The organism is Desulfobacula sp., from assembly GCF_030145145.1.
In the GTDB taxonomy this organism is placed as follows: Bacteria; Desulfobacterota; Desulfobacteria; order Desulfobacterales; family Desulfobacteraceae; genus Desulfobacula.
Map to the genome: position 1 here is coordinate 57,672 of NZ_JAQYWD010000012.1, position 57,671 is coordinate 115,342.

The 57,671-nt window shown below is 42.2% G+C and carries 47 protein-coding genes, 1 tRNA gene and 2 pseudogenes (2 of these 50 cut by a window edge); 17 read left to right on the plus strand and 33 right to left on the minus strand.

Translation table 11 applies throughout. The features are described from left to right. From Q1Q15_RS08595 to Q1Q15_RS08610, 4 genes are all read left to right on the plus strand, one after another. Positions 1-896 carry the end of an AsmA-like C-terminal domain-containing protein gene (locus Q1Q15_RS08595; RefSeq protein WP_300458521.1) on the plus strand. It extends 2,317 nt beyond the left edge of the window, so only the last 896 of its 3,213 coding nucleotides appear in the window; the start codon falls outside the window, past its left edge; the stop codon is at positions 894-896. A gap of 5 nt (positions 897-901) precedes the next feature. Beyond that, entirely contained in the window at positions 902-1,408 is a 507-nt protein-coding gene (locus Q1Q15_RS08600) for a RecX family transcriptional regulator (RefSeq protein ID WP_300458523.1), read from the plus strand. Next, positions 1,398-1,892 (plus strand): asparaginase domain-containing protein, encoded by a 495-nt coding sequence (locus Q1Q15_RS08605; RefSeq protein WP_300458525.1) that lies wholly within the window; start codon positions 1,398-1,400, stop codon positions 1,890-1,892. Before Q1Q15_RS08600 ends, Q1Q15_RS08605 begins: the two co-directional genes overlap by 11 nt. Positions 1,893-2,165: 273 nt before the next feature. Further along, a complete protein-coding gene (locus Q1Q15_RS08610) occupies positions 2,166-2,576 on the plus strand; it encodes a PilZ domain-containing protein (protein WP_300458527.1) in 411 nt (136 codons plus the stop codon). A gap of 88 nt (positions 2,577-2,664) precedes the next feature. On the opposite strand, the gene Q1Q15_RS08615 is transcribed toward Q1Q15_RS08610, so the two are convergent. Both Q1Q15_RS08615 and Q1Q15_RS08620 read right to left on the minus strand, forming a co-directional pair. Beyond that, entirely contained in the window at positions 2,665-5,505 is a 2,841-nt protein-coding gene (locus Q1Q15_RS08615; protein WP_300458528.1) for a M16 family metallopeptidase, read from the minus strand. 8 nt (positions 5,506-5,513) lie between these two features. Then, positions 5,514-7,406: a SurA N-terminal domain-containing protein gene (locus tag Q1Q15_RS08620; RefSeq protein ID WP_300458529.1), complete on the minus strand. Its 1,893-nt coding sequence runs from the start codon at positions 7,404-7,406 to the stop codon at positions 5,514-5,516. Positions 7,407-7,584: 178 nt separating this feature from the next. On the opposite strand from Q1Q15_RS08620, the gene Q1Q15_RS08625 reads away from it, so the two are divergent. Then, positions 7,585-7,660, plus strand: a tRNA-Ala gene (locus tag Q1Q15_RS08625). A gap of 208 nt (positions 7,661-7,868) precedes the next feature. On the opposite strand, the gene Q1Q15_RS08630 is transcribed toward Q1Q15_RS08625, so the two are convergent. The 4 genes from Q1Q15_RS08630 to Q1Q15_RS08645 all read right to left on the minus strand — a co-directional run bounded on the left by Q1Q15_RS08630 (position 7,869) and on the right by Q1Q15_RS08645 (position 12,507). Next, the gene (locus tag Q1Q15_RS08630; RefSeq protein ID WP_300458530.1) at positions 7,869-8,528 is read right to left on the minus strand and encodes a flagellar brake protein; all 660 of its coding nucleotides are present in this window, start codon (positions 8,526-8,528) and stop codon (positions 7,869-7,871) included. Between the two features lie 37 nt (positions 8,529-8,565). Beyond that, positions 8,566-9,984 (minus strand): Do family serine endopeptidase, encoded by a 1,419-nt coding sequence (locus Q1Q15_RS08635; RefSeq protein ID WP_300458531.1) that lies wholly within the window; start codon positions 9,982-9,984, stop codon positions 8,566-8,568. Between the two features lie 243 nt (positions 9,985-10,227). After that, positions 10,228-11,634, minus strand: coding sequence for an ATP-binding protein (locus Q1Q15_RS08640; protein WP_300458534.1), 1,407 nt, complete (start codon positions 11,632-11,634; stop codon positions 10,228-10,230). A gap of 201 nt (positions 11,635-11,835) precedes the next feature. Then, positions 11,836-12,507 (minus strand): response regulator transcription factor, encoded by a 672-nt coding sequence (locus Q1Q15_RS08645; RefSeq protein WP_300458537.1) that lies wholly within the window; start codon positions 12,505-12,507, stop codon positions 11,836-11,838. A gap of 184 nt (positions 12,508-12,691) precedes the next feature. On the opposite strand from Q1Q15_RS08645, the gene Q1Q15_RS08650 reads away from it, so the two are divergent. The 4 genes from Q1Q15_RS08650 (at position 12,692) to Q1Q15_RS08665 (ending at position 17,390) form a co-directional block, all read left to right on the plus strand. Beyond that, positions 12,692-12,934, plus strand: a complete 243-nt coding sequence (locus tag Q1Q15_RS08650; protein ID WP_300458539.1) for a hypothetical protein — start codon at positions 12,692-12,694, stop codon at positions 12,932-12,934. Further along, positions 12,931-14,739 (plus strand): ABC-F family ATP-binding cassette domain-containing protein, encoded by a 1,809-nt coding sequence (locus Q1Q15_RS08655; RefSeq protein WP_300458540.1) that lies wholly within the window; start codon positions 12,931-12,933, stop codon positions 14,737-14,739. The genes Q1Q15_RS08650 and Q1Q15_RS08655 overlap by 4 nt, the downstream gene beginning before the upstream one ends. 364 nt (positions 14,740-15,103) lie before the next feature. Then, the gene (locus Q1Q15_RS08660) at positions 15,104-15,880 is read left to right on the plus strand and encodes an outer membrane lipoprotein-sorting protein (RefSeq protein ID WP_300458542.1); all 777 of its coding nucleotides are present in this window, start codon (positions 15,104-15,106) and stop codon (positions 15,878-15,880) included. A 1-nt stretch (position 15,881) separates the two neighbouring features. Continuing rightward, the gene (locus Q1Q15_RS08665; protein WP_300458543.1) at positions 15,882-17,390 is read left to right on the plus strand and encodes a DUF1302 family protein; all 1,509 of its coding nucleotides are present in this window, start codon (positions 15,882-15,884) and stop codon (positions 17,388-17,390) included. 4 nt (positions 17,391-17,394) lie between these two features. Here Q1Q15_RS08665 and Q1Q15_RS08670 read toward each other — a convergent pair whose 3' ends face one another. Then, positions 17,395-18,405, minus strand: coding sequence for a tetratricopeptide repeat protein (locus tag Q1Q15_RS08670; protein ID WP_300458544.1), 1,011 nt, complete (start codon positions 18,403-18,405; stop codon positions 17,395-17,397). A gap of 8 nt (positions 18,406-18,413) precedes the next feature. Continuing rightward, positions 18,414-20,432 (minus strand): class I adenylate cyclase, encoded by a 2,019-nt coding sequence (locus Q1Q15_RS08675; protein ID WP_363320909.1) that lies wholly within the window; start codon positions 20,430-20,432, stop codon positions 18,414-18,416. 134 nt (positions 20,433-20,566) lie between these two features. On the opposite strand from Q1Q15_RS08675, the gene Q1Q15_RS08680 reads away from it, so the two are divergent. Beyond that, the gene (locus Q1Q15_RS08680; RefSeq protein ID WP_300458546.1) at positions 20,567-21,541 is read left to right on the plus strand and encodes an HDOD domain-containing protein; all 975 of its coding nucleotides are present in this window, start codon (positions 20,567-20,569) and stop codon (positions 21,539-21,541) included. A gap of 33 nt (positions 21,542-21,574) precedes the next feature. Here the strand turns inward: Q1Q15_RS08680 and Q1Q15_RS08685 are convergent, their stop codons facing one another. The 6 genes and pseudogenes from Q1Q15_RS08685 to Q1Q15_RS08705 form a co-directional block, all read right to left on the minus strand. Next, positions 21,575-21,745 carry a hypothetical protein gene (locus Q1Q15_RS08685; RefSeq protein ID WP_300458547.1) on the minus strand — a complete coding sequence of 57 codons (171 nt, stop codon included), beginning with the start codon at positions 21,743-21,745 and terminating at the stop codon, positions 21,575-21,577. Positions 21,746-21,909: 164 nt separating this feature from the next. After that, positions 21,910-22,209, minus strand: a complete 300-nt coding sequence (locus tag Q1Q15_RS25485; protein ID WP_363320910.1) for a nucleotidyltransferase domain-containing protein — start codon at positions 22,207-22,209, stop codon at positions 21,910-21,912. Further along, positions 22,209-22,601, minus strand: a complete 393-nt coding sequence (locus Q1Q15_RS08690; RefSeq protein ID WP_300458548.1) for an HI0074 family nucleotidyltransferase substrate-binding subunit — start codon at positions 22,599-22,601, stop codon at positions 22,209-22,211. The genes Q1Q15_RS25485 and Q1Q15_RS08690 overlap by 1 nt, the downstream gene beginning before the upstream one ends. Before the next feature lie 53 nt (positions 22,602-22,654). Next, positions 22,655-22,864: a hypothetical protein gene (locus Q1Q15_RS08695; RefSeq protein ID WP_300458628.1), complete on the minus strand. Its 210-nt coding sequence runs from the start codon at positions 22,862-22,864 to the stop codon at positions 22,655-22,657. A gap of 105 nt (positions 22,865-22,969) precedes the next feature. Continuing rightward, a pseudogene (locus Q1Q15_RS08700) lies at positions 22,970-23,320 on the minus strand (transposase); the annotation flags it as partial. A 63-nt stretch (positions 23,321-23,383) separates the two neighbouring features. Further along, positions 23,384-24,964 carry an ATP-binding protein gene (locus tag Q1Q15_RS08705; RefSeq protein WP_300458549.1) on the minus strand — a complete coding sequence of 527 codons (1,581 nt, stop codon included), beginning with the start codon at positions 24,962-24,964 and terminating at the stop codon, positions 23,384-23,386. Between the two features lie 327 nt (positions 24,965-25,291). Here Q1Q15_RS08705 and Q1Q15_RS08710 point away from each other — a divergent pair, with 327 nt between their 5' ends. The 3 genes from Q1Q15_RS08710 to Q1Q15_RS08720 all read left to right on the plus strand — a co-directional run bounded on the left by Q1Q15_RS08710 (position 25,292) and on the right by Q1Q15_RS08720 (position 27,319). Continuing rightward, positions 25,292-25,564: an AbrB/MazE/SpoVT family DNA-binding domain-containing protein gene (locus Q1Q15_RS08710; protein WP_300458551.1), complete on the plus strand. Its 273-nt coding sequence runs from the start codon at positions 25,292-25,294 to the stop codon at positions 25,562-25,564. Continuing rightward, positions 25,545-25,880: a type II toxin-antitoxin system PemK/MazF family toxin gene (locus Q1Q15_RS08715; RefSeq protein ID WP_300458553.1), complete on the plus strand. Its 336-nt coding sequence runs from the start codon at positions 25,545-25,547 to the stop codon at positions 25,878-25,880. Before Q1Q15_RS08710 ends, Q1Q15_RS08715 begins: the two co-directional genes overlap by 20 nt. 230 nt (positions 25,881-26,110) lie before the next feature. Then, a complete protein-coding gene (locus Q1Q15_RS08720) occupies positions 26,111-27,319 on the plus strand; it encodes an ATP-binding protein (protein WP_300458555.1) in 1,209 nt (402 codons plus the stop codon). 142 nt (positions 27,320-27,461) lie between these two features. Here the strand turns inward: Q1Q15_RS08720 and Q1Q15_RS08725 are convergent, their stop codons facing one another. The 7 genes from Q1Q15_RS08725 to Q1Q15_RS08755 form a co-directional block, all read right to left on the minus strand. Then, a complete protein-coding gene (locus tag Q1Q15_RS08725; protein ID WP_300458558.1) occupies positions 27,462-27,629 on the minus strand; it encodes a hypothetical protein in 168 nt (55 codons plus the stop codon). Between the two features lie 46 nt (positions 27,630-27,675). Continuing rightward, positions 27,676-28,386 (minus strand): 16S rRNA (uracil(1498)-N(3))-methyltransferase, encoded by a 711-nt coding sequence (locus Q1Q15_RS08730; RefSeq protein ID WP_300458560.1) that lies wholly within the window; start codon positions 28,384-28,386, stop codon positions 27,676-27,678. A 1-nt stretch (position 28,387) separates the two neighbouring features. Then, positions 28,388-32,008 carry a DUF3683 domain-containing protein gene (locus Q1Q15_RS08735; protein WP_300458561.1) on the minus strand — a complete coding sequence of 1,207 codons (3,621 nt, stop codon included), beginning with the start codon at positions 32,006-32,008 and terminating at the stop codon, positions 28,388-28,390. Positions 32,009-32,023: 15 nt separating this feature from the next. Beyond that, positions 32,024-33,604, minus strand: coding sequence for a phosphoglycerate dehydrogenase (serA, locus tag Q1Q15_RS08740; RefSeq protein ID WP_300458562.1), 1,581 nt, complete (start codon positions 33,602-33,604; stop codon positions 32,024-32,026). Then, complete coding sequence (gene serC, locus Q1Q15_RS08745) at positions 33,604-34,692, minus strand: 3-phosphoserine/phosphohydroxythreonine transaminase (protein WP_300458564.1); 1,089 nt, start codon at positions 34,690-34,692, stop codon at positions 33,604-33,606. The genes serA and serC overlap by 1 nt, the downstream gene beginning before the upstream one ends. A 28-nt stretch (positions 34,693-34,720) precedes the next feature. Next, on the minus strand, positions 34,721-36,325 hold the full coding sequence (locus tag Q1Q15_RS08750) for a peptide chain release factor 3 (protein ID WP_300458567.1): 1,605 nt from the start codon (positions 36,323-36,325) through the stop codon (positions 34,721-34,723). 314 nt (positions 36,326-36,639) lie between these two features. Then, complete coding sequence (locus tag Q1Q15_RS08755) at positions 36,640-36,879, minus strand: hypothetical protein (protein ID WP_300458569.1); 240 nt, start codon at positions 36,877-36,879, stop codon at positions 36,640-36,642. A gap of 1,087 nt (positions 36,880-37,966) precedes the next feature. Here Q1Q15_RS08755 and Q1Q15_RS08760 point away from each other — a divergent pair. After that, positions 37,967-38,902 carry a PEP-CTERM sorting domain-containing protein gene (locus tag Q1Q15_RS08760; RefSeq protein ID WP_300458570.1) on the plus strand — a complete coding sequence of 312 codons (936 nt, stop codon included), beginning with the start codon at positions 37,967-37,969 and terminating at the stop codon, positions 38,900-38,902. Positions 38,903-39,200: 298 nt separating this feature from the next. Here Q1Q15_RS08760 and tnpA read toward each other — a convergent pair. The 3 genes and pseudogenes from tnpA to Q1Q15_RS08775 form a co-directional block, all read right to left on the minus strand. Then, positions 39,201-39,548: pseudogene (gene tnpA, locus Q1Q15_RS08765) on the minus strand (IS200/IS605 family transposase). 149 nt (positions 39,549-39,697) lie between these two features. Continuing rightward, positions 39,698-40,954: a hypothetical protein gene (locus Q1Q15_RS08770; protein WP_300458573.1), complete on the minus strand. Its 1,257-nt coding sequence runs from the start codon at positions 40,952-40,954 to the stop codon at positions 39,698-39,700. 43 nt (positions 40,955-40,997) lie between these two features. Beyond that, the gene (locus tag Q1Q15_RS08775) at positions 40,998-41,315 is read right to left on the minus strand and encodes a hypothetical protein (protein ID WP_300458575.1); all 318 of its coding nucleotides are present in this window, start codon (positions 41,313-41,315) and stop codon (positions 40,998-41,000) included. Positions 41,316-41,712: 397 nt separating this feature from the next. Here Q1Q15_RS08775 and Q1Q15_RS08780 point away from each other — a divergent pair, with 397 nt between their 5' ends. Then, the gene (locus Q1Q15_RS08780) at positions 41,713-42,393 is read left to right on the plus strand and encodes a hypothetical protein (RefSeq protein ID WP_300458577.1); all 681 of its coding nucleotides are present in this window, start codon (positions 41,713-41,715) and stop codon (positions 42,391-42,393) included. Positions 42,394-42,420: 27 nt separating this feature from the next. Further along, positions 42,421-43,308: a class I SAM-dependent methyltransferase gene (locus Q1Q15_RS08785; RefSeq protein WP_300458579.1), complete on the plus strand. Its 888-nt coding sequence runs from the start codon at positions 42,421-42,423 to the stop codon at positions 43,306-43,308. Between the two features lie 88 nt (positions 43,309-43,396). On the opposite strand, the gene Q1Q15_RS08790 is transcribed toward Q1Q15_RS08785, so the two are convergent. Together Q1Q15_RS08790 and Q1Q15_RS08795 are read right to left on the minus strand one after the other, a co-directional pair. Continuing rightward, entirely contained in the window at positions 43,397-44,998 is a 1,602-nt protein-coding gene (locus Q1Q15_RS08790) for an FAD-binding oxidoreductase (RefSeq protein ID WP_300458582.1), read from the minus strand. A 66-nt stretch (positions 44,999-45,064) separates the two neighbouring features. Beyond that, positions 45,065-47,332 (minus strand): MMPL family transporter, encoded by a 2,268-nt coding sequence (locus Q1Q15_RS08795; RefSeq protein ID WP_300458583.1) that lies wholly within the window; start codon positions 47,330-47,332, stop codon positions 45,065-45,067. Between the two features lie 146 nt (positions 47,333-47,478). On the opposite strand from Q1Q15_RS08795, the gene Q1Q15_RS08800 reads away from it, so the two are divergent. Beyond that, positions 47,479-48,249: a PEP-CTERM/exosortase system-associated acyltransferase gene (locus tag Q1Q15_RS08800; RefSeq protein ID WP_300458585.1), complete on the plus strand. Its 771-nt coding sequence runs from the start codon at positions 47,479-47,481 to the stop codon at positions 48,247-48,249. Positions 48,250-48,263: 14 nt separating this feature from the next. Here Q1Q15_RS08800 and Q1Q15_RS08805 read toward each other — a convergent pair whose 3' ends face one another. From Q1Q15_RS08805 to Q1Q15_RS08835, 7 genes are all read right to left on the minus strand, one after another. Further along, positions 48,264-50,432, minus strand: a complete 2,169-nt coding sequence (locus Q1Q15_RS08805; RefSeq protein ID WP_300458586.1) for an alpha-amylase family protein — start codon at positions 50,430-50,432, stop codon at positions 48,264-48,266. Further along, positions 50,413-51,147: a hypothetical protein gene (locus Q1Q15_RS08810; RefSeq protein ID WP_300458589.1), complete on the minus strand. Its 735-nt coding sequence runs from the start codon at positions 51,145-51,147 to the stop codon at positions 50,413-50,415. The genes Q1Q15_RS08805 and Q1Q15_RS08810 overlap by 20 nt, the downstream gene beginning before the upstream one ends. 784 nt (positions 51,148-51,931) lie before the next feature. Beyond that, positions 51,932-53,770, minus strand: coding sequence for an O-antigen ligase family protein (locus Q1Q15_RS08815; RefSeq protein WP_300458591.1), 1,839 nt, complete (start codon positions 53,768-53,770; stop codon positions 51,932-51,934). Further along, a complete protein-coding gene (locus Q1Q15_RS08820) occupies positions 53,763-55,109 on the minus strand; it encodes a VanZ family protein (protein ID WP_300458593.1) in 1,347 nt (448 codons plus the stop codon). The genes Q1Q15_RS08815 and Q1Q15_RS08820 overlap by 8 nt, the downstream gene beginning before the upstream one ends. 4 nt (positions 55,110-55,113) lie before the next feature. Then, positions 55,114-55,929, minus strand: coding sequence for a formyl transferase (locus Q1Q15_RS08825; RefSeq protein ID WP_300458595.1), 816 nt, complete (start codon positions 55,927-55,929; stop codon positions 55,114-55,116). A gap of 81 nt (positions 55,930-56,010) precedes the next feature. Beyond that, the gene (locus tag Q1Q15_RS08830) at positions 56,011-57,192 is read right to left on the minus strand and encodes a terpene cyclase/mutase family protein (RefSeq protein WP_300458598.1); all 1,182 of its coding nucleotides are present in this window, start codon (positions 57,190-57,192) and stop codon (positions 56,011-56,013) included. Positions 57,193-57,214: 22 nt separating this feature from the next. Next, on the minus strand, positions 57,215-57,671 hold the 3' end of the coding sequence (locus Q1Q15_RS08835) for a hypothetical protein (protein ID WP_300458600.1). Its footprint extends 962 nt past the window's final position; 457 of the gene's 1,419 nt are visible here — the last part of the coding sequence; the start codon falls outside the window, past its right edge; the stop codon is at positions 57,215-57,217.

Consider the following 57,671-nt stretch of genomic DNA (forward strand, 5'->3'; position numbering starts at 1 on the left):
AGGTATCGTTAAATTCACTGGTTTCCCCGTCCAGGCGCTTCCCATGGGAACCCCGGCTGTTACCCGCTGGCAGGATCAATTTTAAAGCCGATACACTGACTATTAAAGACCTGACCCTTACCCAAATTGACAGCAAGGTGTCTTTAAACAAAGACCAGTCTCATATCCGACTGGACAATGCGTTTTTATGTGATGTAAAGGTAACCGGGGATATGAATTTGGAAAAAGACGGGATGGATGCCACCGTTGCTTTTGAAGCCCACGATAACGCCAATATTCAGACCCTGTTGACCTGTCTGCTTCAAAAAAATGCCTTTATGGAGGGTCGGTATTCTCTGTCCGGCACGTTGGTGTCCCATGGCCCAAAAAAAAAGAACGCAGCCCCTTTGGGCGGGTCATTTACATTAACCGCGGAGGAAGGGCGTATTTACAAATGGACACTTCTTTCACGAATTCTGTCGGTGTTAAATTTTTCAACGGTTTTCGAGGGAACCCTGCCCGATGTGACACAACAAGGGTTTGCGTATAAAAAGATTACCATTGAAGCGGACATCAAGGACCATAGAATTTACCTGACCAAAGCCATTATTGATGGACAGGATATGATGCTGATCTTCAGCGGCTGGATCGATCCGGTAAAGGATGAAATGGATCTGACCTGTCTTGTGGCGCCGTTTAAAACCATTGATCGCATCATCGAGAAAATCCCCATTGTCAGTACACTGCTGGGCAATCGTCTTATATCGGTTCCCATGAAAGCCAGTGGAACCCTTTCCGATCCAGTGGTGATCCCGTTACATCCTTCCGCAGTGGGGACCGGCCTTATCAATATGATGGCCACTATTTTAAACACACCTGTTAAATTATGGGATAAACTAACAGGAGACGGATCATAACCACCATGAATGATTTTCTTGACCCTGCTGAACAAATCAAACAGCCTTTAAATATGGCGATAGCCCATCTGAGCTATCAACCCAGAACCATTTATCAAATGCAGGAATACATAAAAAAAAAAGGATTTAGTGAAGATATTGCTCTGGAAATTATTCAAATTTTAGTCAAAAAAAATTATTTAAATGATGAAAATTTTGCCAGACTTTTTGTAGAAACAAAGGTAAAATACAAAGCAAAATCGAAATTTGCCTTTCGATATGACCTCAAAAAAAAGGGAATCTGCTCTTCGATCATCGATAAAATTCTATTGCCCTATGATGACCAGGATCTGGCATTCGCATCGGTAAGGCGTAAAATAAAAACCTGGCAAACACTTGATGTGGAAAAATTTAAAAAAAAAATGACCGGGTTTTTACGCTACAGGGGGTTTACGTATGATGTGTGTCGATCAACGGTGAACCATTTTATAACATCAAAACAAGAGATTAGAGAGGATATAAATGAAAATTAAATTTATTGCTGTCGGGGGAACCATTGATAAAGTATACTTTGATGCGTTGAGTAAATATGAAATCGGAGAATCCAGCATTCATGATATTTTAAAGTGTGCCCGGGTAAATTTTGACTATGATGTATCTTCCCTGTTGAGAAAAGATTCCCTTGATATGACGGATCAAGACCGATCCATCATCCACCAGGCGGTGCAAGGGGATCCCCATGATAGAATTATCATTACCCACGGCACTGACACCATGATTGAAACAGCAAAAGTACTTGCTGACATTAAAAACAAAGTCATTGTTCTCACCGGCGCCATGGAGCCGGCTAAATTTACGTCCAGTGACGCCATCTTTAATGTTGGTTCTGCGGTTGCCGCCGTTCAAACCTTACCCCCGGGGGTTTATCTTGTCATGAGTGGCAGGGTTTTTTCACCGGATAATGCAAGAAAAAACAGGGTGTTAAAACAATTCGAGGAAAAAAATGTAACTTTTTAAGAAATTTAATACCTAATATTATAACTATTTTTTCCGTTAATCTGTTTATACCCTGTCAAAATTCAAAAATATCCCCCGTCCATTGACCTCCTTTTGAAAAAACGAGCAAAAACCCCATAGATATCTTGATTTCCCCTGGCAGATATCATAAGTATTCATAAAATATACTGCAAAAGACAATGGACTTTTTTACTGGTATAATTTGTGCATCTATCGTTTTGAGTTTTGAATCTTTTTTTAAAGATGTGAATATGAACTAAGGAAAAATTGATTATGGTAGGTAGGAAAAGAACCGTTGAAAGACGAAAAAACAAACGTTACAAAGCCGTGGAAGGCGCCTACGCTGCCATAAGTCCCAATTCTCACAAGTTAGGACAGATTATTGATATCAGCATGGGAGGCCTTGCCTTTAAGTATATTGATACCGGCAATGGGGATGCAGATAACGAAACCCAACAGGAAGAATCGATTTTTTTGAGCAGTATGGGATATTATGTGGGGGATCTCCCTTTTAAAACCATTGCCGATTATGAACTGACCAATGCCCCCTCATTCAGTTCAATGAAGGTAAGGAAAAGGCACGTTCAGTTTAAGGACTTAAGTTTTAAACAATTGTTTGACCTGGATTATTACCTTAGAAACAATGTTTCTGATCAAATAGACAAACTTCCCCAACAACAATAAAGATGCCCGCCTTTTAACTGTTTTTTTTCCTTTGATTCTCTGACCAATCTATCGAAAAACTGGACTTGGTAATAACTTCGCCCACTTGTCATATTGATGGTTCAATCGTAATCAATGCACTGTTATCCATTGACAGATATTTTTTTGCAAGGGCGGTTAAATCCGCATGGGTGATACTCGTATAGTCTGCCATCATAGTGTTGGCCCAGTTAAATTTTTGTGGATACTTTGATGCATTGGCCATTACAGCATTTAACCAGTAGCCATTGTTCTTCTGAAGGACCTTCAGGTGATTTAAAACCGGTTTTAAGGCAAGGCCGGCCTCTTTTTTTGAAATACCGGTTGAGGTCATGTCTTGGACAATCTCTTTAATTTTCCGGTAAACAAATTGATGACTTTCAGACTTGACAGCGGCCACCACATGTAACACGCCATAGCCATTAAAATTCTTTGAGGGATCATTATATGCATAGGGAGAATAGGTTTCACCCAGGTCTTCTCTTATGACACGTCGCAGCCGTTCTGAAAACACTCTGGATAAAATCGACAGACGGCGTGTTTGCATAATATCCCAGTAATCATCCGTTAAAAATGCGACATGAACAACACCGGTATCAATTTTTGTATCTATTTTCAGTTCAAGCTGTTCCCCTTTTGGGAAATAAATTTTTTCCGGGCGGGTCCCTTGAATCGAAAATTTTTCCCTTTCGTTAAATGCACCGATATATGGTGAGGCCAGTTGAATCATGGTTTCAAGATCAAAATCCCCCACAATGGAGATATCAACCGGCGCCGTTTGAAAATAGGGGGTCAGCCAATGCTGAATATCGTCCAGGGTATACGGATTAATTATCTCAGGTTGCGGCATCCCAAACCGGGGGTCCTTTCCGGCAAGAAAAGCATCCCCTTTTATGTGCATGATCCCTTCGGGGGTCCGGACATGGCTGTCATAGCTTTGTTTATAAAGCCGCTTTGCCAGGTCCAAAGCGGTCTGCCGGTATCCGGGATCATTCAAATAATGATAGATGAGTTGAAAAACCAGGGCGGCTTCGTTTGAGGTGCTGGAACCGGACAAAGAAAAATAATTCTCCTTGATTTCAAACCCGATACGGGTCTCTTTGCCGGCCAGGGCTTCTTCCAGTTCGTCCATATCAAGTGTTCCAAGGCCACTTGTCTTGATAACCGCCTCACTCAAACGGCTTAAACCAGGTGTTGACAGCGGTTCAGATTTCTTTCCGTCTCCAAAACAAACATTAAAAAGAACTTCATTCTGCTTATGATCTGTTTGTTTTAACGTCAATCGAATATTATTTTGAAACTCAAGGCGGGTAATGCCAAGACCGTTCACATCATCTTGTCTTGACCGGATTCCCTGAACAGAAGCGGGCAATTCCAGATAGGGGAATATTTTGGCTTCCCCGTCTTCAATCCGTGTGACCGGTGTATTGAGACTGGCCTGATAGACATCCCGGATGGTGGCTTCCGGTTCTTTTGTATGGATATCGGCATTGCCGGTGATGAGGATAAGCCGGTGATCTTGTGACCATAGCGCTTTGAATGCCCCATGAACCTGCTGTAATGAAATCGATTGAATATAGGGTTCCAGGATCGCTTTCTTTTGTTCGGCCGATAAAAGCAATCCCCTTTGATTAATGGTGGTTAAAATTTGACGGGAAAGATCCGAGCTCTTTTGGGAAGCTGCCTGAGCTTGCCGCTGTTCAAGTGACGACAGAACATCAGCGGTCACCCTGTCCAGTTCCTGTTGAGTGAACCCATATTCCAGGGCCTGCCGCAAGGTCGTTTCAATCTGACCCAGCACTTTTTCCCATTTATCAGGTTCACATGTCGCACGGATAGCAGACACTGCCATATGGTGCAAAAATGATCCTGAAAAAATGGACGCATCCGAAAAATCGGCAGTCTGCTTGCTGATCCGTCGCGACAATCGATTTTGTACCATGGCATTGGCAATATGCCTTAACATTCTTTGTTTCAGGATATCCACGGTTTCCCTGTCAAAGGGTTCCCAGGAAATGGTTTCGATTGTAATCTCCGTGCTGCCGGCTTCAGGTTCATGATAATAAAACGGTTTTATTCCCTGATGATCTTTCCATTGGACAGATACGGGTTTGTTTACGAAAAAGCCATGGGGCCTCAGTCGGGAAAATCTTTTTTCGATCATGGGCAAAACGGTTTGGGTCTCAATATCCCCCACAACAATCAAGACCATGTTATCCGGTCGATACCACTGGTCATAATAGGCTTTTAACAAGTCTCGATCTGCTGTTTTCAGGAGGGTGTCAATCCCGATGGGAAATCTTTGATTAAACAATGAACCTGGCAGTTCAAATTCCAGGGTTTTTTTAAAGGTCCGGTAATCGACAGAGTCCCGCTCCCGTTTTTCAGCCAGGATAATACCGCGTTCCCGATCCACTTCGGTTTCCAGGAGACTGGCGCCCCGGGCATAGTCCTGGATAACAACAAACGCCTTGTCCAGATGCTGATAATCTGCTTTGGGCAAAGACAGATCATACACGGTATTGAAAAAACCGGTACTGGCATTGGCATCTGCACCAAAGTCCATGCCAATGCTTTGAAAATATTCGATTAATTCTCCGGGCTTAAAATGCGCTGATCCATTAAACAAAAGGTGTTCCAGATAATGGGCAACCCCCTGCTGGTCATCTGTCTCATTCATTGAACCGGCAAAAACATTCAGATGAATACTCACCTTGTCTTCTGGCAGGGAATTCCCCATGAGGACATATTGAAATCCATTGGGAAGCGTGCCGTAAACAATACCAGGATCGATTTGGCTGCCATTAATGGGCGGCGCAACAATCGGATGTTTCGGGGCACAGGCAAACAGGCACAAGAGGCCGAAAAACAATATCCTGGCCGCATTGACAGAACAGGTACGGTGGATCATTGGTGCCCTTAATTCAACATTTCAGGATCATAATTGATCGTATAGTGTTTTTTCACTTCTTTCATCCATGCCTGAAAAGATTCTCCCTGTTTTCTCCAGGTAACTTCCTCTTTTACACGTTTAAAATTTTCTGAAATTTCAGATTCTTCCGGTAATGCCTGTTCTTTAAAACCGATAAGATAAAACCCGGCCGGGGTTTCAATTGTTTCCGGATAAATTTTATTGGTTTCATTTAAAGAAAAGCTTGCCCGAATAAATTCAGGAGAACTTCCCACGTCTTCAATGGTCGCGTTTCTGGTGAATAATTCTGTGGACTTGACGGTTAGCGAATGATCCTTGCCGGCCAGATCCAGTGTTTGTGCATCAACCGCTTTGGCAAGGGTTAATTGAGCCGCTTCTTTTGCCCGTTCGTGTTGCAGCTTTGCGGTCAGTTCTTTGATCACCCTGTCTTTCACCAGATCAAGTTCCTGAACAACCGGATCAATCTTTTTGAACACTTTGATCAAATAATACACACCACCCAAGTCTATGACATCACTGATATCATCCAGGGGAAGTTCAAAAGCCGTTTTTGCAAAACCCGCAGGATCTGTCATATCAAGCCCTTCTCCCGCCAGGGTGAATTCTTTGGTCGTCAGGATCTTTTTATTAGCGATAAGGGCAACTTGTTCTAAATCATCCCCGTCAATCACTGCATCAAATGCTTCCCCTGCTTTATAATACGCCAGATTCTGCAATTCCTTTTGTTCAAGTTCTTTTTTTATTTTTGCTGAACTCTCAGCCAGGGTCTGGGTGGCAGCATCAAATCGGGCGATCACTTTAATGATATGCCACCCGAACTGCGTTCTCACCGGGGTGGAGATTTCATCCGGCTTCATGGCAAAGGCTTTATCAGCAAATGGTTTCACCATGCTTTGTTTTTCAAATACCCCGAGATATCCCCCCGTGTCTTTTGAAGGGCCTTCGGAATATTGTTTTGCAAGCTGCTCAAATTCCTGACCCTTAACAGCCATTTCATAGATATCCTGTGCGCGTTTTTGGGTTTGTGCAACGGTCTCTTCATCGGCATCTTCACCAACTTTAATCAAGATATGCCGGGCTTCAACCTTTTCAGGGGTTAGAAATAGTTCCGGATATTGCTCGTAATATTCTTTAATATTGGCATCAGTGATGTTGACAGCCGCTTTATACTCGTCTGGAGAAAATTTTAAATACACTGCCTGGATTTTAGTTTCGGATTTATATTGATCGGTATGCGCCGTATAAAATGTTTTGATCTGATTTTCATCCGGATGAATATCCGCATAGGCTTCAGGCGCAAACAACAGATAGTTAACCGCTACTTTTTTATTTTGAAACACATACCAGTCCCTTGCTTCAAGGTCTGATACATTCACGGCACTTAACACCAGATCTTTAATTTTCTGCTGTCGCATTGAATCGATCTGGAGTTGTTCAAAAATTTCAGGATTTAATGAATTCATATTTAATACTTTTTTGTATTGATCTAAATCAAAGCGCCCCTCTTTCTGGAATGCTTTAATCGAGACCAGATTTTGTTGAAGTTCCGTATCAGAAACGGTAATGTCCAGTTTATCCGCTTCAGCTAAAATTATTTTTTGGTCAATTAAGGAGTCAAGGGCCTGTTGTTTTACATTGAGTGCTTTCAGGATATCATCATTCAGGTTTTTCCCGAATCGAGACCTCATTTGATCCACCATTGTCTTATAGGCCTGCTGGTATTCCTTTATGGTAATGGGTTTGTCGTTAATGGTTGCAATGGAATCATTCCGTTTGGACCCAAAGGACCCCACACCGAGAAACACAAACACAATGACAATAATCCCAAGAAATAATTTAATGATCCAGTTTCCGGTGTTTTCACGCAAGTAACGCAGCATCACTTTCTCCTTAACTCTCCAGTAAAATAAAATTATGATTAAACAAACTATGCATAGTAGCTTTTCACAAAAGCCTGTGTCAATATTTTATTAATTCAACCCATGACTTTTAATTTTTTATCAGTTTTTTGTTGACACAATAGATTCAATCTATTATCTAAGTAGTGCTTTTGGATGTGGGGCTGTAGCTCAGCTGGGAGAGCGTACGGCTGGCAGCCGTAAGGTCAGGGGTTCGATCCCCCTCAGCTCCACCAAAGCAAAATCAAGCCACTGTGATCACAGGGGCTTTTTTTATTTTCAGACCCAAGTCTTTTAGATTTGGTCAATTTTTATATCACTCAACTTTCGGAGTTGGCCATTTTACATGGGGTCAGGCTTTCTTTATGGCACTTTTTACCTGTCTGGTCATGAAATAATGATAAAAAGCACCATAAAAAAAGCCTGACCCCGTCCATTAAAGCGTTATATAAATTCTTTGATCGTGTATAAAAAATGAATCAAAGGGGTTAAAAAGGTTTTGGTCATATCCTGGAACTCCAGCCCAATGAAGACTTGGCCCTGCTCCTTTCTAACATTTCGAACACATGCCATGGCACCTATTTCATCAGAAACGCCGGGAAACCGGCAGTAAAGTCTTAAAAAATCCCCTTCTCTCAATGCTATTTTTTTTGTATTATCCCGATATTTAAATCGACATCCATTTTTATTGATATCGTTCACAAGCACGTCAAACCCGGTCTTATTGATTTCTATCCTGCCGGGAATCACAACATTATTCCGTTTCGCAACCCTTAACTCTCTTTGTTGAACCCCTTTGGGAAAATGGATAACCAGGGCACTGATGGGGGTGGTGATCATTTCTATCACGCTGGTTTGAAAGGCATATATGGATCCATCATACAGGTATTTGACCACCATTTTCCTGCCGGGAAACAACTTGTCTTTAATCGCGTTATCTCCCTTAGGCGGGGTAATGATCATGAATTCATCGGTGAGCATACCAACAAAGATACTGGTGACAGAAAACCGCCCTTCTTCTGTTTCCAGATAAACTTTAGTGCCAATATCAATATACCGGCTCTCAAATGTATCGAGTTCTAAAATTCTGTCTAATGCCCCCATTTAACGTCTCTATTCAACCGTCTGTTTCAAGTATGCGCTAGGGTTTTTCAAAACTCACAACAAACACATGGCTGTTCCCTCTCCTGAACAGATGCTGAACCAGATCGCCTTTCTTTATTTTTTGCAAATATTGCTGATATGTTTCAAGGCTGACGATTTTATGATGGTTCACTTCCATGAGCAGGTCTCCCTGACGGACCATTGTTTTTGATGCCAGACTGTTGGCTTCGATGTCCATCACAATAAGGCCTTTGATATTTTCAGGATACCCCAGTTTTCCGGCCATGTCTGAATCCAGCTGTTTTAGTTTGAACCCAAAAGGATCATACCCATCAATTATTTCCATTGTCTCAGGGTCTTGATCCGGCCGCTTGCCAAGTTTAACTTTTACCATTTTTTCTTTACCGTCCCGGATCAGTTTGACCTTAACCGTTTCCCCCACTGATGAGCTGGCAATGGTTAATGTCAAATCCCGGGAGGATTCAATTTTTTTATCATTGATCAGAATGATGACATCTCCCACCATAATCCCGGCATTATCTGCAGGATCACCCTCATACACTTTGGCAACAAATACGCCCTGGGTTTCTTTAATACCGTAATATTCTGCCAGCTGTTCCGTTACATTTTGAATGGCCACCCCCATCCATCCCCGGGAGACCGTTTTCTGCTCTGTCAGTTGATCAATCACACCGGTGGCCAGATCCGAAGGAATGGCAAACCCGATTCCCTGGCCGGATCTGATGATGGCGGTATTGATGCCAATGACTTCACCCGCAAGGTTCAGCAACGGACCACCGGAATTACCGGGGTTAATAGAGGCATCGGTCTGAATAAAATCATCATAGGGACCGGAACCGATGATTCTGCCTTTTGCGCTGACAATCCCTGCGGTTACGGTCTGCTCAAGCCCGAACGGACTGCCGATGGCCACCACCCATGCCCCAACATCTGTTTTTGAAGAACTGCCGAAGTGTAAGGGCATCAAATTTTTTGCCTCAATTTTAATCAATGCCAGATCCGTCATGGGATCCGTTCCGATGAGGGTCGCATCATATTCCGCCTTATCATGCAGGATAACCTTGATTTGATCTGCACCGGCAATCACATGGTTGTTGGTGACAATATACCCGTCTTTGCTGATAATAAAACCAGATCCCAGGCTGCTTTCCTTTCTGTTTTGGGGCCTTTGATTGAAAAAAGGCGCAAAAAAATCTTCGAAAGAATCTCTGTTCCCGCCAAAGGGCTGGCCAAAAAAGTGTTTATACACCCTTCCACCACCTTCAATATTTTTTACCGTCTGAATGTTTACAACACCCGGTTTTGCCTGTTTGGCAAGCTCAGCAAAACTTGCCGGTACCATTTTGACAGGTACGTCACTGGTTTTTGCCATCACCGGAAAAGCCAGCAGGCTAAATATTATCACACCGATCAAAAGTTTATGTATCTGTTTCATCCTACCCTCCCTTAAATAATTAACACCCATGTTACTGACGCTAAATAGTGCCTAACCTAAAATTCCGTTTTTGGGTGAAAAGTTGCCCATATGCAAGGCGCAAGAAATTTTGAAACCGGAGTGTACTATAGTACATGAGGCCCGATCCTATATAATTAGGCAAAATTTTGCAGCAACGCAGCAGATGGGTAAGTTTTCGCCCAAACACTAACTAATCGTAAGAATAACACACAAACATGACAATTAAATGACCTCAATATTACAAGTTGGTAATGTCATTACAAACACGGCACCTTTGCCCTGGCGGCCGGACACATAAATATTGCCGTTGTGCTGCCGGACGATGGTCCGGGCAAGGCTCAGACCCAGCCCTGTTCCGGCACTGGTTCTGGAGGACTCGGCCCTGTAGAACCGTTCAAATATTTTCTCAACATATTCCGGTGCAATCCCAATGCCCGTGTCCTCAATTTTGATGACGGCCTGATGATCCTTTAACGCGGCAATAACCCGTATCCGACCCTTCTCCGGTGTATATTTGATGGCATTGTCCAACAGATTGGAAAATGCCCTTTGCAGCATTTTAATATCGGCAACACAATAGATCTGATCCTGGATAATTTGATCAAAAGCAATCTGTTTATCTTCGGCAAGGGGGGCAAACAGCTCACATGCGTCCCGGATCATTGTGGAAAGATTGGTTTTTTTAAATTTAAAATCCCCTCCTCCTGCTTCAGCCTTTGAGATCACCAGCATGGTATTGATCATATCCAGAACACGGTCTGATTCTTCAATGGTATTGGCGGCCATGGACCGATAGTTTTCCATACTTTCTTCATGAACAAGGGCCAGTTCGGCAAATCCCCGGATTCGTGCAATGGGCGTTTTTAAATCATGGGCAATATTATCACTCATTTCCCGAATGCTTTTTACCAGCGCCCCTATTCTATCCAGCATTGAGTTGAATGTATTTGCCAGATGATCCAGCTCATCCTTGTTGCCGGTTCCAGCCACCCGGGCGTCAAGGTTGCTGCCGGTAATCGTTTGAGCGGTGCTGGCGATGGTCTTCACACCGGACAAGGTTTTTCGAACCAGCAACCAGCCGGAAATGGCGGAGAAAATAATAATAAACCCCATGGCCCCCACAAACACCTTTTTAAACGCCGTTAAAAACCTGGCAGAGGACTCCATGGCAATGCCGGTTTGTAAAATGACATTGGTGGCAACATAACTATAGAGAATCCTGGCTCGTTTCCGGGTTGACGGAATGAGAATGGTTTCAAACAGGTTATTTTTGTTGAGGATCAGCTGTCTCAGCGCAGACTGGCGGACATGGGCATCTTTCCAATAAGACATGTGAGAAGAGGCAAACACTTCACCGGTGGGATAGACAAGTCTGAAAAACATCAGTTTTTCTCCTGCTGTCTGGGCTTCCACCACCGCCAGTTCCCTTGCCCCCATCAATCCGTTTCGGTGAATAACAGCAGAGAATTTAGCAGCATTGTCCAGGAGTTCCTGGTCAATCTGCGTCTGAAGCGTTTGAGAGGCCAAAAAATAAAACAAAACAAAGGCAACACTGGAACAGATGGTAAAAATGCCAGTGAACCACAGGGTTAATCTAAAGGCGATGGTATGGATCATTTTATTTTTCATTAACTCAACTTTCGGAGTGGGTCATTTTTACATGGGGTCAGGCTTGTGTTATTGTCTCAACTTTCGGGGTTGACCATTTTTACATGGGGTCAGGCTTTCTTTATGGCACTTTTTACCCATCTGGTTATGAAATAGTGATAAAAAGCACAATAAAAAAAGCCTGACCCCGTCGATTAAAGCTAAAGTCCGAAAGTTGAGTCATTAAACTTTCAGCACATACCCCGCCCCCCGAACCGTATGAATCAATTTGGGCTCAAATCCTTTATCAATCTTGTCTCTCAGCCTGCAAATCCTGGCTTCAACAACATTGGTCATGGGATCAAAATTATAATTCCAGACATGTTCCATGATCATGGTTTTTGAAACCACCCGTTCCCTGTTCCGCAGCAGATACTCCAGAAGTGAAAATTCAAGGGGCTGCACTTCTATGAGCTGGTCATCTCTTTTGACCTGGCGTTTCAGGATATCAATGCTTAAATCCGCATAGGCGAGCATCACGGGATCCGTAACATTTCCGGCCCGCCGGATAAGGGCCTGTATCCTTGCCAGCAGTTCTGAAAACGCAAACGGTTTGGTCAGGTAATCATCTGCCCCTGCCTGAAGGCCTTTTACCCGGTCATCCACCCGGTCCCTGGCACTCAATATTATAACAGGGGTATTCTTTCGCTCCTGCCGGATTTTTTTAATTAAGGAAATGCCGTCCATTTCCGGCAGCATGATATCCACAATCATTACATCATAGGGGTCTTGCAGCGCCCTTTCAAGCCCCTGGTTTCCCGTTGGGGCATGATCAACAGCAAACCCCGATGATTTAAGCCCTTTTTGAATAAATTGGGCAATCTTTATATCATCTTCAACAACCAGAACCCTCATAATGCCCCCTGTTCTTTTTTCTCCCGATACACCGACCTTACCCATTTAAAACCTACCGGCATTATAAGATATTGGCAACACAAATCAAAGGATTTATAAATGGATTTGATTTTTTGAAGCCAACACGGTAGACTTGCCCCTGATTTTAGCTTTATGAAACAGGATAAAAGGAAAATGTAGTTTTATGAAATATACGTGGTGGCTGCTTCAGATTTTCATGACGCTGGTCTCAATTTTTTTTCTGGTCTTTGGCATTGATCTTTTCGTTGGTGCCTATTCTTTAAAGGATCCTTTCAGCTTTATAATGACATTTTTTGCCGCAAACTTTGTCATATTGATCAGCTTAACCCTGATGGTTACTTTTTTAATTAAAATGATCCGGGTCTATCGGCATATGAACAATCAAACCAATAAAGATGCATCATGAGTCATATTTTCAGCCTGAAAAATATTTCAAAAACCTATGGAGATGACACCCTTTTTCAGGAATTGTCCATTGATTTTAAATTAAATGAACAGCTTGGACTGATCGGAATGAATGGCTCGGGCAAATCCACGTTGTTAAAGCTCATTGCCGGTCAAATCCAGCCGGACACGGGTGAGGTGATGACCAAATCGGGCTTGCGGTTTATCTATCTGCCCCAGGAAGATCAATTTGATCCGGATCTCACCGTGGAACAAATTTTGTACGACAGTATAAACGCCATTTCCCTGGATGATAAAGAGCGCCATAAACGGGTGCAAAGCGCATTGGGCAAAGGGGGGTTTACCGATACAACCCTATTGTCAAACAACTTGTCCGGCGGATGGAAAAAGAGACTGGCCATTACCCGGGCCCTGTGTGGCAAACCCGACATTCTTTTGTTGGACGAGCCGACCAATCACCTTGATATCAATGGTATTTTATGGCTGGAAGACATTTTAACGACTGCCCGGTTTTCATTTATTGTGATCAGTCATGATCGGACCTTTCTTGAAAATACCTGTTTAAATATCATGGAAATCGGCAGGTATTACGCGCCCGGATATTTTAAAATAAACGGTAAATATAAAAAATTTGAACAAGAGAGACAAAAATTTTTAACTGCCCAACAGAAAAAACAGGCCTCTTTATCCAGCAAAATGAGACGGGAGGATGAATGGCTCAAACAAGGGGCAAAAGCCAGAAGTACCAAGGCGAAATACCGCATTGAGCAGGCCCGGGAACTCAAAATGGAACTGATGGCACTGAAAAGCCGAACGCAAACCACTGCCACGGTAAATATTGACTTTCATGCCACCGGCAGACAGACCAAAGCCCTTTTACGCGCCTATAACCTCAAGAAAACCATCAATGGGAAACCCTTGTTTTCTAACATTACCTTTGAGATCGGCCCTGGTTTCTGCCTGGGGATCGTTGGAGAAAACGGCAGTGGCAAGTCGACGTTTTTATCCATACTCGAAAAAAAGATCCTGCCGGACGAGGGCAAGATCGAATGGGCACAAGATTTAAAAATTGCCGTATTTGATCAAACCCGTTCAACATTAAATCTTCAATCCACCTTGAAACAGGCCCTTAACCCGGGCGGTGGCGACAGTGTCAATTATAAAGGCCGGTCCATCCATATCGTTACCTGGGCAAAACGGTTTCTGTTTATGCCGGACCAACTGGATATGCCGGTAAAAAGCCTTTCCGGCGGTGAAAAAGCAAGAATTATCATTGCCAATATCATGTTGACCCCTTGTGATATCCTTCTGCTGGATGAGCCCACCAATGATCTTGATATTTTGTCCCTGGAAGTCCTTGAAGACAGTATACGGCAATTTCCCGGCGCCGTGATCATCGTGTCCCATGACCGTTACCTGATGGACGCGGTCTGCCACCGGATTTTATATTTTGATCCTGTTGCAGAAGCCAAATTTTTCAAAGACGTTCAGCAGATCATGACCTATCGCAGCACCCTCAGGGAAAAACCGAAAAAAGTCCAGCAGACAAAAGAAAAAAAACAAGCGACCCCCATGGGGTTTTCCTATAATGATAAATACGAGTTAGACCATATCGAAGAAAAAATCCTGGCAGCAGAAGAGGAGGTGGATGGCCTGACCATGAAAATTCAAGATCCAGACATTATCCGTCAACCTGAACGAATGGGCCACTATTGTTCTCTGCTCAAACAGACCCAGGAACAGGTGCAGACCCTTTATGACCGGTGGGAGGTGCTGGAAGCAAAAAAGCAAAGTGCAGGCAGTTGAAACACTTGACCAAAACGGGGTCAGGCTTGTGTTATTGCACTTTTGACCACAACCCGAACGCTCAGGGGTCCAAACGTGCCAAAGTATCAATAACGCAAGCCTGACCCCGTAACCATGAAATTATGTTGCGATTTTTAAAATTTACAGGTAAGTTTTATACACTTTTTTAACTCAACTTTCGGAGTTGGTCATTTTTACATGGGGTCAGGCTTTCCTTATGGCACTTTTTAACCGTCTGGTTATGAAATAGTGATAAAAAGCATGGAGCCTGATAAAAGATTCAGCCTCCAATAAAAAAAGCCTGACCCCGTTGATTAAAGCTAAAGTCCGAAAGTTGAGTTCTTAACAATTGAACAGGATATCAATGATGAATGTTAAATCACTTGTATGGTTCATTGGTTTATTGGTTTTTTCTTCTGCGTATGCAACTGCCCAGGAGATGACAGGAGAAATGCTGGCCCAACAAATCTTTGACCGGGACAGAGGGAAAAATTCCGTTTCATCCGCACAAATGGTGCTTATCAGTAAAAATGGGCATAAACGGACCCGTCAGTTTACAACGATACGGTTGTTGGAGGGAAATCTTGAGCGGCAGATCATCCGGTTCACAACACCTGCCGATATAGACGGCACAGGCTTTTTAACCATTGAAAAACCGGGATGGGAAACCGAACAATTCCTGTATCTGCCCGGCCTGAAAAGAACCCGGAGAATTGTCAGTTCCCAGAAATCCAGCCGGTTTGTCAACAGTGACTTCACCTATGAAGATATGGAACGTCATCCTGTGGACGATTACACCTATCAAATTACCGGAAGTGAACAAGTGAATCATTTAGACTGTTATGTTTTGGAAAGCCGTCCCAAGAAAGGAACAGAGTCCCAGTACAGTTTAATTGTAAGCCGGGTTGAAAAGCAGTCCCGTGTAGCGGTATCTGCCGAATATTTTGATCAAAAGGGAAGGCATATCAAAACATACAAGGTGCTCAAACTGGATCGGGTTCAGGAATTCTGGACAGAATTAACCGTGAGCATGGAAGACCATAAAAAGGGTCATAAAACCTATTTAAATATTGATAATATACGGTATAATGGTGACATTGATAAAAATATGATCAATAGAAAAAGTCTTGAAAATTACTAATATGTCTCGTTTATTGCTTCATTTCATTGTTACTGCCCAAAAATCATGTGGTGTCCTTTTATTTGCCGTTCTTCTCATCTCCCTGGTGATGTCAACAACGTCTTTTGCTGGTGAATCAACCATAAAACCGGTTTTCCTCCTCTCTGAAAACACGGAACCCTCGTCAAACAAAGCCCCTGCTATATCATTTGATGATACAATACCGGATGATCTTTTCAGTCCCGCTGAACCTGCTCCAGAAGCCTCTGATCTTGACCTGTCAGGTGCGCTGCACATGAGAACCACCTTTCAAACCCAACAGGATACGGCAGTCGAAAATAACATCAGCCTGAGAAACAGACTCATTTTAGAAAGTAAATACAAAAACATGCTCACCGTATCCGCTATTTCCGACTATATATTCTTTGGAAGTGAGGATAAAACAGATGATTATGACCTCGATCTTTGGGAAGCCAAATGGCAATATACGGATCATCATTTTGGCGTTTCCATTGGCCGGCAGATCATCCGCTGGGGAAAAACAGACCAGATAAGCCCTGTTGACACCCTGAATCCCCAGGATATGCGAGAATTTATCCTCCCTGAATATGAAGACCAGAAAATCCCCGTCTGGATGGCGGACCTTAGTTTCTTTTTTGACAAGTTTACGCTGGAAGGGGTTTTTATTCCCATTTTCGAAGAATCAAAAATTGATTACTTTCAAACCAACTGGTCGGTATTCGGACATATAAAAAAAGAAATAGACCGTACTGCCCTTCCCCAGGCCTTGAAAACCTACTTTAATGACCTGCAGGTGCATGAAAAAGATCCGGAAACAGACGCTGAATTCGGCCTGAGACTGACCACCACCATCGGCGCTGCAGATCTTGGACTGACCTTTCACAGAACAAACGAGGATACGCCTTATTTTAAAAGCTTTCCCGTAAAAAACATCCGGGTAGATGGTAGTTTTTCACCGGAAAACCTGGCCTCAGTATTGGGCGGTGCCATTCCAACCAATGAAAGTATTGAAGTTGAATATAAAAGAACCACTATCGCCGGTTTTGAATTTGAAACCACGCTTGGGGATTTTGGGATAAGGGGGGAAGCGGCCTGGCAGGAAAATGAATCTTTCCTGACATCCTCACTGACCTCCATAAGAACCCCCACGGTCATTTATATCATCGGATCTGACTATACAACCCGGGGAGATGTATACCTTAACCTGCAGTTTGTTCACAAACATATTGCCGATTACACGCCTGAAATCCTGTATTTTGATCGGAACACGTATACCTTTCTGGGAGAAATCAGCCGGAATATTATTTCAGACTGGCTGGAAGCCAGCCTGGAATTTTCAAAGACCATGAACACCAATGAATGGTACCTCTCCCCACAGTTCAAATACACCTACATCACCAACCTTGAATGCCGTATTGGCGCCGGTCTGTTCGCAGGAGACACGGATACATGGCTGGGACGGTTTAAAGATAACGATCTGCTGTTTTTTAATATTTCATACCAATTTTAAACGACTATACAATACCCAGATCAATGGCCTTTATAACCTGTTTTGCCTCTTCAAATTCCCCATCTTTTTCAATGGCCTTTTGAAAAAACCGTTTTGCCGCTGTAGCGTCTTTCATATCCAGGTAGAGCCGTCCAATATTATAATAGATATAGGGTTCATCCGGATGGACCTTTAAGGCCTTTTTGTACTGGTTTAATGCGGTTTGTGAATCTCCTTTTTTTCGATACAGCACCCCAAGGGTATTAAATACATTTAAAGAGGTTGTACCCGATTCAAGCAGTTCATTGAGAACCCCTTCTGCAGCGCCGATTTTATCCGTATCCATATATATTTCAGCGGCCAGGTGCATCACCTCTTCTGCCTTTGCAAAATCCCCCATGAGCCGATATACCCGTCCCATTTCTTCATATGCTTTGGCAAAAAGCCGGTCCAGCCGGGTGGCCATGGAAAACGCCTCAATGGCTTCCAGATGTTTTCCCTGAGCTGTTTTAATGTACCCGATATTAAAATAGTATTCTGGATTTTCTTTTTGACTGATCAGTGCGGTAAAGACCTCTATAGCCTTATCATATTCCTTCTCCTGTATGAATCGAAGTCCGGCATCAAATGTTTCCCGGGCCTTCTGGATCACCGGTGAAACAATATTTTCAAGGGCAGACTGTATCTTGCTGCGCATTTTTTTTTCATCAAACGGTATCACAAAAAGGCCGGTTACGCCGGTCTGTCCGGCCTTCATGACTTTCATTTTTGTAAACGCCTTGTCAGTCAGAAAAAAGGGAATATCAGCAAAGCTGTCTTCCTGGCGGATAATTTTAAGCAATGCAAGACCGGACATTTCTTTCATTTCATAGGCGGCAATGACACAATCAATCTGCCTGTTTTTTAAAATTCCCCAGGCACTGCCGCCGCCATTGGCCGGCAACACCTGATCAAACCCAAATGTACTGACAATGGTTTCCAACTGGGATAATGTGGTTTTGTCATCGTCAACTAACAGAATCTGCTGCTTCTCCATCCAACACCCTATAACCTGTCTAAATATGGTTTTATCTTTTTGCTCCCGGAATTTGTCTCCAAACAAACCCGATCACTATATGCTTTTTTAAGTTGATACACAATCTTTGGATCATAGGTATTGGAAAATTGATAGATGAAAAACCGTAAAGACGTGTCTGCGTATTTGCCCATGAGGGCCGCCATTTCATGGCAGCAGATGTCTCGATTGACTGTTGGGGCAAACGCGATGTGATCAAGGAACAGCTCGCCCCAGGTATTGGAAATCAGGAACTCCGCCTTATGGATATGCGATGCAGTATAGAACAATAAAATCATCATCTTTGACCAGGATGCATCCCGTTCATACCCTTTATCTGACAACGGCTTTAATGGCTGAAATGCCATATATAATGCATCCGCGTCCAGGGGGCGGTCACTGGATGCCAACAGCGGCGAATCCCCTTGAAAATTCAAAGATGCCGTCTGTCTTCGGTAGAGCTGATTTTCTAAAATCCATCCCAAGACCCCCAGGAAGTGGGGATGTTGATAAAGCCCATGGACACGTTGACCGTCTTTTGTCTGAACGTCCAGGTCCCATGCCCTTGTTTTTTTTATCATATCCAGGCACGCGACAGGGCTTCGTTTTAAATAGGTTGAACACTCAGGGATTTTGTTGGCACTTTTTCGCAACCGTTCCCGTGTTTTATTTTTTAACAGGACCCAGTTTTTTTTTTCAGGCCCGGTTTCCAGCCGATGATGGATATTGCCGGTTTTCTTAATGGCGTGATTCACCATTTGGGCCAACCGCTGAATACAGGTTTTTTCCAAGAGCAATTTTTCCGACTCAGCCCAGTTTGAATGGGATAACAGCTTTGTCACCTGGTGCTTATTCAAATTCCAGGTGCGGATATATCGATCCAGCAACAACGATTTTGGGGTATTTTTATCCGGCATTTTTACATTGGGATACCCGCATAATCTTAAAAAAATGGCATTCTTTATCAGGTTAATGCCGTTGGGGTCTTCAACCGCATGAAATTCGAGAATCTGGTCAAAAAGCGCTTTATAGGGATCAACCCCATAATCATCAATCCCGGCTGTTGAATACCCCTGTTTTATCTTTTCACACAATAAAACAGGGGGTAATATCCGGCTGAACCCATAACAATAAATCATTGTGGCTTTGATAAGGGCCTTAATCGGATCGGATCTGGATTTGGAAATATGCCACAAAAGACCTTTTAGCACCTCTTCAACGGGGATGGCGCTTATCTGTCCCAGATCGATCAAATCATCGTACATGGATAAGATCTGTGCGGTAATGCCGTCTGCATTTAATGCGGCATGGGTTGACAGTTCCGCCAATGTCGGTAAAACAGACCAGACAGGGATTTTACCGGCAATCATTAAAAATGTTCTGTAAAATTCTTCCTTTAAAAATATCTTTGGTGCAGTAAACGTCTCCTCACCCTTAAACGGGGCATAACAATTATGTTTAATGTCCCTTTGATCCATTATAAAAAAGGTGACTTCCTGATCATAGGCTTCCCTGCAGTATCTTGACAGGCTATCCAGTTTTTTTTCAAAGCGACCATAGCGGTCTTTGGAAAATTTCTTTTTATCGATGATCACCCAGTAATCAAAATCCGACCCCCGGGACTGGGTAAAGGTGCCGATGCTGCCAATATGATAGAATCCAAGAATGGCCGGGGTATCGATGTGATTATCGTCAATCACCGTTTTGGGAAAAAGGTTGTTTTTCATCCCCTCTTTATAAAACCCTGTTTTTTCGAAGTTCCAGATTCCATGGGCACAAACCCCAGTGCCGGTAAAACCGGGGTATCCCGATGAATTGATGTGCAACAGAAACGGTATTTTTATAAAAAGTTCTAATTTCTTTCCGGTCAAATGGCGAACAGCCTCCCTCATCCGGACCATGTTATAATTGGAGAAGGCAGATCGGTTGTTCTCAACCTGCGTTTTCAAATCAATCAATATGTTTTTTGCCGTATCGATACCCATACCTTTGTGGTAATACAAACCCATTGAAAAGAGCAAAAAAAAAGGCTATTATTTTCTCAACTTTTGGTCTTTAGCTTTAATGGACGACTCCGAAAGTTGCGTTATTATAGTGTCGAATACAAGGGTTTTTCAAGTTTTGTTTTTATTGTGGAGAGATAATGACCGATGATACAGCCCCCCATGCCGGTATTGATCTGGATTTGATCGATTTATCCAAAGCTGGAACCCCCTCTTTTTTTCAAAGTCATTTCAATTTGAACAAAGACAAAATAGATTACAAAGCCTTTGTTAAAAGCATTTCAGAAAAAATGCTTGAAAACGAGTCTTTTTTATCCTTTTCAGCCCAGATCAAAGATGTGAATAATATTTTGAAAATGAAGTACGCTTCTACCCGGGACATAGCCGATGTTATTTCAATGGATGGGGCCCTGACAACCCAGTTGTTGAAACTTGTCAATTCTTCATTTTATGATCAGGTCCCACACAAAACAATGGCAACAATTTCAGAAGCCATGATCATCCTGGGCACAGAAGAAATAAAACTGGCAGCAACCACGCTTAAAATTTATGCCCTCTTACAGGAGATGGCAAACATTAAGACCTTAAAGGCCAAAACACACAAAGCCCTGCAACGAAGCATCATTGCCCGTCAAATTGCCTTGGACAACGGTATCAAAGATGCCGAAACCATTCAAATCAGTACCATGCTGTATGATTTTGGTGAATATCTGGTGGCCTTATTTTCACCGGAGGTCTATATCCGTATCGAATTGTGCGCAGAGGAAAACAACCTGTCCAGGGAACAGGCATCCAAATCCATCATTGGCCAGTCCTACAGCGCCCTGGGACGATTTGTCGTATCAAAATGGAACCTGCCCGCAGCTATCCTGAATGCCATGAAACCAATCACAGATTTTAAGGGTGTCAGCGACAGACTGACCATTGAGGAACGCCAGCGGATTATTTGTTCGTTTTCAAATGAGCTGTGCTATATTGATTTGTCCCTGGGAGGGGACCATGCCCGAAAAAAAATAGAGGAGATCACGGAAAATTACAAAAATTTTCTTAACATCCCACCATCAAAATCCCTCGACCTCTTAAAATACGGGGACACTTTACTTATCTTTTTTTAATATTCGGGGACACTTTTAATATTCGGGGACACTTTACTTATCTTTCTTTTTAGGCCCGGGTTTTTCAGGTTTGAGTTTTCGATCCAAGAGGAGCTCAATTCTATCAATAAAAGAATCGACTCCTAATGGCCGCCCGGTTCGTTCATGTTTCCTGAACACTTCTATTTCAGAGGTATGAACATCAATAGGATTGGTAGTCTTCATCGCTGAAAAATATCTGCTGGCGCCTGTTTCCCCGCTGCGTTACATGATGGGGAATTCCCGGCGCGACTGCTCTTGCGATTCGGGCCATACTGAGAATGAATCAGATATTCTGGCTTTTGTCAATAATTATGTAAAGTGTCCCCAGATTAAAAGCAGATTACAGATTAGCGGAGTAAGCTAATTCCAATCCGATCAATATGATCGATCAAATCTTTATTTGAAATCGATTCATAATGAACAATATCAACATGATAAGGGATTAACAATTTTTGGTTAAAACTGGTTTTTAATCCGGCAACCAACTCAAAGGAAATATTCTTTCCTTTTATCGCAAGATCTATATCAGATCCTTTTTTAAAATTTCCTTTTGCCCGGGATCCAAAAATGATGATATCACACACTTCGCTGTGATTTGACATTTCCGACAGGATCATTTTAATGATATGTTTTTCTATGCCAAACATTATTCTTTTAATAAAAACGCGTAGACCTGTTCAATGGCCTGATAATATTTTCCACAAATCATTTGAACCGCTTTGGTAAAAATTTCATCACTATAGGTATGTGCCATCAAATTTCTTTGTTCCAGCATTTCAAGCCAGGTTTCTCCATCCTCAATTATTTCGTATTCAAAGGCTTTCTTAATAACCTCCCTTGGATATTTTACATCCACATTTTTAGCTTCAAGAAAATCCTTGAGTGTTTTCCAGGCTAACTCAAACGTATATTCAAATCTCTGAACCATTCCTTCTTTTTCCAGGACAGAGAGTTTGTCAACAACTAAGACAGCATCCGAAAATTGCTGATAGGCTTTTTTAAAATTCTTAAACCGCTGCTTCCAACGAATATCTTCCATATTTGATGGACTCCTTTGGTTTATTAGGGGGACACTTTTATTAGGGGGACACTTTACTTATCTTTCTTTTTAGGCCCGGGTTTTTCAGGTTTGAGTTTTCGATCCAAGAGGAGCTCAATTCTATCAATAAAAGAATCGACTCCTAATGGCCGCCCGGTTCGTTCATGTTTCCTAAACACTTCTATTTCAGACGCATGGACATCAAGATCTAAAAAATTTTCCCAGGGTTTATTTACCAGTTCCAGCAATGGTTTTGTTTTCACAAGGATATTATCCTTGCCGTTCAGATGCGGACCAGCACTGCTCCAACACCACTCCTCAGGTCTTTTAACCAAACCAGCCCGGACTGGATTTAATTCTATATATTTTGCACATGAGAACAAATACTTTTCGTCCATGATAAAGGATGAAAATCTCCCCTGCCATAAATGACCACGCCATCCTTCCCGGAAATTGATTCGTCTTGTATAGCGTCTGTGGGCTTCACCTATCGCAAGGTTCAATCCATCCTTTGTTTCAGGCACAGCAATTAGATGAATGTGATTTGGCATAAGGCAATAACACCAGATTTCAACTTGATGTTTCATGCACCATTCTGACATCAACTCCAAATAGGATTGGTAGTCTTCATCGTTGAAAAATGTCTGCTGGCGCCTGTTTCCCCGCTGCGTTACATGATGGGGAATTCCCGGCGCGACTGCTCTTGCGATTCGGGCCATACTGAGAATGAATCAGATATTCTGGCTTTTGTCAATAATTAAATAAGGTGTCCCCGAATAAAATCACATGCCCCAGACCATAATATCCCGGCCTTTGTAATTTCTTTTTTCCGAAAAAATTTTTTCATCCCAGGAAATATCATCACCCCTATTGAATATTACAAGATGACCGTCCGAACTGCCACACCTTTCCATATACCTGGCTGTCTGCGCAAGACCCTGCTCAATGGTCTTTTCAAGGCTTTTATATAAAATCTTAAGTTCTATGATGGTTTTTTGAATATCACGATTCCCTTTGTTCCAGATCACAAGCAGATCGGTACGCATCCTGCCAAGGCCATATTCACGCTCAATTCTTCCCCCGGAATTTACTATCCTTTGAAGAAAAGCCTGGAGCAAAAGCTGAGGACCGGCCTCTTTATAGCTGAACCGTTCAATCCAGTGCTCGGAATGCTCCCTGAAAAATTCCTGAAACTCAATCAAAAGCTTATTCGTATCAAGGCTGCCATCCGCTTTTACATACCAGAGAGTTTCAAAACTCATCATTTCCTGGGTTGTCGCCACCAGCATACGAGGTATAATCTCAGTATATATTGGATTACTGATTGCCACATGGGGTTTCCGCCGGATAAGACCCAGATCATACACATAGTCCAGATCATCAACTGAGATATTTGATGCCCCGGGCATACCCATGAGAACCGGTTCCACAACACTTCGCACCCGCTCCTCTTTCAGTTTGTCTGCAAGCTGGTCAAGATGGGTTTCCCTCCTGAGAATAAGCGACTCCTTTGCCTGGGTTATCATATCCTCAGCGATAGGGGTTGACCGGTCCCTACCCTCTTTTAATTTAAAACAGACCTCATAGGCTAAGGCAGATACAAGCCAGGGCTGCCCCAAAGTATACGCCCAGATACGGTCCACTGCAGCTCTGGTAAACGTCTGCCCGGTCTCGTTTGTATGCTGAGTCAAAAGAGATTCAACCTCATTCTTAGTAAAATCTCCAAGTCTTAATGACTCAGCCTTTATATTAAATGCACTGCCCCCTGTTATCACTGATTTATCTTTGTCTGAATGGATCCTGTAATCCCTGACATCCCTGACACCGCAGAGAATAATGGATTGGGGAAAATTTGCCGGCCGCTTGTCATACCCTGATCTTATCTGCCTTAAAACCGAAATCAACGTATCCCCCACAAGGGAATCAATCTCATCGATTATCAAAACGACTGGCCTGGAGCTGTTTGCTGCCCATAAACTTAAAATTTCATTTAATGCTGAAAACGCATTATTCGTTTCAAACACCCGAGGTCGTATTTTGTCTATGAAATCATCATTTAAAATATTTATAGCTCTGGAACTTAGATCTGCTACGATTGTATGAATTCCAGCTACAACATCTTCCCTTACTGCCTGGGCAGCTTCCACATTCATATATAGCGCATGATATTTACCCGCTTGGTTAAGGTGCTCCATCAAGGCAAGCATACAGGTTGTTTTTCCTGTCTGCCGGGGTGCATGAAGGACAAAATACTTTTCCTGGTCAATGAGCATTAAAATATCATCAAGATCAAACCGCTCAAGCGGAGGAATCGTATAATGCTTTTTGCTTTTACAAGGCCCGGCCGTATTAAAAAAACGCATGAGTATATCCAAACAACTAAACGGTTGACTTAATATATCAAACTTATGAAAAATTGAGTTTTTATGCAAGTTTTATTGATGGATAGCAGCAATTCTCAGCCCCATACGGTTTTGAATTTTAGAACGTCTGGTTTACATGATGGGGAATTCCCGGCGCTACTTGCCCTTGCTTTTCGTCCCACATTAAAAAGGAATCAAATCCTATAGCTGTCGTCGATAATTGAGTACGGTCCCCCGAATTGAAATGAAAACAATAATTGACTTTACCCATAGATGTAATTACAATAGTTACATCTTCAATTAACACTAATTTTAGGAAAATTAATCATGGAAAAACAAATCCGTACAAGGGATATTAAACTTATCCCTATTGGAAATTCCAAGGGAGTTCGCATCCCCAAAACACTCCTTCAAAAATATGGTTTTCACAACTCTCTTTTGCTTGAAGAAACAGACAAAGGACTGCTGCTTAGGAAGAAAGACGATAATAAACTTTCCTGGGAAGATACCTATAAAGCAATGGCCAATGAGAAAGAAGAGTGGGGCAATTTTGACAACGTACTTCTTGACGGACTAGAAGATGAAGACTTTGAATATTAAAAGGTATGCAATATATTTTGCTGACCTCAATCCCACAATAGGAAGCGAAATTAAAAAACCGCGTCCTGTTGTCATCATCAGCCAGGATGAAATGAACACACATTTAGAAACGGTTGTTGTATGCCCTTTAACCTCAAAACTTCACCCACAATGGAGAACCCGTCTCCAGATCACCTGTGCAAATAAAAAGGCTGAAATCGCAGTGGATCAAATACGCACCATTAGCAAACAGAGATTGAAAAAGAAACTCGACACCCTGTCAAACACCACCGCCGCTCAATTAAGAAAGCTTATAACGGATATGTATGGAGAATAAACTTTTCTTCAAGGGCTATCCAACACCGTCACAATTAAGTAAGATGTTTCCCGAATTGGAATTGAACCGAATTAAAATTAAAAGATTATAGCTGTCGTCAATAATTGGGTAAGGTGTTTCCCAAATTATATGATTAAATATTTGACATTTATAATCAATAGTTTTATTTATACTTAAAACTATTTTATTTCTAATACCAAGCAGCAACACCTAAACTAAAGTGGGTATCTGTGATAAGAGATTACATAAAACGAGAAGGCTACATCAATAAAATAGCGCCATTTATAAATAAGGACATCATTAAAATACTGGTGGGTCAAAGGCGGGTCGGAAAAAGTTATATGCTTTTCCAACTCATTGATCACATCAAAAATATTGATGAACGTCACCATATTATTTATATAAATAAAGAGATGCATGATTTTGAATTCATTAAGAATGCTGTCGAGTTACTTGATTATATCCATAAAAAAACGGATAAAAAACGTAACAACTATGTTTTCATAGATGAAATCCAGGAAATTCAGAACTTTGAACGAGCAGTTCGCAGCCTTCTGGCTGAAGGTGGATATGATATATATTGTACAGGAAGTAATGCAAATCTTCTTTCCAGCGAAATAGCGACACACCTTGCCGGAAGATATTTGGAATTTGAAATATTCTGCTTGTCTTACGATGAATTTTTAATTTTTCACAAACTTGAAGACAGTCATAATGCTCTGTTAAAATACATTAAATATGGTGGACTTCCCTTTCTTATACATCTCAAACTTGAAGATCATATAATTTATGACTATTTAAACAATATTTATAAAACAATTTTGTATAAAGACATTATAGCCAGGCATAGTGTACGCAATACTGCTTTCCTTGAACGATTGGTTGAGTATCTTGCAGATAACACTGGAAGCTTGGTTTCAGCAAAGAAAATCAGTGATTTTTTAAAATCACAAAAAATCAATATTTCTCCCAATGTTGTGTTGAATTATCTTTCATATCTTTCAAATGCTTTTTTCATTTTTAAAGTTCAAAGAGCTGATATTCAAGGGAAAAAAATATTTGAAATCGGAGAAAAATACTATTTTGAAGATATAGGGCTTCGACATGCCGTAAGAGGATATCACCAGAACGATATTAATAAAATCCTTGAGAATTTAGTCTTCCTTCATCTCAAAATATCAGGATATTCAGTTCACACCGGCAAACTTAAAGACAAGGAAATTGATTTTGTCTGCACCAGAGGAGATGAAAAGCTCTACGTCCAGGTTGTATATCGCATAACAGATCAAAAAGTTCATGCAAGGGAATTTGGCAATTTATCCATGATCAGGGATAATCATCCAAAGATTGTTGTATCAATGGATGAAATGATGGGGCAAGGATACAAGGGTATTAAACATTTACACATAAGACAATTTCTATCCCAAGACAGAACATAAACTTCAAATCTCCAAATACCCTTCCCGGCCGGTTTCCCTCAAACCAAACAGATATAATTCCATATATCTGTTACAGGCTAATAAATCCCTTAATAATTAGGTAAGGTGTCCCCGGAATAAAAGAGGTGTCCCCGGAATAAAATTATTCTTTGATAATAAATTCTTCCAGTTTTTCAAACAGCGAATCCGGCCATTGTTCGGCATGCAAAAAAAGGTCTTTTTCTTCTTCGGTCAGGCTTTCTTTAATACTGGGCGGTAAACTGTCATAGGACATCTGTCGTTCTTTATCGATTTTCTTTTTAGCGTTCATTTTGTGTTCCTTTAGGATTCTTTTGGTCTTCATTTAATGGTCATTTTTAAGCACACAGCCTTGAAATCAAATAAGTCACTGCGGTTTCAACCCGCAGGATTCTGGGTCCGATGTGACAGGATAAAAACCCCTGTTTTTCCAATGTGTCCACTTCAATATCAATAAACCCCCCTTCGGGTCCGATCACAAGGATTGTCTCCCTGTCTACACTTGAAGGACAAAGGGTTGACGTTTTCGGATGGGCGGTGATACACAACCGGTCCGTTGACATCATTGGCAGTTCTTCGGTGACAAACCGGGTAAAAAACCGCCGTTGGTAAATTTGGGGCAATATTGTATCCCGGCTTTGTTCCAGACCCAGGACCATCTGATCTCTCAGATGATCCGCATTCAGCCAGGGGCTTTGCCAGAAACTTTTTTCCACTCGCCATGAATTGATCAGATAAATCTGCTTCACCCCCAGGCTGGTGACACTCTCAATGATCCGTTTGAGCATTTTCGGTCTGGGAAGGGCCAAAACAAGGATTAACGGCAAGGGCTTTGGCGGATCCGTATCCAGACGAACAGTCATTTCAAGGGAATCATCTGATATCCGGGTAATCCGCCCCGTACCGATTCGATCATTTAAAAGGCCGCACACCAACTGATCACGATCCTTGATCTTGTTGACGGACATCAAATGCTCAAACCGCCTGCCCGTGATAACCACACGGTCCGGGTCGATAAAATCCTTTGTTTCCAAAAGCACCAGGTTCATATTAAAACGTGACCACCTCATTGTTCCGAACTAGGGTATTGAATTTTTTTTCCCAGTTTTCCCCGCCTTTAAGGAACGCCAGTTCCTGGGCCAGATGGACGGGAGTTATTCGTTGATGTCGACCCAGTCCCTGGAGGCAGGACGGACAATTGGTTAATATTTTATGAAACGTTGATGGCCCATTTTCTTGTTGATCGGTTTGCTTTTTCAGAATTTCTTTTTCCAGGGCATTTTTCTTTCGTTCCAGCATGCCATTGGTAATATCCGGCCGGGAAAGTGCCAGGGTACCCGCCTCTGAGCAGCAGTAGGGAACCTGTTGAATGATATTGTCCCTGCAATGCCGCTTTAATACGTCCATGGCCGTGTCCTTTAAAGAATCATGACACGGCTCATGGTACAGGTAATCTTCATGAAACACCAGGGAATCATCCCGTTTGAGCACATAGTCTGAAATATCTTGAACCGCACACTCAAATATGCCGGCTGCATCCATATCATTGAGGGCTTCCATACAGGTGCCGCAACTGACAATACAGGCATCAATGGTCAAATCCTGGAACATGTCCCGTATCTGGCTCAGAACAATGATATTTTCCAGGGTCATCCGGTCATGGTCGGACCGTTTGCCATTGACAAGAAAGGGATACCCGCAGCACAGGTTAGACGGGGGTAAAATCACCCGGGTCTGATTTTCCAGCAACAGAAAAATGGATGCCATGGAGATCTTTGAAAACACCCGTTCACTGCCGCATCCGGGAAAATAAACGACAGTGGCATGCGCCGGTCCTTCCGGTTCCAGAACAACGGCTTGATGATTACCGGTATCCGGTAAAACAGCCCGCAACGGTTTTGCATCCGGTTTCGCCACAGGGGATTGGAGCAGTTGAAACCATCGTTTTTGACCCAGACCCGTGTGTCTTTTCAACGGTGATACCCCCTTTGTTACCGTGCGCTGGACACGGCCCCCCATCCCCAGAAAAGCGGTCCTCAATACCGGATTGAGATGGTTGTTTTTACAGGAAAGAAAGCCCAGGGTAAATCGGGTGCCCAGGGCCGTATGCTTAAATCCCCTGTTTTCAAGTATCTCCCGTTCTTTGATGGCAATGCGGCCGGAATCGATATTGACCGGGCATTCCTTAAAACACTTGTGGCAGATGGTACAATGATCCGCGATCTGTTCAATCTTTTTTAATATCTCAAACCCGGTGGACTGGGTTCTCTGGGTAATGTACAGCAAGGCCTCAATCAACGATCCCAGGGACAGATTTTTATTTCTCGGGTGGAAAAACATATTTTTAGCCGGGTAAAACACCGGACATTTGGGTTTGCACCTGCCGCACCGGACACAATGGGCAATCTCCATGGCCAGGTCTGACAACGACCCGTGGTTTAAAATCCTGGCCTCAAGTTCCAGCAGGTTAAAAGAGGGGGTAAACACTTTTTGAATAATGTCCGGATCAAGCAGCTTGCCAGGATTCATGAGTCCGTTGGGATCAATGCTTTTCCGGTAGTTGGTAAACCGATCGATGCTCGCCTGGTCCAGATATTTAACCTTTGTGATGCCGATGCCGTGTTCGCCGGAAACCACCCCGTTCAATCGAACCGCCTTTTCCATGATGTGGTCGGCCGTTTGATGGGCCCGTTCCATCATCTGGCGGTCATTGGACAGCACCGGTATATTGACATGGACGTTTCCATCACCGGCATGCATATGGGTGGCAATGACAATCAGCCTTGCCTTTGTCTGTTCATAAATCCGGGTCACAATGTCAATGACCAGGGTATAGCCGCGTAAACTGGCAATGACCTCCGTGTAGAAATTTTTCGTATGAATCCCGGCCTCCAACGCATCCCGGGACGCTATCTCCAGTTTTTTCCGGGTACGGTAGGCCAGGTCCTTGGCCTGCCCTACCCGTTTCTGCAGCAGTTCGGGATCTGCCAGGGGCACGGCCGTATCCAGGTAGGCAACAATGTTCAGGATCACCTGGGTCTGGTTGAATTTTTTCTCTTGAAGATTATACTGGTCCACGAACCGTGCAAACTCAGCCAATGCATCAATGGGCAAGACAATGTCTTCATTCAATTTAAATGCGTTGGTATGGGCTGCGATGGCCCCCAGGCGCTTCCTGTCCTGCCAGAACCGCTGGGCCTGGGTCTCGTCCCTGGCCATGGTCAACCCGGTCTTGTCATAGGGGTCGAGAATCGCTTCAAGGGTTTTAGCCCCGGCCTGCAAGCGTTCCTTGTCATTGGACACCATATCCACCAGCAGCACGGCAATCAGCCGGGTGCCCACGGATGTTTTGGTCTTGTACTGGATGGCCTTGACGTATTCTTCATCAAAATGCTCCAAGGCCATCAATGCCGGGTCCTGGTTGGAGAATGCCCGGGAAATATCGGCAATGACTTGTCCTGCCTGGCTCATATCGTTGCCAAAAAACTCAATGCAGCAGGTCTGTTTAAATTGAAATTCAGGATAGAGGATAAACCTGGCAGAAGTGATAATCCCGTCACATCCCTCTTTTTGAAGTCCCAAAAGCCCGTTCAAGGTCTTATTGGTCACATCTTTGCCCAGCCCTTTTTTGCGCAGTTGATCTGCCCGCAAGCCAATGGTCTGAACCAATTGTCCATCAGGAGAATAAATATCAAATACAACCCGATCCCGGGGTAGGGTTTTCCGTAACGGATGGTCGCGCCGCTTAACCGTGTAGGCGATCCCATCGGGCATGGTGATGTTATAGGACAGCACATTATCAATGGCCGTACCAAACAATACCGCTTTTTTCCCACCGGCATTTTCCGACAAATTCCCCCCAATGGTGCAGGCCCAGGCGCTGGTGGGATCTGTGGCAAAGATAAACCCGTTCTTGTTGGCCACGTCAATGGCATCCTGGGTGATCACCCCGGCCCCCAGTGTGATGGCAGCATAGGGAGTGTTGTCTTTTATCCTTTCATGCTCAATGTCGGAGATGTGATTCAACTTTTCCGTATTGATCATGACACAGGAAGGGGTCAGCGGCGTTGCCCCGCCGGTGAGGCCGGTGCCGGCCCCCCGGGGGATGATATGAAAGCCCAATTGTTCAATGATTTTGACAAGCCGTGGCACCTGGGATTCTTTGTCCGGACGCAGCACCGCAACCGGCGTGAACCGTCGCCAGTCCGTGGCATCCGTGGCATGGGCCGTCAGCGTAAACGGATCAACATAAATATTATCGTTGCCAATGATGGGGGACAGCTGTTTTAAGAGCATCTTCTGATCAGACCCGATGGTGTTGATCTTCGTTAACAGCCGATTCATTTCAAACTTACAGCGATCAAGCACCACTAGAACGTCGGCTTGTCTGGCAGTCTGTTCAATGACGGCCAGATCGGTTTCCAGTTCATTGAACAATCGCTTTTTGAGCGTTGGACGTTCCACCAGTTCCTGGAAAAGAAACGGATTTCTCTGGATAACAAACAGATCCCCCATAACCCGGTGAAGGAGTCTGGAGGATCTGCCACTCTCCTGTTTGCGATCAAGGGCCCGAATGACAGTGCACAGCTTAGATCCAAAAAGATGGGTGATAATCTGATCATCGTCGGCCGAGGTGTAGTTATAGGGTATCTTTCTTGTTGGATCCAGCATTTCTACACGATCGGGCTACAATTCAAAGGTTTGCATACTGACCACAAGTTCCAGGTCTGCAATTTCCTTGACCACTTCAGGGGGAACCGGCGTGTCCGTTGTCAGGAAAATAATATTTCTATCCCCGTCATCCTCTCTTCCCACCATCATACGGGATATATTGATATGGTGCTTGCCCAGGGTAACCCCCATTGAACCGATGGATCCGGGTTTGTCCAGATTATGGATCAAGGCCAGGTGTCCCTCGGGAATCACTTCCAGCCGGAATTTATTAATCCGGACAATTCTGGCATCATCTTTGCCGAAAATGGTCCCTTCAAGGATATTGGTCTCTGTTTCTGATACCGTTGTGATGCGGATAAGATTTAAAAAATTCCCTGCTTCCTTGGATGTGGATTCTGAAATTTTAATGCCCATTTCATTGGCCAGGGAAATGGCATTCACCGAATTGACCTCATGTTGAACAAACTGGGTGAGCAAGCCTTTAATCCCGGCAATGGTAACGGGTTTCATATCCAGATCCGGAAATTTGCCAATATATTCGATGTCAATGGACTTGATCCCGCCCTTGGTAATCTGGGCCTGCATGATCCCCATTTTTTCAGATAGATATAGAAAGGGTTTCAGCTGTTTCAGTACTTCACCGGTCACCGAAGGGGCATTCACCGCATTAATAATTGTATCGTGGAGCAGATAGGCAATAATCTGGTTGGCGGCAGCCACGGCCACATTGGTCTGGGCTTCCTTGGTGGAGGCCCCGAGATGGGGAGTGGCAATGACCTGGTCAAGGGTCAGCAAGGGATTGTCTCCGGGAGGTTCTGTGGAAAACACATCCAGGGCAGCCCCGGCCACCTTGCCGGAAACAATGGCATCATACAGGGCAGCCTCATTAATGATCCCGCCCCGGGCACAATTCATGACCATGACACCGTCTTTCATTTTGGCAAAGGCCTCGGCATCCAACAGATCAATGGTGGCATCCATCTTGGGCACATGGATGGTGATATAGTCTGATCGCTGGAACAATTCATCCAGGGTGACATATTCAAACCCTGCTTTTTCAATGTGCTCGGAAGAGATGTTGGGATCAAAGACAATAACTTTCATGCGCAATCCTTTGGCAAGGCTTGCCGCAATGGAGCCGATATTCCCAAACCCGATCACGCCGAACACCTTGTTGCTGATTTCCCGTCCCTGGAGCAGTTTTTTGTCCCATTTCCCTGTTTTCAGGGACTGGGTGCCCCGGGGGATGTTCCGGGTCATTGCCATCATCATGGCAATGGCATGTTCCGCTGTGGTCACGGTATTGCCACCCGGGGTGTTCATTACCACCACACCGTGTTTTGTGGCCTCGTCAATATCCACATTATCAAGACCGATCCCGGCCCTGGCAATTACTTTAAGATTGGTCGCCGCTTCAAGGATCTCTTGGGTAACCTTTGTGGCACTCCGGATGGCCAGCCCGTCATATTGGCCGATAATCTCCTTTAACTCATCCGGGGTCAGCCCGGTTTTCACATCCAGTTCAATGCCGTCCTGGTTTTCAAAAATCTCAATGCCCGCCTGCCCCATATTATCACTGATCAATACTTTCATTACTTGTTCTCCTTTGCAAAAGATTCCATAAATTGAACTAGCGCGGTAATGCTCTCCATGGTGGCGGCATTGTATATGGACGCCCGGCATCCGCCCACAGACCGATGCCCTTTGAGTCCGCCAAGTCCGCTCGCCGTGGCCTGGGCCACAAATAGTTTTTCCAGGTCTTCGCTGGGCAACCGGAACGTGACATTCATCAACGATCTGGAATCCGCCTGGGCCGTGGTGCGGTAAAAGGAACCGGCCTCGATAAAGTCATACAGCAGCCCGGCTTTTTTGATATTGTAAGCTTCCATCTGCGCCAGTCCCCCCATCTGTTCTTCAATCCATTTCAACACCAGATCAATGGTATAGATCCCAAAACAGGGCGGGGTGTTATACATGGAATTTTTAGCGGCATAGGTGTCATACGTCAACATGGAGGGCAGGTCTGCATTGGCCCCTTCCAGCAGGTCCTTCCGGAGGATCACCATGCAGGTCCCGGACGGCCCCAGGTTCTTCTGGGCCCCGGCATAAATCATCCCGAATTTGTCCATATCCAAGGGGCGGGAAAAAATATCCGATGACATGTCACACACAATGGGCACGCCGTTGGTATCGGGAAACTCCTGAAACTGGGTGCCCTTAATGGTATTATTGGACGTCAGGTGAACATATTTGGCGCCCTTAGAAAACGGGATATCCGTTGGAATATAGGAGAAATCCCTGTCTTCCGAAGAGGCCACAACCCGATGGTTCTTTTGTTGAATCTGGGCTTCTTTGATGGCTTTGGTGGACCAGGTGCCGGTATTGACATAATCTGCGATATCATCACCGGACAGAAAATTCATGGGGATCATGGCAAACTGCAGGGATGCCCCGCCCTGTACGAACAGCACATGAAACCGGTCATCCAGTTTCAGCAGCCGTTTTGCCCGGGCAATGGCATCATTGATCACCTCATCAAAATAAGACGACCGGTGACTGATTTCCGTAATGGACATGCCCGAGCCGTTAAAATTTAAAAAAGAGGATTGTATGTCTTCCAGAACCTGTAAAGGTAACGCAGCAGGACCGGCATTGAAATTGAAAATTCGTTGATCTGTCATTTGTTTTTCCTTTAGTCTAAACGGTTGCTCAATTATGCTCTCTGGTTTTATGGAATTCGATCTGGGGCCACTCTTCCATGGCAAATCCCAGCTGATATTCGCTGGTCGTCAAAAAAGTGAGCCATCCTTCAGAATCCAGTGTCAGTCTGGATTCATTTTTCTTTTTAAATGCTTTTAAAATTTTTTCATCCTCACAGCTCACCCACCGGGCAACGGACAAGTCAATGGTTTCATACGCCGCGCTCACATTATATTCGGCTTTCAGCCGTGCCATGGTCACCTCAAACTGCAGCACGCCCACGGCACCAATGATATGCATATTCCCCTGCAACGGCCGAAACACCTGGATGGTGCCCTCTTCTGCCAGCTGAATCAACCCCTTGTTCAACGCCTTTGCCTTTAACGGATCTTTTAAGATCACCCGCCGGAAATGCTCGGGTGCAAAATTGGGAATCCCTAAAAACTTCAAGGGTTCTTTGGTGGTAAACGTATCCCCGATTTTAATGGTGCCATGATTGTGGATCCCGATGATATCACCGGGATAGGCTTCTTCAATATTGTTTCGTTCCTGGGCCATGAAAATGGTGGCATTGGAAATTTTAATGTCTTTGCCGATTCGATGGTGCCGGACCTTCATGCCCTTGGTAAATTTCCCCGAGCAGATCCGGAAAAACGCAATCCGATCCCGGTGCTCCGGGTCCATATTGGCCTGTATTTTAAAGGTGAACCCGGAAAAATCTTGCTCCTGGGGGTCCACATCCCTTGTGGCCGTGGACCGTTTACCGGGTGGGGGGGCGATTTTTACAAAGGCATCCAGCATCTCTTTCACCCCGAAATTATTAATGGCAGACCCAAAAAAAACAGGGGTCTGGGTCCCGTTCAAATACAACTCAAGGTCAAAGGGATCAGATGCACCGTTAATCAAATCAATATCGTCCCTGAGCTGTTGCGCCTGGCTTGGGGATATCAATTCATCCAGTCGTGTATCCGACAGATCATCAATCAACACCCCGTCATCATCCCGGGGCGTGTACCCGGGTGAAAAAACGCCCAGTTCTTTTCGTTCAAGGTTATACACCCCCTTAAACCGCTTGCCCATGCCAATGGGCCAGCTCAACGGAACACACTCAATCTGCAGCTTGTCTTCAATGTCTTCAAAAATATCCAGGGGCTCAAGGCCTTCCCGGTCCAGTTTATTAATAAAGGTAATAATGGGCGTATTGCGCATGCGGCAGACTTCCATCAATTTCTGGGTCTGGGGCTCCACCCCCTTGGCATTGTCAATGATCATGACCGCACAGTCCACCGCCGTCAGTACCCGGTAGGTATCTTCAGAAAAATCCTTATGCCCCGGCGTATCCAGAAGATTGATCTCATACCCTTTATAGGCAAACTTCATCACAGAAGACGACACACTGATCCCTCTCTCCTGTTCAATGGACAGAAAATCACTGGTGGCCGCCCGGGCAATTTTTCTGGACTTCACGGCCCCGGCCTGCTGGATAGCACCGCCAAACAATAATAATTTTTCTGTCAACGTTGTCTTACCGGCATCTGGATGGCTGATAATGGCAAAGGTTCTGCGTTTCGTAATTTCCTTTAAAAGGGTTCTATCTATTTGTTGTGAATTCATAAATCAAAGAATGCCTTATAATTAAATTTTAAGCATGGAAATTTAACAGTATTTTTTATATTTATCAACAAAAAAATACTCGATCATAACAAATTTTTAATAATTTCAAATCATTAGGTTGGAGGAAGTGATTGGTTTTTTCCGCAATTAACCATGCTCACACATTATTTACTCTACTTTCGGTCTTTAGCTTTAGTGGACGGGGTCAGGCTTTTCTTATTGTATTTTTTATCACTATTTCACGACCAGGCAGTTAAAAAATGCAATAAGGAAAGCCTGACCCCATATAAAAATGACCAGCTCCGAAAGTTGAGTTAATTATCTTCAGGTTGTTTCTTGTTTTTTTGTCTCTTTCTTAACTTAAAAAAATCATAAATCCCCCAGGGAAGCAAAATAGCACTTAATACCTTGTTGAAAGTTGCATGGGCAAGCATCTCAGGATCAGTGGTCAGCCAACCGTCCCAGAAACACCACAACCCAAACCCGAACAATAAAATAGTAAAAATATAGGGGCTCATTTGCGGCGGAGAAGGTGTGTTTTTTTCTTTTTTCATGTTATCCTCAGGTTCACTATCCTTTGTATTTGTTCCAAGTGGTTCAACATGATGGATCACAAAATCATGATATCCTGAATACCATCAACAGGCATAGGGATCAATGATTTTCAGCAATTCTCATTAAATCTATAACTAAACCGGGTCAGGCTTGTGTTATTGTGCTTTTGACCAAAGCCTGAACAATTAAGGGCAGACATCGACAAAAGTGTCAATAACGCAAGCCTGACCCATTGTCCGTAATATCCCGGCCTTTGTAATTTTTTTTCCAAAAAAATTTTTTCATCCCAGGAGATATCATCCCCTCTATTGAATTTCACAAGATGACCGTCCGAACTACCACACTTTTCCATATATCTGGCTGTCTGCGTAAGCCCTTGCTAAATAGTTTTTTCAAGGCTTTATATGAAAGTAGTGCGTTATGAATTTTGAGTAGTGAGAAGTTATGCCTCCCTCAATACTCATTACTCACCTCTCATAACTTTCATGTTTTGTTGTGTCCGTCAGGGCATGGGCGTTATATAAAATCTTTAGTTCTATAATGCTTTTCTGAATATCACGATCCCCTTTGTTCCAGCAGATCACAAGCAGATCGGTACGCATCCTGCTAAGGCCACATTCACACTCAATTCTTCCCCCGGAATTTACTATCCGTTGAAGAAAAGCCCTGCCTGGCAGCTTCCACATTATACGAATTGTCGTTATGGAAAAAACTCATGCAATCTATGTAATATTTTTCATAATATTGTGAACTCTTTTGCTCATTTCACCTTATAATAAAATCGTTCATTATGATTTATGATGAATCACGGGGATAAATTTTCCATTCAATACCTTTATTTTAAAATGTTTTCCACCAATCAACAATATAAACAGATATTATTTTTTTATATTTTTCTACCATGGCATTATGGTTGCATAGGTATTAAACTTTAAAAGCAAATGAGTATATTTAAAATTATTATTGAAAAGGAGGTGATTAAAAAAATACAGAAACAAAAGGCTTAGGTGAAATTTGGTGATGATCTCTAATTAAGTAAGGTGTCACCAAAAATACAGACTATTTAAATTATAAGGAGATGTAAAAATGAAAAAACTTTTATTAATCTTATCCATCACGTTTTTATTAGTGTTTGGAATCGCCATTGGTGCACAGGCAGTCCCCTATATGTTGCCGAGTAAAACGCCTATTACATTCCAGTTTGGCAACCTGGAACAAATTGATGTTTCCGGAGCTAACAGCATAACGGTCCCAGGTAGCATCGGTTTGGGCCTTGATGGCCAGACTGACGGCAACTGGGGGGTTTTTAACATGACCAGCATACAATCATCAGGCGTGGCGACACCTAATTGGGATTTAGGCACAGGCCCCGTCATTTGGTCCGACGATGGCGTTGGTGGTACCGAAGGTCAAATTTATGGTGTATTCTACGACATTCGAATAACGTCGGGTACCACTGCCTCGGGAGGTGTCATGGATCTTTACTGGCAGGATGCGGGAAGCGACTTCATCACCGCAGCGGATATGGCAGGAAGTGGTAATGCTCGCCCTGATGCCGCTACTGTCGCGAACTTCACAAGTGGCACCTTACTGGCTCGTCTCAACTTAGTGCCAGGTAGAATCGATAATGATAATGTTAACTCGCTCGTTTCTGTTATTGGTAATGTCTTTAATGCTATTAATGGCACTGCGGAAGCTTTGGCCCAAGTCGACGAAAGTGTGACAGGCGCTTGGACGGATATTCTTAACGGCAACTGGTTCTGGGCAGAACTGGATGGTGGTGTCGATGATCCGGGTAGCTCGCTTGCTAATCCGAGTGAGCGGCTCGACGTTCGTCTAAGAACCAATTACTCTGAGCTTCCGAGTTGGGATGATCCTAATAATCAAATTATTTTGGGGGCATTAAGCACCGATCCTGGTAAAACATACACCGCCGCCATCCCCGAGCCCACCACCATGCTCCTTCTGGGATTAGGCCTGCTCGGGTTTGCGGGCATTAGCCGACGCAAGATGGATTCGTAAGCTCAAGACCAACTCAAACACTATGAACTAGGAAAAGGCGTATGGTCAGCCATACGCCTTTTCTAACATGGATGTAATGGATGTGAAGGAATGGTATGTAGATTAGGAACTGGGGTGATGAAAAGTTGAAAAGTTGAAAAGATGCTTTTGAATAGAGTTCCCATAATTATTCCCTCTCAAAAAATGATTTACGAGCATTTTTACAATCACCAACCTCCTGCATCGCAGGAGGTATGATGAAGAAGCCCCCTCGAAGGGGGCATTGTTGTAGGAAAGCCCCTAAGGGGCTATTTAAACGTTAGTGTTTCTGATCTTGCCCTCTAATATATTTTCTTATGGTTTCCTCATCGAGCCCTACCGTGCTGGCACAATAGCCCTTTGCCCAAAAACTCAACCCAGTCATTTTTTTGGTCCCAAGTAGCTCTCGATGAATCCGTATGGCGCTTTTGCCCTTAATGAATCCAATTGTATTGGAACCACTGTACTTTGGAGGTATGCTCAGACAAAGGCGAACATGATCTCGCATGGCATGCCCTTCATGAAGTTCTACTCCCTTCTGACGACAAAGATCCCGGATGATGCCTCCTATTTTCCTTCTCAATTTTCCTTATATGGTTTGGTGCCTGTACTTTGTTACAAAGACCACATGGTAGTCCCATTTTACATGTGATAATTATTGCCAATCTCTCATAGGTTCTTCCTCTTGCTCCTTTAGGGGCTTTCCAGGGGAAGAACCTTTACCACACTTTTCTCTCGCCGGAACGGTTGAACCTGGGGTGATGAAAATTCCCATAGTTAAAACACGAATTTTTGTTCCTTTTTTTGTTCCTGTTCTTTGATCCAATCATTTACCTGCATTCTTTTAGCCTGGACTGATTTGCCAATATTATCTTTGAACCATTCGTGGATTTTCTTTGTGGGTACTGTTTCCAACGCCTTGTGAACAACCTCTGTTGTGGTTTTCGAAACAATGGTAGCAAGACTTAAAATAAAAACGGTGAATCCACTTTTTGCCTGATCATGTTCAAGCCGTTTCATTTTTCCAAAAACGGATTCTATGATTTCTGATGTACCAAGCAGTCTTTCATCTTTGCCGGCTTTTTTTGATTCTTGCTCAACAAAATCAAGCAACTCTGTTCTTATCCGCATGGCCCTGAACGTTTTGCCCTTAAATGTTGGAAGCATCATCAAATCAACATGGCAATTACGGTAGATCCCTTGAAACTTAATAAAGGATTCAGCCTCTTTGACAATACGGATAAGTTCCTTCCATTCTACAAGGTCTCTTCTGAAATTGGTCAACCACCCCAATTTGTGGGTTATATGATTTCTTGAACATTCAAGACCTGAAAAACCATCGGGACTATCCAGTAAACAAAGCTTATCCAAACCCCATTTAACCAAGGGTTCTACATTCATATATCGGGCCTTACTCCTTTGATTTGGAGGTGCGATGGCCGCCAGTTGCGTTTGCTGCACTTTTTTTCGTGTGCTTGTTGCAAGTCTGGTAAATGCATTCCACTTATCATCGGTACTTAGTTCCCGTTTTAATACTGTGGCAGCCTTATGGGTAATATCATACACAAAGACTGTATCGGTAAATTTTTGACAGAATCGTTCGATTCCAGATTTGACATCTGTTCCATGATCACTGATAATCTGTTTTGGAACACCTGTTTTCGAGATCGTTTCTTGAAGTTGTTCATAAACCACATCACCATTTGATTTGGTTACGGGAAACAATGCTAAGGGCTCAACATCTTCATGACAAAGAATAGTTTCGGCATCCGGGAGTTGGCTTTGCCTGATTCCCAATATTGCCAGACATTTTTCTTTGCCCCATTGAACCGAATGGTCGACAATCCATATCCAGTCATCGGCTATCTCTTTTGCCCGGTTAAGTTTGTAGTAACCGAGACGTAAAAACCAAATACGCCCTGAATACCATGAGGGTGCCGTGTAATTAATGTTCAAAAATGTGGATAATAATAGTAAGGTCCGTTCCGCTCCTCTTAAGCTTGTACAGGCATTAAGGACCAGGGAAATAAACAAATATGCATGACCGGAAGAAAAGGTATGAAAGCTCGGTTTTTTTTCAAACTGTCTTAGGGATTCCGTATTTCCCGGAATCAAAGATTTTTTTTAACCGATCTATTTCAGCCAACAATTTTTTTTCTTTATCCTTCATTTGCTGAACCTCAATCTCAAGATTTCTTGAACGTTTCTTGAATTCTCTTTTGTTTTGCTCTAAATATTTAACTCTTTTGCGGAGCAGTTTGATTTGGTATTTTGCATCTTTTGCTTTGATTTTCCACTTGTCTCTACTGCTTTCAAAAAATCTAATCAGCTTCCACTTTGGACTTTTGTATTCTTTTTCTGCTATGTCCGATTTTAGCTCTGGAGTATCCATCATATTTCCTCATATTATAGGGACCTACTGTCCTCCTAACATAAAGAGATGAAGCTGTCTATAAAATTTTATTATGATTTTAAAAATGATCGTAAATCACTTTTTTGAAGGGAATAATTATGGAAACTTTATTCAAAAGCATTTTTTCGGCTTTTCAACTGATTTTCATCACCCCAGGTTGAACCTTTTAGGGTCGCTCGGGCAGAGCCCGAGATTTAATTTAAAGCAATTAGTGTTCCCATTAAAGATATCTGGGTATATCCCATTGATAAAAATTTTAAAGCTTTGCTGAAAACTTGACTCATGAATGACTAAGCCGAATATTTACCTTTTTTTTGTTCTGAATTCCTGATATGAAGATCATATTCGATCAATTTTAAAATGGAAATGGACTTGACGCATGCCCTATACACAGATACTTTTCCCCCGCACACAGGCAATCAGCCTCTTCAGTTTGGTTCCAACCCTGGCCATTATATTTGCGATAAACCACTCACTGGCCATCCTGTTTATCCTACTCATTCTCTGGTTTTTCCTGTTCAGGCCCTTTGACAGGACGGAAATCCTCATGTTCATTATTGGCTCTTTGTTTATTGTAGGACAAAATTATTCTGTCCTAAAAAGCGGGGGCTTTTCATTCACACACAAGGACTTTCTTCTCATGCCCTATTATGAACCTTTCATGTGGGGGTTCTATTACCTGCACATAAAACGATTTATCAACGAACCGAGTGAATCCAAAAAATTGGAAATAAAAGCAATTTTGGGTTTGTTGATAACGGGCGCTTGTTTTTCTATTTTCGCCCAGAATTCAAACCTGTTGACCATTTTCAGTTTTTTAACCACTGCTGTGCTTTTGACAATGTTCCATGAGCGCTATGATCTGTATTATGCCGGTTATGCATTGGTTCTTGGATTCATCATCGAAGTGTTTGGCGTTTTTTCCGGGAACTGGTGGTATCCGGATCCGGACATGCTGGGAATTCCCTACTGGTTCATCACCATGTGGATCAGCGTTGGCCTCCTGGCCCGTAGATTTCTCATCCCCTTTACGGAATGGCTGAGCAAAAAGATTGTTTGATTTTTTTACAGGGGCTATAACAAAATTATGATCAAAACTGTTAATAAACTCTATGGAATTTTGGATCTCCTGATCCCCGAGCTGATGTGCCGGACGCAACTTCAAAGGAAACCTGAACCGGATCTCCTGATGGAAAGAGAAGAGAATGTCAAATTTTTTCACAACCAGGGAAAAATGGATGGTCCGCTTATTCCTATCTATCACTTTAATGCCCTTGCAACAAGCCGTCTTGTCCCATTGAACGGCACTGTGCTTGACCTGGGATCAGGTTCCGGCCAATACCTCGTCTATCTGGCAAATTTAAGAAAAGATATTACAATAATTGGGCTGGAACTCTCCGAAGAAATGATAAAAATCGGGAATGCGGCAATTGAAGCCGCGGGTCTTGACGATAGGATAACGCTTTCTATTGGAGACATGACAAGTTTCAACAGTTTGATCCCGTCCAATGTTGATGTCATCAGTTCAATCTTTGCATTCCATCATCTCCCCTCAATCCAGTATCTGAAAAAATGTTTAAATGAATTGTCTGCTGCCCATCATCAATATAATTGTTCCATCTGGGCCTTTGATCATGTTCGACCGAAGCTTAAACGCACCGCCGTTAACTTTCCGGAAGTCTTTACACCAAAGTCACCTGAAAAATTCAAACGCGACTCGACAAATTCATTGATAGCTTCCTTTTCTTTTGCGGAACTCAGCAGTTACCTGGATCATCTTTTCGGAAAAAAGGTATTTCACTCATGCTCCAGGCTTATGAAGCTGTATCAGGTTCATTTGATTGAATCGGATAAAATCATGGACAATAAAATTTCTAAAATATCATCTGCCTCGCTATCCGGAATAACCTTAAAAGACTACCAGATGTTCAGATGGATGTTTGGTTCCGTTCCGATTGACCGTGATCCCCTTTAAAAATTATCAAACAAACCTGAGATCATTATAGAAGACACTGATTGGCCAAGAGAGCAATTCTTTACGAATATTCGTTTTTTCAAACAAATCATCTCAAAGAATATCTTTTCGGTGAAAAGATTCCGTTTGGATCAAGTGACTCTTTTATTTTCCCGGCAACCTTCCAGAAAACATCATCCGCATCAACGATATCATCCATGGATTGCACCCCGAATCTGTAGGGGATATAGCCATTTTTCATGCAGGCCTTAAGCGCCTTTTTATGGCATTCGATCGCTCGATTTGTCTCCTGTTCATCTGCTTTATCATATAAAATTGGCAGTGTGCAGTCAAAGGCCCTGGCCGTCACAGCGGTAAATGTAATACAGACCTCAAATCCATATTCATTCAAAATGGGTGTAATAATCGATATATAATCTTCGGCATCCTCTTTCGTTAACGGAACCACGGGTGCCAGCCAGATGATCCCGCAATTGTCCCGGGCAGGATTAATATTTGCTTCGGGCATTTCTTTTTTTGACCGCCAATAGGGTGTCGGCAGAGACACCTCACCGGGTTTGCCTTTCATCAAATCCAGGGAAGGCCTGAGCACCTTTATCAGCTCTTTGATATCCATACCGATCATTCGCCCGATGGGTCCCATAATCCACTGGTATTTTTCAACCAGGTTCAATAATTGTTCTGAAACAAAATTTATCCGTTTTGTTTTGCCACGCAAAACCCGTTTGATCACTTTTTTTGAGGCCAAGACTTCTTCCCGGGTGCCATACAGTGCCACCACCCCATTCCATTCACAGATATCCCTTTGCTTTGCTATCTGCCTGCTGATACTATCATCCAACGGTATCCTCTGGTTCATCTCATCCCAGGGATATGGCATCATCAAGGTCAGAATTCGGTTTCTATGCATTATATTGATGGACCCTTTCACCACCTGATTCAAAAGAAGCCATCTTGTGGCCGCTACAAATTCACCCAGGGCATCTTTTTCATCACTTCCAAAAAAACACACTTCAAAATGTTCAGGTTCCGGCATTAACCAGACACCGATACTGATTACAATCCCCAAATTTGACTGTGTAAACATACCGTCAAGGTATGGCCCTGTGCCATACTTGAAAACCCGGGTTACTTTTGAATTCGAAAAATGACCAAAACCGGTTCTTAATATCTCCCCGTCTGCCAGAACAATCTCCATTCCACAGGCAGCATTGAAATGGTCTCCATAGGGTGTAATGCCATACCCCCGTTCCAGGGTGTTCCCCAAAACACTGCAACTGGGTCCGGAGCCTGTAGGGTCCATTATTAATCCGGTTTTTTTCTCTTTCAGATAGGTATATAACTGCTCCTGGGTCACACCAGGTTCTATCACGGCATAGGCAAGCTCTGTATTGACCTCAATAATCCGGTTCAGTCTACCCAGGTCAAGGATGACATTATTGTCTTTCACGGGAATAGCCGAACCATACCCCCAATTGTTGCCCGTACTAATCGGATAAAGGGCTATATGGTTCTGATTGGCAATTTTAAGGATTTCACAAATTTCTTCTTTATTCCCGGGTTTTAAAACTGCATCAATACGCCTTTTTTCCGGGATAGTGGTACAATGGTATCTTTTTAGTCCTTCAACTTCTGTTATGATGTTTTCACTGCCAATCACATTTTTAAATAAGTCGACTTTTAAATTCATATGTATATTCCCCAAAAGTTAAACATGTAATTTACAAAATCAAAAAAGAACCTACCACAGAAAAAGTTATTTTTTAAACAAAAAAATAGCAGGGAGCCACACTAAATCTCCCACAACTGCCGTCAGCATAATGATGGTGGTTAATATTCCAAACTGAAGTGTTGGGACAAAACTGCTGAACCCAAGGATTAAAAACCCCATGGAAAGAATAAGGGTCGTCGCAATAATTGCCCTGCCCTTTCCTAGGATGGCTGTTTGAACTGAATCAACCACTGACTTTCGTTTTTCCCGCTGTAACCGGTACGCCGAAATAAAATGGACGGTATCATCAACAACAATACCCAGGGCTACGGCAGAGATAAGAGAGGTGGCTGTATTCAACGGGATCTGACAAGCGCCCATTATGCCGAAATTGATGATCAGTGGAAATAAGTTGGGCATAAAACAGATGATGCCTAAAAGGAACGACCTGAAAACGACAAACATGCAAAGACCAATGATCAATGACGCAAGGACAAGACTGGTTACTTGACCCCTTACAAGGGAATCAATGATACCCACTTCTTGAATCGCTTTGCCCGTCAGTCTGATGTCAATATCCGTTTCTAAAAAAGAGGTCTCTATATAGTTTTTTATGGTATTGATAAGGTGTCGCTTTTGTGAAGAACTTCGGGTAGAAAGGCGGGCTGAAATTCTTGCCTGGTCATATGACACATTCACAAAATCTTCAATATCCTCTGAATCGTACAAAAGCAAATACTGTGATATCAGCTGCCGTTTGTCTGGAAGGGTGTAATACGCATGATTTTCGTTATGAAACGATTCATTCATATCTTTCATAAAATCGACCAGAGAACAGGTAACATCAACGTCTTCCAGAGAATCAAGATAGTTCTGCACGGCTTCTATAATTTTTAAATTGGCCGGTTCTTTAAACGCATCCAATTCTTTGGATGAGAATGCTATGTCCAGAGAACCGACACCACTCATTTTTCTTTCTACAAAATCAAAGGATGCTCGAACCGGACTTTCTTTTTTAAAATATTTCACAAAATCAGTCTCAACATCTATTTTTTTTGCAAATATAACGGAAATCACACAAATCATACCCCCTACAATCACAATCTGTTTGGAATGAGCTTGAACCTTTTTGCCAAGATTTGATAAAAAAATGCTTAGACCGCTGCCGTCACTATCAATTGTGAAAATTTTATCCGAACTGAAAAAAAAGAAAAGCGGCGGTAAAAACAGAAAAGAAAAAAAGAATTCAAACAGCATTCCACAACTTGAAACAAAACCAAAATTCCTTATGGGTGCAAGTTCACTGGTCATAAGGGATGCAAACCCCACAGCAGTCGTAAGGGTCGTTAAAAAACAGGGTGCAAACACATCAGATAAGACCGAAAATAAAGCATCTTTTTTATGGGGGTATAACTTCAACCGTTTCTTTTCCAGGTGGGAAAAAATATGCACGGTATCAGAAAGGGCCAAGGCCATTATTAATGGGGGAATGATGGCCGTTACATTGTTAAGGGTAATGCCACAGATGGCCAAAAGCCCCATGGTTGAACCAAGGCAGATTGAGATATTTAAAACCGCAATCGCGGTTAATCGGATATTTCTAAAAAAAATCCATATAAAAATCGTTATGAAAACATACGTCACTGGAATGAAAACCGCAGTGTCTTTTTCCATGTACAAGCTGATATCGTTATTCAGTGTTGTGGAACCGGCCAGGTAAAACGCTATCTTTTGATTGCGGTATGTATCAAGTACCGCATTTGTTTTTCGTATTAATTTTTTCCGATATTCTGCATCATCGGGTCTATCATATGTATAGACGATAATCGCGGCTATTTTGGCATCAGGGGAGATGAGATTTGACACATAGAGTTTGTTCGAAACGGCTTTCTTTTTTAGGGTATTGAGCTTTTCTGGACTTATTGGAATTTCATCAAGAAATCTGCTGACTTCAAAATAGTCTTCACTTCCCTTTAGATCCTCTATATTGGCTAAACTTTTTACCTCTCTTACTTCTTGGAGTAATTCCAGGTCATCGGTGATGTTCAAAAGCATCGTCAAGGTTTCTGTTGAAAATATGGTATCCGCTTCAAAAGCTATCACAAAAAATTCATCATTTCCAAATGTCATTTTAAACTTGTCATAAAAAATAGAATCCGGGTGGTCATGAAGCTTGAATTCATCAATACTGCTCACTGTTTTTATTTTTGGGACATGTACAAGAAGCGGAATAAAGACGGCTAAGGAAATAAGCAGCGATAGAATGTGATGGTGGGTAATGAAGGTTAATATGGCTGTTTTAACAGAACGCATGGTGATTCATTGGGATCATTAAATTTTATCTCAAATTCCTGCAATAAGTTTCTTGACAAAAAAGAAAAAAATTAGCAAATTAAACGCAGTAAACTTTGTATCGAATATGCCTTTAACAGTCAATCCAAAACAGGACTGCTTTTTAAATGAATGAAAATTATATCACATACGGTAATTTCCGGTTCGGCCTGGTTGATAACGAGGATGTCCTCAAAGACACTTTCAGGATGCGATATGAGGTTTATGTCGATGAATTTGGATTTGAAAATAAGGATGACCACCCGGATGGGTTTGAAACCGATGATTATGAAAAGGAATCCGTCCATTTTGCCTGTTTGAATAAAAACGATTCAGTTGTTGGAACCATTAGACTGGTGCTGGATTCTGACAAAGGCTTTCCCATTGAACATGCCGTTGAAACAACGTTTATCGGTGAGAAACCTGACCGGTCAAAAATTGGTGAAATTTCAAGACTGACGGTAAGCAGAGATCTTAGAAGAAGGAAAGAAGACGGGATGTATGGCGTGGAATCCTATCTTAAGGAACGAGAGGGCGGGGTCCTGCCGGATGATGGATCCATCCCGGAAGAAATGAAAGGAAGGAAAAACCCAATAATTGTATTGGGGCTTTATCAGGTCATGTACCATGAAAGTCGGAGACGTGGTATCTCCCACTGGTACATGATTACAGAAAAAAAAATTTTTTATGCTTTAAAAAAATATGGTTTTCTTTTTCACCAGATCGGAGCGCCTGTATTCTATCATGGTCAAAGAATCCCATACCTTGGCATTATTGATGAAATTGAAAAAGATTTGATGAAAACCAATCCGGACATGGTAAAAATCATGTTGACCGGGCTTGAAAAAAAGTATTGCCCCTCATTCAAGGGCATAGAAAATTCATTAAAAATTGGTTAGCATTAGTATTTAAGTCAGTTATTGGCGTCTTGAAAGTTAACTTCATACAAATTGCCCTCCCAGGGGGAAAAGATATCTTCAAACACTTTCTTTCTTTGGAATTCTCTTTTGCTTCTCAAATTCTTTAAAAGAACCTCTTTGTTAAATGATAGTGTTATTTTTGTGGGCTCTCCGTTTATCTGCTCAAAATTGTCTGAAGGATTTTTAATAATCCCCAGATAAATCGTTTCTCCATTTTGCCAGAACAATGATTCCATCATCTTGGATCCATCTGCTGCCAAAACGCTTACCCGGGGCTTTAATCCAGCTGATTCCAAAATCGTTGATATCATCATCCGCCAATTTTCTCCAAACCCGGAGAATCTGTTTTGAGAACCCCAGTATTTTATGGGGCTGAGATTAAGATAATAGGTAGATCCCTTCTTGTAATTATTTTTGATGACAACATCCGGTCCATTGTTGTTTTTTCGCATCTGATTATCTCGTTTTTTAGTACCCCGTTCAAAAATCACCATACGCTTATACTCGAAAGCCCCGTTGTAATAACTAAATCTTTCATTAAAAGGGGCTTTATATCTTTCTGCATTGATTTCAGTTATACCCTTTCCATTCAGGTATCCTGCCGTATCCTTCCGCTGAATACCAAACATATCATCCAATAAGCCAGTTTTCCGCCATCTGCCATGCCCATCAAATATGCCGCATACATAATCGGCAACAAGCACCCCGCCATTTTCTACAAATTGTCTGAAAACATCTGCTTCCTTTTGAGACAGGCAGATGGTTTTTGGCAGAATTATAAGTTTAAACTGCTGGTTCAAATTGATTTTTGATTCTTTCACATCCAGATAATTGATAAAATCATATTGAAACCCCAAATCCTCCAGTGTTTTGCACCAAACTTTTCGAAGAACGCCTGAAGACTGATTCTCGTTATCAATGGAACTCAGTCGCTTGGGCCAGGTTTTCCCATGGACAAGGGCATCCATGGCCCACCCCGCCTGAACACTCGGATGGGAGTAATAAATTCCAATGGGATCTGCGGAAAATAATGAATTCCTGTTTACAATGCTGTTGCTGATTTCCCCCTGAACTGTTTTAAAAATCTTTTTAAGCGACTGAATATGATCCGACGGCTGTCTCTTCCCATCAATTGTCTCAAACCACCCTTCAGGCCAGGCAATCACCGCCTGAACCCCGTGAAGCAGATTATACCACAAAAACCAGGAATCTATTTTCACATTATTTGATGAAAAAAAAGTACGCATTTTGAGTCTTTTGGGATCACGCCAGAAAGATCGCAGGATCTCATTTGTCCCGTGGATATCATACGCTTCCATCCATTGCACGGCCCGGGTAAGCCTGCCATAGTCATATCCGCCCCAGGCTGACGGGGCCTGCCCACCCACAAACCCGACAGGTGTAACCGGATCTATCGTATTGGCATATTCAACAAGCTCAGACAGCACGGTTGAAAACTGAAAATCCATAAACTGCCGAAAATCCATCCAGGGCGAAAGATTCCAGCCTGAAAAACGCTTATTTGATAAATTTTTACGAACCTGCTCAAACCCCTGCGGGAAAACCCCTGAAAAAGATTTAAAATCCGTATCCCATTGTCTATTTAACGCCTCTATCGTTATATATTCTTCCTTGAGCCATTTTCTGAACCATTCCAAAGAAACAGATGACACATCAACATCTGACGGATTTACAAATGTGCCCAATGAAATTTCATCATCCAGGGCATAGGCAATGACGTTGCCGTTTTTTAAATCTGATATATTCTTAAGGATGTGTGCCTTTATTTGTTTAATAACCTTTGGATCACCGAGAGAAAATGGCCGCTCCAGAAGGCTGTTCTTGCCAGTAATCCTATCTTTGTGGTTGTTCTTAAGGTATAGATATCCTTTATCTGCCACGTGGCCGGCATAATAGGGAAAATCTTTTTCAATTGACAGACGAATTCGCTGATGCTGGCCTGCTCCCCTGTCAATCTGGAACCCAGAAAGCCCCAGATCCCTGTATACGTCATAATCTGTTAAAACATCTGTTTGATAAGGCCAGATAAAAATTTTAAAACCCGGCGAATCAGTAACCGCATGGGATGTGCTGTTCAATGACCAGAAAATTAAAACAAGCAGAAGACAAAAATTCTTTCGTTTATTTTCTAATATATTCAAACGCACCAATATCTATTGCACCGTCATTAGGTCGCAAAACTGCCTTGGCGAGAGGTGAAGGAACAAATTTTACCTTTGCAGGCAGCTTTCTTACACCCGTATTAATCAGCAAAGAACCTCTTGCGGGTTGAAAAGCAAAATCAGTATTTCTTGAAAATTGTTCAAAACCGCCAAAATAACTTTGTAAAAAATCTTTGGTTTCTGCGCCATACGAAAACAAATTTTTAATGCCGATGACCTGTCCACTGCCAAACCATATTTTTTTTCTGCCGAGCATGACATTATTTTTAAGAATAGCTTTACAATCAGGCTGATTTACAAATAGAAATCCCTCATCTGTATTTATCTTCGAAATGACCGTATTATTAAAAAAATAAAGTTTGCCTGAGCGGCTTCCCCCTATATCGCCTCCAAAAAGAATCATTTTTGGATTTCTGATGCTTTCCCCATGGGTAATAAAATTGCCGTATACAAATGCATCTTGGACTCTATATTTATGGCTTTCAACCAAATCAATCTGACGGCTCATACCGCCGGCAATCCAGTTGTACCGGATAACCGTAACATTGCTCCTGTCCTTTATATTGTTTCCATCTGAAACAAGCTCTCCAAACTGATTAAACTCAATCATTGTTTTGCGTGCCTGAATATAAACATTATGTCCCCAGGCCTCCCGGGTGAAATCTCCATTATTATAAATGCGGCTGTATCCCAAGTAAAACCGATCCGTATTGGGATAGGTATTGGTTAAGATCCCCATACCGCAGGAATGAATAATGCAGTTTTTTATTTTCAGATATTTGCCTTTCCATAAAAATATACCGGCAGCATTTTTTGTGTAACGCTGAGTTAAATTATTCAGATGATAACTGCTTTTATTGTTGGCATTTTTTAATTCAAAATTTTCGATAATGATATAATTTGAAGGGTTGCAGTCGCCTATAACAATCAAGCCTCTGCTGTAATGACTATATTCACACAGTTTTTGAAAATGCACGGCCCCGGAACCATCAATGACAGGTAAATCCCCGTTTTTATCCGGGATACCCCGAATCGTTATTGGTTTTCTTCGAGTGCCTGAACAGTTAAGGACAAGCTTTTCCTTATAAGGTTTATTTTTTCTGTAAATATTGACAAAGTCTCCAGGGCGTAACCTATCCCAGTCAAACTCTCTAAGATGGGAATATGGCTTGTCATCACCAAATTCATAGGTCGCAGCAAACCCGGAAGGTATAAACAGAAGCCAAATTACAAAAATATAACTGAGCCATATTTTCCTATTGTTATTTAAAAGACGCAACGTTTGATACCACATATCGGTATTTACCGGATGCATCCCTTGGAATCGAATCGGTCATTGAAACTGTGACATTTATACTTTCAATCATTTTTTTTAAAAGCCTTTTACAATATGTTCAATTTTTCATATATTTTGAAACCATTTATCAACAGCTCATTCGTCCGTGGAATTTCAAAATCTTTTTCCCTTTTACAAATTTTTATATTTTAAACGTATCCCGATTAACCGAGTTTGAATAAAATATAGATACAAAAGAAATAAAATAAAAAAGGAATAAAATCCGGGGGGAATCGAAAAGACTACCGACAAATCCAACAACGAAAAACCCACAAAAAGATGAAAACAATATCAATGAAAGCATATCTTTTTTTAAAATACCCTGAATCAGATGAATCATAACAAACAAAACAAATACAGTGAACACAATTAAACCTACGATTCCCAGTTCAAAAAACTGACTAATCCATATATTTTTTATGTGCCAGGGCAAATGATTGTCAGTGCTGAAAAACCAGAAATCATTACCATGAGTAAAATCGCCATTTCTTATGATATTTTTTCCATCATTATCTGTTAGCCTGACATTATCAACGTCAATTGGCACCGCTCCATGGCCATTATATAACGCGAATTCAATTGGTCTTTTTTGATATATTCGTCCCTGCCCCATTTCAAACTCAGGATAAGAAATTCTATAACTGCCCCAATTGTCTCCTTCATTAACAATGCCAATTGTTTTCCAATTGCATTTAAATGAATGCAAAATGGATTTCTCACAAATCGGAAAAGTTAATCTGGCTTTTTTATTCTTGGACCTCGCATCAAACGTTAATATATATTCCATATTAGGTTCGATGGAAATCCTTTGACCAAAATACAAAGAATCGCCTGGAAATAATCTTAAAAATTCATTTTCATCCTGGCTTACAAATTGATAAAATCCTGGTTTTTTATTGTCGGGATTTTCGAAATATGCTTTAGGATAAGTACCAGGCCCCATTCCCCAAAAAACTGTCCGTGCATTTGTATCCATTTTCTTTATGGCTTCCTTCCAGTGAAGACTTCTGGTATCAATACTTTTGGATAATTGGGCAAACCGTGCTTTAATATAGCCACCCTTAAGGACCGGTATCATAATGGATACCGTTATCAACATAATGATACTGCCATAAATAGCAGCTTTCCATTTTTTTCTATAAAATACAGCTATTCCTGTTGTCAAAGGTATCATTGATATCAGAAATGAAGCATAACAGATTCTGGAAAATGTTACTAACAAGGTATATAATCCAGCTCCAAATAATCCCAAGCCGATCAGTTTCGAAACAGGTCTTCTCCAGAAAAAAAAACATGAAAAAACAATAGGTAAAATCATTGATAAATAACCATCTATAAATGCACCGCCTGTATTCATTTCAAAAAAAGTTGATGTGATGCGATAATCATTTGTAAAATTCAATAGCCCAGAAAAAAGTTGCCGTTCCCACAGCGCAAAAAAAACGACTCCTGAAAATCCCGTCAGCAAACCAGGAATTAGATATTTTTTTATATTTAAAGTATCTTTAATACCATACCGGATTATCGGTAACATCATTAATGCTTCAATATATCCTTTTACAAATTTAAAACTAACATATCGGCTGTAATAATTAGTAAAACTATTCATCTCCAAAGATTCTAATGGAAAAATCCCCTTTATTGTGCTCATGATATAACAAATAGATAGAAAAGAAATACAGAGTTTTGAACCTTTTGGAAAAGGTAAGCATTCAGAAATTTTTGGGTTCCTCAGATTCAATACCAAAACTGTCGATAAAACAATGATATCAAATTCATTAAAAAATTGAAGTCCTGTAACAGGTGAAAAATCCAGTATGGGTAAAAAAGCAGGCACAGCAAACATCCATATAAATGGAAAGAGCCATAAAAGCAAACCATATGTAAATAATACAAAAAAAAATAATAATCCATTAAATGGATAGTAAACGCAGACAACCACAATAATGGCTGCAATGAACATTGAAAAAAGTTTATTCATTAAATACGTCATACAATACAGAAAAAAGCCTATCAGACAATTTAAATACAATGAATGCGGAGACTGCAGCAATCAATACATTCGTAAAATCCGGGTGGAGTCCTTTTTGGAAGAGCTTTCCTGTTTCAGTGAACAAAGATAGAACCATTGAAATGAAAACAGACACAACAATATACCGTTTTTTATACCCGTTGTTTGAAAAATAGACGAGCCAGCACGAAAAGCCAACGGGTATATATATGCCAAAATTTAACAATAAACTGAGCACCGCTCTTGTCTCTGTGGAAAAATAATGAAAATAAAATGGCAGCAGCATATGAAAATCAAAAGTTGAAAAACTTTCATGGATAGTCAGCCAACCGTTTTTTGACCAACCGCTTAATTTTAAGATAAGCACAAAATATATTGGAAAAATCATTAAAATCAAATATCGCACATAAGGCCTGAACCATTCCCAATAATTCAAAAAGCTACTTTTAACTATAGCCAAACCTATAAAAGCACCTGAAATCCTAACTAAAACTGAAAACCCCTGTGATACACCAGAAGCCGTAAAAAATTGCAGCAACTCGATTAGAAATCCTATAGAAAAAGAAGCCAAAATAGTTAAAAACAATACTATTTTAACATTGGTGTGTCGGAATTTTAATCCGATCAATCCACCGATGGGAGTAAAGATAGCTGCCTCAACCATTGTTTTTATGATGAAAACAGTACTGACATTGACATTCAATAAAAAGGACTGCATTTTCCAAGCCTCATATTTCCATTTCATTTCTTGAGCAGAAACAAGAAAATCAAATGGGAAAAGAGTGATCCCTAAAAGAGAAACAACGTATAAGAAAAAGAAGGCATTTAATGCCACTTCTGCCCGGGAATTACTTTTTGCAGAAAACCAGAGATTGATAATCTTTGGTCCTGAAAAAAACCATAAAAGAATCCCAAATAAAGATCCAAGTGTTTCTGCAATCAAATCATTTAGAGAGACTGTCCTTGGAGAAATAAATATTTGAAAAAATTCAACCGATGTGGCCGTTAGGATACAAAAAAGAAAAACCGTGAAGAAAGCTAAGCCCTTTTTATAAAAAGAATTTGCTTTTTTTGAGATCCACCCAAGTAAAAAGAACCCAAGAGGGGTATAGAGAAGGATATTAGCGACCCAGTCCGATCTTGATGTAATTTCTAAATCAAGGAAAGGAATATGTTTGAACTGGTATAAGGCATCAATTAAAGATATTGATCGGATACGGAATGGAATAAAACTGCCATATATGATAAATAGCAGCCATATTAAAGGAATAGAAAATTTGAATTTTGACTCATTGTTCGAAAAAATCATTGTTTTATTTCAAACGGTTGAACCACTTGACTCTTAAAGGCAAATCAAGCCCTTTTAACACCCCTTGTCTCATGAATTCGTCCAGTTCTTTTTCGTGGACAAATTCCCTATCTTTCACCTGGTAAAGACGTCCTTTGTTAGACTGAACTTCTCCAAACCTTTCGCCTTTTTCAAGACGGTCAAAAAGTTCAGCATAAACCTCTGCACTCTCCCATATGGCCCGCCAGAAAAGGGTCAGTTCATCATCTTCTTCTTTAACTTCCGGACAGACATGGGCAATGAGATTGCCTGTGTCAATACCTGGGTCGATGAAATGGAGCGTACATCCAACCTGGTCAGGCTCTCTGTTATAAAGTGCCCAGAAAGTACAGTCCGCCCCCCGATAAAAGGGTGACAAACCACCATGGAGATTAACAATCCCGAGCCGCCCTCTATTGAGGAGTTCTCCCTTGATCAGGGACGTACCGAACACGGCTATCACATCCGGTTGCAGGCGATCTGCAATTTCGAGTACATCAGAGTGATTGATATGGGGTACATTTATGAGAAGGTCCGGCCTGTCAAGTTCCGGTTTATGGTTTCCGAAAAAAAATCTGGCTTCCTTTCCCCCTGCATATCTTTTTCTGTCCCGGATCCATCTCCAAACCTTGTTTTTTAAAAGCGGAGGATTTTTTAACAGCTTTTGTAATTTCTTTCCCCTCTGTTCTCCTCCTGCCTCCTGAATGATGGCAAGTGGTTTCGCGGCCTTACACAGCCGGTTCGCCACATGGATATGCCTTGGAGAGCTTCCACACAAAATTATCATTGATAGGTTGGACATCTTTATTCTCCATCTTTTTTTCGTACAAGATAATTAACTTGAGTGGTTCAATATCTGATCAAATTCAATTCAACCACTTGTTTATGGAATAATTGCATCGGACATATCCATTATCAGAAGGTCAGCAAAAAATTTAGCCGCCCAGTTGGGATACTCAAATCTTGAGTAGTCACCCCAGAAAGGCACAGAACCTGCAACACCACCATCTTCAGGCTTCCCGGAACCATCAATCCTATGATTCTTTTTCAGATAGACGATGGCCCGCTTGATTTGCTGTGAGAATTCATTGCTACCCGATACCTGATCAAGCCGGGTCCATATAATTCCGACCTGTGCCAAGCCGGTCAGGCAACAGTAATTATCATTAGAATGCCAGTTTTCATCAAAAGTACCGTTCAACCGTCCGTCGTCATGGAGAACACCGGCCAGGGCATGAGCCCCCTTTCTTGATGCGTCCAAATACTGTTCATCTTCCAGCAGGATGCCGCTTTCCAGCACCCCCCTTATTGCATAGGCAATGGTATGGGTAAATGGATTGCGTCCTTTTTCAAAAGCATTATTCCTGAACCATCCGTTTTCCCCCTGTTGAGCCAGAGCCCATTCAAGATTTTTTACAGCAGCACGAACAAAAAAAGATTCATTCGCAATCAGACCGGTCCTCAGCAGAGCCCAGGCAGCCCGCGTGTTATAAGTGTGAGGAATATTGTTGTGCACGCTGCTTCTCCAGCATCCATCGCTATCCTGTTTCCCAATCATCCATCTGCCTGCATCCAACGCAGCCTCAAGACATTCATTTCTGCCAAACTTAAGGTACCCTGCAACCATGCCATGCATGATCTGACCGGTATTAAAAATCACAGGCCTGCTGCCAGGCTCTCCAAAATGCCCGGGGAAGGATCCATCATTATTTTGAATGGACATCTCCCAGTTCAGGATACGTTGTGCACGATCTAAAAATTCCGGTCGATTCAATAATTCCGCGGCAGCAACAAATGTTTCCACAATATATCCGCTGGTCTCAGGATATCCCGGAAGCCAGCCATCCTCAAGACTCCACCCGGCAGAAACGCCACCCGTGTCCTTTTGTTCATTCCGCTTGTCCTGGGCACGGCACAACCAGTCAATTACTGCATTGAGATGGATTCCATTATCATATTCCGGTTGTCTGGAGGTACCTGCCAGGCTTGAAGCAATCAATTTAAAATGATAGGGTAACCAGGGTCTATACCGAAAAAATAAATTGAGAATATCCGAAACTTTCATTAAATATAATCTCTCCTGCTCATTATTGTTGTCCGGTAACGCTCAGTTCTGCTGGAAGGGGAACGTGACTGACAACGTAACGATGTTTGCCGGAAGCTTCTGCAGGAATTTTATCAACAAATCTTATATTTATACTTACACTATCCCCCATGCGCGCATGTAACCCTGATATAATTTTCTCACCAGCATTTCCATTCCAATTCCGGTTTCGAACAATTAGTATCTCAACCTCATCAATTTTGTGCTGGATGAACTTGAATTCACCAACGCCTTCCGTTGCCCTGAGGACATAGATAACAGCAAGAGCATGCATAATCCTGCCGTCCGGGGCAACAACAAAGTCAGTAGAACGACCCGCCACTTGCCCAATGACATGCAGTCCCCTTCCTTCCCGGCAGGTTTCTTCAGTGTATTTTACCATATCGCCTGTTTTATACCTGATAAACGGCTGTGCCTGGGAGCAGAGGCCTGTAATTACC

Excerpts from the sequence above, each read along its gene's own strand:
- Q1Q15_RS08600 (WP_300458523.1), top strand. The coding sequence starts at position 902 with ATGAATGATTTTCTTGACCCTGCTGAACAAATCAAACAGCCTTTAAAT.
- Q1Q15_RS08605 (WP_300458525.1), top strand. The coding sequence starts at position 1,398 with ATGAAAATTAAATTTATTGCTGTCGGGGGAACCATTGATAAAGTATAC.
- Q1Q15_RS08610 (WP_300458527.1), top strand. The coding sequence starts at position 2,166 with ATGGTAGGTAGGAAAAGAACCGTTGAAAGACGAAAAAACAAACGTTAC.
- Q1Q15_RS08615 (WP_300458528.1), bottom strand. The coding sequence starts at position 5,505 with ATGATCCACCGTACCTGTTCTGTCAATGCGGCCAGGATATTGTTTTTC.
- Q1Q15_RS08620 (WP_300458529.1), bottom strand. The coding sequence starts at position 7,406 with ATGCTGCGTTACTTGCGTGAAAACACCGGAAACTGGATCATTAAATTA.
- Q1Q15_RS08630 (WP_300458530.1), bottom strand. The coding sequence starts at position 8,528 with ATGGGGGCATTAGACAGAATTTTAGAACTCGATACATTTGAGAGCCGG.
- Q1Q15_RS08635 (WP_300458531.1), bottom strand. The coding sequence starts at position 9,984 with ATGAAACAGATACATAAACTTTTGATCGGTGTGATAATATTTAGCCTG.
- Q1Q15_RS08640 (WP_300458534.1), bottom strand. The coding sequence starts at position 11,634 with ATGAAAAATAAAATGATCCATACCATCGCCTTTAGATTAACCCTGTGG.
- Q1Q15_RS08645 (WP_300458537.1), bottom strand. The coding sequence starts at position 12,507 with ATGAGGGTTCTGGTTGTTGAAGATGATATAAAGATTGCCCAATTTATT.
- Q1Q15_RS08650 (WP_300458539.1), top strand. The coding sequence starts at position 12,692 with ATGAAATATACGTGGTGGCTGCTTCAGATTTTCATGACGCTGGTCTCA.
- Q1Q15_RS08655 (WP_300458540.1), top strand. The coding sequence starts at position 12,931 with ATGAGTCATATTTTCAGCCTGAAAAATATTTCAAAAACCTATGGAGAT.
- Q1Q15_RS08660 (WP_300458542.1), top strand. The coding sequence starts at position 15,104 with ATGATGAATGTTAAATCACTTGTATGGTTCATTGGTTTATTGGTTTTT.
- Q1Q15_RS08665 (WP_300458543.1), top strand. The coding sequence starts at position 15,882 with ATGTCTCGTTTATTGCTTCATTTCATTGTTACTGCCCAAAAATCATGT.
- Q1Q15_RS08670 (WP_300458544.1), bottom strand. The coding sequence starts at position 18,405 with ATGGAGAAGCAGCAGATTCTGTTAGTTGACGATGACAAAACCACATTA.
- Q1Q15_RS08675 (WP_363320909.1), bottom strand. The coding sequence starts at position 20,432 with ATGGGTTTGTATTACCACAAAGGTATGGGTATCGATACGGCAAAAAAC.
- Q1Q15_RS08680 (WP_300458546.1), top strand. The coding sequence starts at position 20,567 with ATGACCGATGATACAGCCCCCCATGCCGGTATTGATCTGGATTTGATC.
- Q1Q15_RS08685 (WP_300458547.1), bottom strand. The coding sequence starts at position 21,745 with ATGAAGACTACCAATCCTATTGATGTTCATACCTCTGAAATAGAAGTG.
- Q1Q15_RS25485 (WP_363320910.1), bottom strand. The coding sequence starts at position 22,209 with ATGTTTGGCATAGAAAAACATATCATTAAAATGATCCTGTCGGAAATG.
- Q1Q15_RS08690 (WP_300458548.1), bottom strand. The coding sequence starts at position 22,601 with ATGGAAGATATTCGTTGGAAGCAGCGGTTTAAGAATTTTAAAAAAGCC.
- Q1Q15_RS08705 (WP_300458549.1), bottom strand. The coding sequence starts at position 24,964 with ATGCGTTTTTTTAATACGGCCGGGCCTTGTAAAAGCAAAAAGCATTAT.
- Q1Q15_RS08710 (WP_300458551.1), top strand. The coding sequence starts at position 25,292 with ATGGAAAAACAAATCCGTACAAGGGATATTAAACTTATCCCTATTGGA.
- Q1Q15_RS08715 (WP_300458553.1), top strand. The coding sequence starts at position 25,545 with ATGAAGACTTTGAATATTAAAAGGTATGCAATATATTTTGCTGACCTC.
- Q1Q15_RS08725 (WP_300458558.1), bottom strand. The coding sequence starts at position 27,629 with ATGAACGCTAAAAAGAAAATCGATAAAGAACGACAGATGTCCTATGAC.
- Q1Q15_RS08730 (WP_300458560.1), bottom strand. The coding sequence starts at position 28,386 with ATGAACCTGGTGCTTTTGGAAACAAAGGATTTTATCGACCCGGACCGT.
- Q1Q15_RS08735 (WP_300458561.1), bottom strand. The coding sequence starts at position 32,008 with ATGCTGGATCCAACAAGAAAGATACCCTATAACTACACCTCGGCCGAC.
- serA (WP_300458562.1), bottom strand. The coding sequence starts at position 33,604 with ATGAAAGTATTGATCAGTGATAATATGGGGCAGGCGGGCATTGAGATT.
- serC (WP_300458564.1), bottom strand. The coding sequence starts at position 34,692 with ATGACAGATCAACGAATTTTCAATTTCAATGCCGGTCCTGCTGCGTTA.
- Q1Q15_RS08750 (WP_300458567.1), bottom strand. The coding sequence starts at position 36,325 with ATGAATTCACAACAAATAGATAGAACCCTTTTAAAGGAAATTACGAAA.
- Q1Q15_RS08755 (WP_300458569.1), bottom strand. The coding sequence starts at position 36,879 with ATGAAAAAAGAAAAAAACACACCTTCTCCGCCGCAAATGAGCCCCTAT.
- Q1Q15_RS08760 (WP_300458570.1), top strand. The coding sequence starts at position 37,967 with ATGAAAAAACTTTTATTAATCTTATCCATCACGTTTTTATTAGTGTTT.
- Q1Q15_RS08775 (WP_300458575.1), bottom strand. The coding sequence starts at position 41,315 with ATGATGGATACTCCAGAGCTAAAATCGGACATAGCAGAAAAAGAATAC.
- Q1Q15_RS08780 (WP_300458577.1), top strand. The coding sequence starts at position 41,713 with ATGCCCTATACACAGATACTTTTCCCCCGCACACAGGCAATCAGCCTC.
- Q1Q15_RS08785 (WP_300458579.1), top strand. The coding sequence starts at position 42,421 with ATGATCAAAACTGTTAATAAACTCTATGGAATTTTGGATCTCCTGATC.
- Q1Q15_RS08790 (WP_300458582.1), bottom strand. The coding sequence starts at position 44,998 with ATGAATTTAAAAGTCGACTTATTTAAAAATGTGATTGGCAGTGAAAAC.
- Q1Q15_RS08795 (WP_300458583.1), bottom strand. The coding sequence starts at position 47,332 with ATGCGTTCTGTTAAAACAGCCATATTAACCTTCATTACCCACCATCAC.
- Q1Q15_RS08800 (WP_300458585.1), top strand. The coding sequence starts at position 47,479 with ATGAATGAAAATTATATCACATACGGTAATTTCCGGTTCGGCCTGGTT.
- Q1Q15_RS08815 (WP_300458591.1), bottom strand. The coding sequence starts at position 53,770 with ATGAATAAACTTTTTTCAATGTTCATTGCAGCCATTATTGTGGTTGTC.
- Q1Q15_RS08820 (WP_300458593.1), bottom strand. The coding sequence starts at position 55,109 with ATGATTTTTTCGAACAATGAGTCAAAATTCAAATTTTCTATTCCTTTA.
- Q1Q15_RS08825 (WP_300458595.1), bottom strand. The coding sequence starts at position 55,929 with ATGTCCAACCTATCAATGATAATTTTGTGTGGAAGCTCTCCAAGGCAT.
- Q1Q15_RS08830 (WP_300458598.1), bottom strand. The coding sequence starts at position 57,192 with ATGAAAGTTTCGGATATTCTCAATTTATTTTTTCGGTATAGACCCTGG.